The sequence below is a fragment of the Pseudotenacibaculum sp. MALMAid0570 genome (assembly GCF_040151415.1).
Classification (GTDB): Bacteria; Bacteroidota; Bacteroidia; order Flavobacteriales; family Flavobacteriaceae; genus Polaribacter.
This window is the reverse complement of the sequence record NZ_JBDKWF010000045.1, coordinates 1-57,671: the sequence shown is the minus strand read 5'-3', so window position 1 is coordinate 57,671 and position 57,671 is coordinate 1. Positions and strand designations below refer to the sequence as shown.

Genomic DNA, 57,671 nt, shown 5'->3' with positions numbered 1-57,671 from the left:
ATAATAAGATTAGTTCATTAACAGAGGAAGAATTGCAAAATGGAATTGTTTGTGCAAGTGCCGGTAATCATGCACAAGGTGTAGCTTTAGCATGTTATAAAGAGAAAATTAAAGGAACAATTTTTATGCCGGCACCAACACCTAAACAAAAAGTTGAACAAGTAAAAATGTTTGGAGGAGATTTTGTAGACATCCAATTGACAGGTGATACATTTGATGATGCTTTCAATTTTGCAAAAATGTATTGTAATCAATACGATAAAGTCTTTGTACATCCTTTTGATGATGAAAAAATTATTGAAGGACAAGCTACAGTTGGATTAGAGATTATAGAACAAAGTTCTGAAGCGTTAGACTATGTTTTTGTCCCCGTTGGAGGAGGAGGATTGGCATCAGGATTATCAAGTGTTTTTAAATTAGTCTCACCTAAGACAAAAATTATTGGAGTTGAACCTGAAGGAGCTCCTTCTATGAAAGTTGCGCTAGAAAAACAAAAATCTACAAGATTATCTAAAATCGACAAATTTGTTGATGGTGCAGCTGTTCAGCAAGTAGGAACTTTGACTTATGAAATTTGTAAAGAGTTCTTAGATGATATGATTACTGTTCCTGAAGGAAAAGTATGTCAGACCATTTTAGAAATGTATAATAAAGATGCCATTGTTGTAGAACCAGCAGGCGCATTAACACTTGCAGCTTTAGATTCTTATAAAGAAGACATACAAGGAAAAAATGTAGCTTGTATTATTAGTGGTAGTAATAACGATATTACTAGAACACCAGAGATAAAAGAAAGAGCTTTATTATACAAAGGGTTAAAACATTATTTTATCATTCGATTTCCTCAGAGATCAGGAGCTTTAAAAGAGTTTTTGATGGATGTTTTAGGAGAAAATGATGACATTACTTTTTTTGAATACTCTAAAAAGACAAGCAGAGAAAATGGACCAGCTGTGGTTGGTATTGAATTAGAAAATAAGGAAGATTTACAACCTTTAATAGATAGAATGAAAGAACGTAAGTTTTTTGGAGAGTATTTAAATGACAAACCGGATTTGTTTGAATTTTTAATATAAACCTATTAGGTTATATCTAAAAATGCGTTACAAAGCTCTGCTAAAAATAGTAGAGCTTTGTTTTTGCATAAATACGCAAACTGGAATGCATTTTTCTGCATACTAGTTTCAAATATTTTCTTTAAATTCCTGAACTATATTTAATTAAATGAAATCTAGTAGTAGAAACTCTTTTTTAGTCATTTTAGTTTTATTAGCAATTACTTTAGTTCTATATTTCTCTTGGGAGTCTGAAGAAGTACCTCTTGATGGTAGCCTAACAAAATCAAACATAGAAGAAATAGATGAAAATTCTCTAGAAGAAGTTGAATTTGTAGCTTTTGATTTGCCCTCAAATATTGGAAATCAAATTGTTTCTAGACCTTTTTATACTTTATCCTATAACAACAAACATGAACAAGCAGATTGGGTGGCTTATACGCTATATCCGCTTGATGATAGTTTGAGAGTAAAAAGAAGAGATAACTTTAGAATCGATCCACTTGTTGAGGACGGATCTGCTACATTAAAAGACTACAAAGGTTCTGGGTATGATAGAGGCCATTTAGCTCCATCTAAAGCTATGTCTTACAGTAAAGAAGCAATGAACGCAAGTTTTTTTATGAGTAATATGAGTCCGCAGCTACCAGGATTTAATAGAGGAATCTGGAAAAAATTAGAAGCTCAAGTGTTAGATTGGTCTAAAGAAAGTGATTCCTTGTATGTAGTTACCGGACCTGTTTTTAATAAACCTTTAGGAACGATTGGGGAAAATAAAGTAACTATTCCCAGAAGTTATTATAAAACCATTATCAGATTCAAAGGAGATAAGATGAGTGGATTGGCTTTTTTGTTAGATAATAAAAAATCTTCCGCTTCTTACTTTGATTTTGCAACCTCTATTGATAGTATCGAAAAAGTTACAGGTATTGATTTTTATCACAAAATGAAGCCTGAACTCCAAGAAAAATTAGAGGCTAATAAAGAGTTGTTAAAATTTATAAATTAATTATTTGGCGGATAAAAAAGCCAAACGATAACTCACTCCAAAATTTATCATTGGACTGCTAAGACTTCCACCTCTTGCTTTTACATACCCTAAAGCCCCTCTTAGCGCAAAACTAGAATTTATGGAATAATTCATTCCAGCACTTGGTTTAAAAATCAAACCTTCACCTGTGCTAATATCACCACCACCAGCACCTCCAATCAAACCTTGAGCAAATAAATTTATTTTCTTATTGAAAAAAGAATTTGTTTGAAAACCTAATCCTACTATCCCTTCTGCATAAGCACCTGCATTCCCAAAATTTGCAAAAGCTGTTTGACCTGCTACATAGATATTTTTATTCAAATGATAGTTTAATTGTAATGCGATTTGATATAAGTTTTCAGTAGGGTTTAAAGTCCGTTCAGCATTGTGATACACATCTTGTTTAACAATCACTTCAAAACCTTTGAACTTTGCCATAGAAAACTCAGCTCCGCTAGTTCCATTGATATCCGAATAATACTTCAAACCAACTCCAAAAGTTGAGGTCTCAAAAAACGAGTTTGGACTCATGAGAAAACCTTTGTTTATAGACAAATAAACATTATTTGTAATATGTTGTTCTAAAGATATATCTGGGTAGATTAGAACTCCTCCTTGTGAATCAACTCCACCTCCGCCACCAGCACCAAGACCAAACTTCGCAAGAATATTAGTTCTATTTTTATTAAAAGAAAAATGATGCCCTCCTCCCAAAAATATGTTCATATATCCTGCAGGAATACCATCATAAGCACCATCAAATTTTGCAAAAAAGAACCATTTTTCATTCAGATAAGAGTTTAATTCGAAACCAGCTAGGCGTATGGTACTCCCATTTAAAGAATTTCCTTTTGTATCTCTTGAACTTCCCTTTACAGATAAGTTATTTAGATGAAGCATAAAAGACATTCTTTTTGCTTTTTTATTCCATTCAGAAGAGGTGAAATCATCAATTTTAAACCCTTTTTCTGCATCTTCAATGGAAGCTAGATCGATAGTTAAAGGAAACTGAAGGCCAACATTTAATTGGTGACCGATAATATTTCCACCATCAAAGAAATTAATATAACTGTAACCAGCAGTTAACGACATTTTTCTGAACGTATAACCTAAATTTAAATGAGGTAAAATAAATGCGCCTCCACCGTCAGGAGCTCCTGCACCGCCACCGCCGCCAAAGTGAATTCCAGTATCAAGAAATAACTTTTCAGAAAGATAGGATTGATATCCAGCATTAATTCCTAATGTAAAGAAACCACCTCTTTTTCCTCTTATAACTCCATACATTCCCAATCCTGTGTAGAAATTTTTAAATTTTAGATTGTAATGAATTCCAGTTAATCCCATATGATCTTCATCAAGGCCTAAATCATTTGTAGGCATATCTACAGATAAGAAGTCGGCAGAAAAGAAGCTTTCTTGAGTCTTCTTTTTAGGAATTGTAGTGACTTCTTGAGAAAATAATCCTTGGGTTATAAGCAAAACAAGGTTGCAAAGAATAAACTTTTTCATAAAATTAATGTTCTATTTTTGATGGGTTGGCGTAAATGGTTACTTTGTTTTTTCTACTAAAACCTATTAGGCAAATTCCAAATTCTTTTGCATAATCTATAGCCAGACTAGAGCATGCTGAAACAGCGATAATTATTCCAATTTTAGCAAAAAAAGCTTTGGAAACAATTTCATAAGAAACTCTCCCGCTTACGAGCATACAAAAGGAATCTTTTAAATTTCCTTGTTGGATTAGATTTCCAATAGCTTTGTCTACAGCATTATGCCTCCCTATATCTTCTCTGATTGATAATAACTGATAATTTTTATTGAAAATAGCTGCTGCATGACTACCACCAGTATGTTTAAATGTATCCTGTAAGGATGCCATTTTTAACGACATTTCTTGTATCGATTTTAAAGAAAATAATTGTTTTTCTTTTAAAATTGCACCTTCTAGTTGTATATCAGAAAGCTCTTGTTTTCCGCAAATACCACAAGAAGAAACAGATAATAAAGTTCGTTTGTTTAAATAACCTTTTCCAAGTTTTTCTTTAGGGATATTGACATTAATGATAGAAAAACCATTATCATGTTCTTCAATAGTTTCATATGCTAGGTTTTTATCTCCTTTATAAATATCTTCGGCATACAGTAAACCTCGTATGAGATCAAAGTCATTCCCAGGAGTCCTCATGACAACGGTATAGGATTCACTATTAATGTTGATTTGTAGTGCAGCTTCAATAACAATAGCATCCGAAACCTTTGAATGTTTTTCATTGGCAACTTGAAACCCGTCGTAATGAGAAAAAGACTTGTTTTTTGAATTAAATTCGCTCAAAATCTACAGCAACAACTTTATATTCTGGAGTAAGAGTTTCTTTGTCTCCAACACTTCCAGTAATAATATTGATAAAAACTTCTGGTTGATGGAAAGTAGTTCTTAGAACTCCTCTTTTTACATTTTTAGAGTACTTGATAGGAATTTCTACACTACCTCTATCTGAAAAAATCCTAACAGTCTCGTTATCTTGGATTCCTTTTTTAATAGCATCCTTAGGGTTTACTTCTAATACGTCTTTAGCTAAAATTTTCTGATTATCAGTTCTACGAGTCATGGTGCCAGAATTATAATGTTCTAGTTCTCTCCCAGTTGTAAGTATAAATGGAAATTTCTGACCATGAGCTACTATCTCAGGAGTTTCTTCAAAATCAAAATGATGGAAGGTTCCAATTCCTTTCTTAAACTGACCGTCTATGTGTAACATTTTTGTATCTGTTCCATCTTCCTTAATTGGCCATTGTAATCCATTTTTCCCAAGTCTTTCCCATGATAATCCTTTCATAAAAGGAATTACATCTGCAATTTCTTCTATTACGTTTGCGGCATCATAGGTTAATCCTGTAGGTTGTTCATATCCCAAACGAGCCATCATATCAATAATAATTTGACCATCTGGTTTTGTGTTTCCAATAGGTTCTATGACTTTATTTACTCGCTGTACTCTTCTTTCTCCATTCGTAAATGTTCCATTTTTTTCAAAATAAGAAGAAGCAGGTAATACAACATCAGCAAGTTCAGAAGTAGCAGTCATAAATAATTCTTGAACTACAATCAACTCTAAATTTTCAAATGCTTTAATACTATGATTAGTGTTAGGATCTGTCATGATGGTATCTTCACCCATAATATATAATGCTTTGATCTTACCTTCAATAGCAGCATCAAGCATTTGAGGAATTTTATAGCCTTCACGTTCGGGCATTTTTTCTATTCCATATTTGTCTGCATAATATTGCTGAATCTCGGGCTTGTTTACATCCATATAACCAGCTCCTTGATGTGGTTGTACTCCCATATCTGCAGCACCTTGAACATTGTTTTGTCCACGAAGAGGATTCAATCCAACTCCTTTACGACCTACATTTCCAGTCATCATTGCAAGGTTTGATAATAACATTACAGTTTTACTTCCTTGGAAATGTTCTGTAACTCCTAAACCATGAAATTCCATAGCTCTTTCAGCAGTTGCATATGCATGCGCAGCTTTTTGAACCAATTCTTTTGAAACACCAGTTAATTTTGACAATTCGTCCATGTCTAAATTTTCAACATGATTTTTGAATTCGTTATACTTTTCTGTATAGGATTCAATAAAGTGTTCGTTTACAAGATTGTCCGTTACTATATAATGCGCAAGCATATTTAGTATTGCTACATTGGTTCCGGGTCTTATTTGTAAGTGATAAGTTGCTAAATCAGCAAGTTTTGTTTTAACAGGATCTACTACTATAGAAGTAACACCTCTCATAAAAGCTTGCTTAATTTTAGCACCTGTTACAGGGTGTCCTTTAATAGGGTTTGCACCAAATAAGAAAATAGCGTCAGCTTGTTTTAAGTCTTCTACAGAATTTGTAGCGGCTCCAGTACCAAAAGATTGTTGCATTCCGTAGGCAGTAGGAGCGTGGCAAACACGCGCACACCCATCAATATTATTGGTTCCTACAGCAACACGAATCATTTTTTGCATCAAATAATTCTCTTCATTTGTAGCTCTAGAAGAAGAAATTCCTCCTATAGCATCTGCTCCGTATTTGTTTTTAATTTCTACTAATTTGTTGGTAATAAAATCATAAGCTTCATCCCATGTAACCACTTCAAACTTCCCATTCTTTTTAATCATAGGTTCGCGTAAACGATCTGGGTGATTGTAAAATTCGAAGGCAAAACGACCTTTCAAACAAGTATGACCTTCATTAACTTCAGCAGTTTCAGGAGCTTGAATACCTTTGATTTCTCCATCAATTACAGAAACATCTAATTGACAACCTACACCGCAATAAGTACAGGTGGTTCTTACAGTTTTATCAGCGATTAGTGTTTTTGTTTCATACTTATCAGTAAGTGCTTCAGTTGGACAAGTTTGTACACAAGCGCCGCAAGATACACAGGCGGATTCATCGAATGTTGTGTCGAATCCTTTGATAATATTCGTTGCAAATCCACGACCTGTCATTCCTAAAATCATTTCTCCTTGAATTTCTTCACAGGCTCTTACACAACGAAAACAATTGATACATTGTGATAAATCTGATTTGATATAAGGATGCGACCTATCTGGCTCAATATCTAAATGATTTGACCCTTCAGGATAGCGAACATTAGGAATTCCTATTTGCGCAATAGTCTCTTGAAATGGAGTTGCTTTTTTATTCTTCTCGGGAAAAACTTTATCGGAAGGATAATCTGTTAAGACTAATTCAACGATGTTTTTACGCAGTCGTTGCATTTTTTCTGTATTGTGATAAATATATAACCCTTCGCCAACTGGAGTGTGACAGGAAGCCATTGTTCTAGTTGGACCGTCTTTTTCTCTAGCTACTTCTACAGAACATACTCTACAAGAACCAAAATTCTCCAATCTATCATCTTGACACATTGTAGGAATTGCATTTCTATTGTTTTCAATTCTTCTAACAAAATCTAAGATAGTTTCGCCAGAATGGAACTCGAAAGCTTCGTTATTTATATATGCAGTCATCTTATTTTAGTTATTAGTAAAGTATTCACTCAGTTCATCTTGAAAATATTGTAAAGCATTTTTTACGGGAAGTGGAACACCACCTCCTAATGCGCATAACGAACCTATTTCTAGGGTTTCTAATAGATCATCAAATAATTGTCTATCTATTTTATAATCCGTTTTTTGTGCTTTTTGAAGCATTTCCATTCCTCTATGAGATCCAATTCTACAAGGATAACACTTGCCACAAGATTCATCGGCTGTAAACTCCATGAGGTGTTCTAAGAATTTTACCATTGGAAAATCAATAGGAATCGACACAAAACTTGCATGGCCTAATAAAAAGCCATTGTTTCCTAATGATTCAAAATCTAGAGTTAACTCAGAGATTTTATGCATGGGAACAATTCCTCCTAAAGGACCACCAATTTGTAACCCTTTTACTTCTGATTTAAATCCTCCTCCAAACTCATCAAAAATTGTTTGTAGTGGAGTACCCATTTCTATCTCATACATTCCTGGAGTGTTAAAAAAACTATCTAAAGAAACTAGTTTTGTTCCAGTTGATTGTTTCGTTCCTAGAGTAGCATAAGCATCACCACCATTTTCTAAAATCCAATGAATATTCGCAAAGGTTTCTACATTACTTAATAGAGTTGGTTTCCCATACAAACCATATTGAGCTGGATAAGGCGGACGAACTCTAACTTCAGGTCTTAATCCTTCAATAGAACTTAATAAGGCTGTCTCTTCTCCACAAACATAAGATCCTTGACCGCGAATGATTTTAAATTTAAAATCTCCAATTAAGTTTTTTTCTTTTAATTCAGTAATTGCATCACCCACAATTTTTATAGAATCTGGGTATTCACCACGAATGTATAAGACTCCAGTGTTGGCTCCAACTGTTAATCCTGCCATATACATTCCAAAGAGTACTTTATGTGGTTGGTGCTCCATCAAATACATATCTGAATATGCTCCTGGATCACCTTCATCAGCATTACAAACAATATATTTTTGTTCGTTAGTTTCTTTAATAACGGCATCTAGTTTGAACCAAAAAGGAAAACCAGCTCCTCCACGACCTCTTAAATTAGAAGTTTTGAGTTGTTGTATAGTGTTTTGAGGAGTGTCTTTATGTTTTTCAGCCAAAGAATAGAAAACAGAAACATCTTCTATTGAAGATGTTAGAATAGGAGTAGAGTTAGTGGTAACTCTATACTCATTGTTTTGATATTCTTTTGTGTTAATAATAGCCTTTAATTCTTCTTTTGTAGATGCGTTATAAGTTTTGTCATCATACATAAAAGCATTGTTTGTATGACATCTTCCTACACAAGCCGCATGTCCTATTTCATCAGCATTAAAATGACTCTCTAAATTTTTGTGTAAAGAGCTTTGAGTTTTAGCTACCATACATGCTGTACCACTACATACATGTATCTTTTTATTTTTATTTTCTTCTCTGGTAAAATCGTAAAAAGTACTAGCTCCTAAAACAACAGAATCATCAACCATAAATTTCTTAGATAACTCTTGGAGAGCTTCTTTAGAATTTTCTTTTTGAGATGCTGTAGCTATGTTTTCAAATAAGTTTTCATCTAACTCTTTTCTAGAGGATAAAGAACGAATGCTTTTGTTTGCCATTATTAATAATATATCTAATTGATAAAATTAAGAAAATTATTGAGTGAATTAGATATATAGGTTCTAAATTGTAGTAAAAAATAGAAAAGAGTCTATAAAACAAAAGCCTTGAACGAATCAAGGCTTCTGAAGTGTTTTACACCCCTAAAAATAAAACACTAATGTGTAAACTCTTGCGAGTTTGCTGCCCAAATTTAATAAAAAAAAATAAATACATAGACTTACTAGGGTATTAATTTAAACCCAACAAACATTTATTTACATATGTTAATTTTTAACTTTTTTTGCAGTGAATACAAACTTGTTTATTACTGCTTTCTGTTGTAAAGAATAAGTAGTCTATTCCTCCATCTTTGATTTTGAGTTCTTTACGAATTTCATCTACACTTTTAGAGAAATTTCTTGTGGTAATATTCGCTTTTTTTAATGAAAGTTGTTTTTTCATTTTTTTCTTGTCATAGGGCAAGATTTTAATAATTTTAAAAACTCTCCCAGGAAACTCAATATGTTCGTTAGAAGTAAATAAATGTGAATTTTGATGCAGTTTATAAACATTAAAAGAAGATGTTATTTTATGAAACCCTCCAGATTTCATGATAGCTGCATTGGGTTCGTATAAAAATTCTTTAGGGTTTGAGTAATTAGAATGCTCATTTGTACCTAGGATGAATTCAAATTCTTGTTGATTATTTCTTTGAAAATTTGTTGTCTTGATTTTGATAGAGTCCTCGTATGAACGTTCGAGTAAAAACAGCAACTCTTTTACTTCATTATTAACTGCAACTACATGAACTTCTTTTACATTTTTAAGTTCATTAATTGCGCTTGTAATGTCAAGAATAGGAGAAACCTTTAGTAAGATATGGTTAGCTTTTTGTAGTAGAAGATCGATATTTTCAGGAATGTTTGGTTCACAATCATCTAAAAGAAATACTTTTCCTTTGTGATTACTTCTTCTTGAGGGATCTGCATAAATACAATCAAAAGCTTTTGTTGAGTTCTTTACTATATCCAATCCATTTTCTGTTGTGAATTGAACATTTGAAACTCCTAACTTTTTAAAGTTATAAGCGGCAATTTTAGAAAGTTCTTCATTAATCTCGCAATGATTGACTTCTTGGAAATGTTTTGAAAATGCATAAGAATCTACACCAAAACCGCCAGTAATATCAATTAAAGATTCCCCTTTTATTAATCTCGATTTGTAAGCTGCAGTTATCTCTGATGAGGTTTGTTCTAGGTTTAACTTAGGAGGGAAAAAAATACCTTCTGTTTGAAACCAAGTTGGTAGTTTTTTTTCGCTTTTCTGTTTTGAAACAATTTGATTTGCTATTTCCTGAATAGAAACATCCTCAAAAGGAGAACCTTTTAAAACCAATTGAGCGATATTGGATTTTAAGTTTTGTTGGATAAAATCTTGAACGTCTTTATGTAAGATTCGTTCGTTCAATTATAAATCTTTGGTTAATGATTTTACAATTTTATTATCAGAAAGAAACTCCTTTAAAATAACTTTCAAAGCCGTGTATGAAGGGACAGCTACTATCATTCCAACAGGGCCCATTAACAGCCCTCCAATAATGATAATTAAAAATATCTCTAAAGGATGTGATTTTGTTGTCTTGGAAAAAATAATAGGCTGACTGGCAAAATTATCTACTAATTGAGCAATTACATAACCAATCATCACATAAATGGTGGTTGGCAAAATAACTGTTTGAAAATCTTGCCCTAAATTACTAGTCATTGATAGCACAACCATTAAAAAAGCTCCAATCAAAGGCCCTACATAGGGGATAATATTTAACAGAGCACACAAAAATGCAATAACGACAGCGTTAGAGATTCCAAAAATTAATAAAGTAATAGTGTATAGTATAAAAAGTATAGTGATTTGTAGCATTAGCCCTATGAAGTATCGCGATAATAAATCGTTGGTTTTTTCTACAGAATGTGAAAACCTTTTTTCAGTTCCTGTTGGGATGACAGCCAATAAAGAGTTTTTTAATATTCTGCTGTCTTTCATAAAAAAGAAAGAAATGAATAAAACTGAGAACAACCCAACACTAAAAGAACCCAAGGCTCCTACAAAAGAATTTAATACTTCAGGAATAGATTTTAATCCAGAGAAAATATCGGCACTTTGAAGTTGACTAAGAATGTCAATATTCTTCGATTTAAAATAGTCGTTTGCTTGAGTAACAATATTCTGAACGTTTTTTTCAAGTTCTGTAGTTTGCAAAAGAGATAATTTGTCACCTTGTTCAACTACTAAAGGAACAAACATTGCAGCCAAACTAAACAACAATCCAACAAAAATGACCATGGTAGTTACTACAGCAATTGTGTTGGGGAATTTTAGTTTTCTGCGTAAAAAGATAATTAAAGGTCTTGCAATTAGTGCAATTACAGCTGCAATAAGAATGTAAATAAGTACAGATCTTACAGTATATAAGAAATAGCTTAACAAGCCTATTCCTAAAATGATTGCTAGAGCTCTTAAAATTCCGTTTGATATTGTTTTTGCAGTCATTAGTTATATGCTTTTACATCACCCATACTAAGTGAATTTCCGCTTGAAAAGGTATGATTTTTTGGTAACATAGTTCCAGATTCTGTTTCAATCCATTCTTCCCATGTTGCTGGCACTCCTTCCATTTTCATACTTGGAACATACATTTTGTAGCTTACCGGCATATAATTTTCGTCTAAAATCCAGACATAAGAATCTCCAGGCGTAGTTCCTCCTGTAGTATATTTTACACGTAAAGCTTCTTTACCATCAATCATTTCAATACTTCTGAGAATTCCTGGTTCAAAAAGCTTATGAGGAGCTACGAGCCAAAAGCTATCATTATTAAAATAATCCCAAGCGCGTTTTACAAGACTTTCTCCGTTTTTAATCTCTTTATCTTTAAGAAAAACTACACTTTTCTTCATATCATTAGGATGAAGAATAACCTTAGCATCGTTCCACTTAACTTCTACAATGTGTTGTTCTTTATCCCATTTATAAAATCGTCTTCCTCCAAAACTCCAATCGATATAACGTGTGTTTTTATATGCTTCATGTTTTACAGCCTTTAAAATTTTGTTAGCCAGTTCATCAGCTTTAGGATTTGAAGCTTTTACATCTCCCATGTCTATTTCCATACCTAATATAGAAAGCTTGTGTTTTGTAGGAAGTTTTATTCCTGAATCTGTATTTTTCCAATCACTCCAACTTGCTGAAACACCTCCCATTGGGATAATACTTACCCACATTTTATAACTAGTTGGTATTCCGTTTTCATTCAGAATCCATAAGTAAGAATCTCCTGGTGTACTTCCTCCAGAAGTATACGTTACTAACAAGGCATCTTTATCTTCATATTTAACCAATCTTCTTTCTACACCTTCATCAAAGACTTTATAAGGGGCTATTAACCAAAAGCTATCGTTGTTAAAAAAATTAGTCGCTTCTTGAATTGTTTCTGTATTTCCTCCAGTACTTTTTGAAGGATCTTTTAAGTTTAATGTAACTCTTTTGTCGTCCCAAGAAACTTCAACAAGATCTTCTTGTTTTTTCCAGATATAATGATGTTTTCCGCGAAAACTCCATTGTAAAATTTCGGTTTGGTCAAAAGCTTCTTTATTCATGGCAGTCATCATTTTTTCTGCCAATTGATCTGCTTTTTCACCTTTTTCACCTTCTGGGAGAGATTCATTGTTGGCAAAATAATAAATACCAATAACGGCAATCAGAAGAATTAATATTCCTCCTAAAATCTTTAAAAACTTTTTCATTATTAGATGAGTTCTTTAATACCTAAGGCTAGTTCGTTGGCTGCTTGAGGATGATTTCTGAACCATAATTCAGGTTCTATCAATTCCAATTCAGCCAAAGCCAAACGATTTTGATTGTCTAAAAATACATCAACTCTTGCATATATAGGCATTTCTGGGCAGGATTTTACAACTTTCTCTGCATAGTTAATTTCTTCAATTGTAGGTTGATAGTCTTTAACAATTCCGCCAAAATCATCTTGGACTCTAAAATCTCCTTTTTTTGCAATTTTTAAAACAGCATGAGTAAACTTACCATTCATTACCATCATAGAAACTTCTCCTTTTGAAACAATATTATGCTGGAAAGGTTGCAACATCATTGCTTCTTCTGCGATTAATTCTTGAAATATTATCTCATGGTTTTCTATATTTTCTTGATGAATTTTATAGGTATGTCTTGCTCCACCTGAAACACAAGGTTTTAAAACTACATCATTGAGTTTGTACTTTTGATGTAATTCTCTTAACGAATGTGTGGTTCCTTTTTCAATAAAATAAGTTTCGCAGATGTGCACACCTTTTTCTTTAAGGTCTAGCATATAGTGTTTGTCGATATTCCAGCGAATTAAATTTTCTGAATTTAAAAGAGTGGTTACATTACTAACTTTATTTAGCCATTTAGAAAATTCATCAAAACGATGTACATAATCCCAAGTAGTTCTGAAAACAATGAATTTCGTTGAAGACCAATCAAAATCAGAATCACTCCAAGATTTTCTTTCTACAGACATATCTAGTTTTTCTAAGGCTTTTCGTAAAAGGTTGTCTTCTAAAAAGGCATTTTGAATATATATGTCTGAACTTATATTATTTACATAATGATCGTCTGTAAGTATAACAACATCGTATTTTTTCATTGGAGAAAGATAATGTTATATGAGCTTATTTACAATTGGAAAAATTAAACTACATGTTTTGGCGATAATACTCCATTACATGATTAGGAATTTCAATTCCTTCTTTTAATTGATGGTCAGAGATTGGTTTTTCAGCAATTTGTTTTAAGGGAACAACACCCGCCCAAACATCTAAATCATAATCTTCAGGTTCATCATTAACTCCCACATCTCTAATTTTTGCAGAAGCTGTTTCAATAGTCATTTCTACAACTAAAGTTCTGTCTAACTCTACTTGATGCATCGGTCTGAGGGAATCCCAATGATTCTCTATCATTTGATCTATTACACATTCTAAAGCAGCTTCTTTTTCTGAATCATTTTCAACCTTTTTTAGAGAACCGAACAACGTTACTGACCTATAATTGACTGAATGATGTAGCCCAGATCTAGCTAAAACTAACCCATCTAAATGCATTACAGTAATACTTGCTTCTTTTGCCTCTAAAAGAGCATTGAGCATTCTATTAGCTTGAGATCCGTGTAGATAAATTTTATTTCCTTTTCTACCATAGGCAGTAGGAATTGAGATCGCTTTCCCTTCATATATGTATCCAGCAAAGCAAATAAATCCTGCATCTAAAATTGTATTGATTTTTTCGACATCATAAGTTCCTCTATTTTGCCCTCTTTTAATTCTATTGAGTTTAGATTTTGAATATTCTTTCATAGGGTTAAATTTTTTGCTAAAATTATGTTTTCATAAGGAACACCATCTACATAGAAATCTGTATTGCCAATAATTTTAAAGTTGTTTTTTTTGTAAAAATTTATGGCTCTTTGGTTCTTTATATAGACAGTCAACCAAATTTTTTCAAACTGTAATTCTTTAGTTTTTTCTATAGTTTTATTAAAAAGTTGAATTCCAATTTTTTTATCGATGAAATCATCGAGTAGATAGATTTTTTCTAAACGACAGATACTGTTTGAATCTAATTCCTTAGTGCTTACATTGAAAACAATCTTTGTATAGCCTACAGGTAAATCGTTATAGGTTACAAGTAGATAATATATATCTGAATTCTGTATGTCTTTTTTTATTTTTTGGATTGAAAAAGCTTCATCCAGATAGTTCAATAAATGCGTTTTACTTTCAATAAAATGCCCATGAGATTCTGTGTAGGTTACTCTTCCTAACAAAGCAAGTATTGAGGCATCTTCTATAGTAACTTCTCTAATGTGTAACATCACTATCTATTTTTTTAAGTGCGATTTTTCTAAGATGATACGCATGTAATCCAACGGCAATCATACATCCAATGATTACTGGATTTGCTGCAATTAGAAATCCATAGATGATATAGATAACATTTGCAATGAGAGAAAATAAACGGAGTTTATATTCACCACTTTTCGACATAGAGTAGAGGTTTAGAACTAACCCCAAGTATCCAACACTATCAATAAGTAAAGCGTTCATAAGTACTATCTTTGTTTAGGAGGAACATTTTTAAATTTATTAGATAATTTTTCAGCTTTGGCTAAATCTTTTGGAGCAAATACTCTTTCCTTAGAAGCTGGGTATTTCTCAATCATTTTAGAAGGCCGTATAGGACGAACAACAAAGTTCCCTCCACAACTAGGACAAACATTTTTAAAAATCTCTCCTGCACAATCTTTGCAATACGTACATTCAAAAGAACAAATCCTTGCATCACCAGAAGTATTAGGTAAATCTTTACCACAATGTTCGCAATTAGGTCTAATTTCTAACATACTACAAGTATTTTTCTTTAATGACCTCCATATGCCATATATCATGACCTATAATAGTAAATGCGGCAGCTCTTGCTGACATTGCACCTCCATTAGAATTTCCTATAAAAGCTAAATCCTCATCCGACAGACTAAGCAATATATTGATGGAATTGTTTCTATTAACTTCATACTCATATAAGAGTTGATCAATTGATTTTTCATCAGCTCTTGAGGGTTTGATATAGATGTTCTGGTCGAATCCGGTTAAAGGACTGATATCTCTTCTGGCTATTCGGAAGCAGCGATACATAAAGATTCTTTCTGTATCTATTAAGTGTTGCAAAACTTCCTTTATGCTCCATTTTTCAGGTTGATAACGATATTCGAGTTTTTTTTGCGGAATTTTTCTAAAAAAGTTAATCACGTCTTTTTTACCAGATTTAAAACCACTTTTTAACTCAGTATCTTCAGAAAGTTTGTCAAGATATCTTCTATAATAAATATCGTGTTCTGATGAGTTTACATCTCTTCTTGTCATCTTTTTTTGATTTATAGTTCAAATCTAGTACATTTATGGACGTTTATTTTCGTCCAGAATTCAATTTTTTAGTAGTCCAGATATGTTTCCTTATAAAACTAGCTTTATCCTTCAAAGAAATCAGGGATCACCTTTGTATTTGCAATTGGCGAATCAGTTCATAGAATTGATCAAAAGTCACAAGCTACCTCCAAAAACGAAACTACCTAGTAGTAGAAAATTATCTGAACTATTAGAAGTTCACAGAAAAACGGTTGTAGCTTGCTATGAAGAATTATTATTACAAGGTTGGATAGAAAGTGTTCCTAAAAAAGGAACTTATATAAAAGCAACACTCCCAATTTTGCAACAACAAGAATTCTTAGAGGAAGAGGATGTTCAATCCACTTGCGCTAATTTTTCGTTTGAAAAAAGAGCAATTTTAGAGAGGAAGACTTATGAAACAGAAGAAGATTGGGTTGTATTAGATGATGGTATTTCAGATGTTCGTTTAACCCCTTTAGAAGACATTGCTAGAACGTATCGTCGATTATCTACCAAGAGAAGTACAATTAATGCTCTGACATATGGGAGTACCATGGGAAACTATAAGTTAAGAAGTGTACTTGCTGATTATTTAAATGAAACTAGAGGTCTTCAATGTTGTGAACAGAACATTTTGATTACTCGTGGAAGCCAAATGGGATTGTTTTTATCGTCAAAGTTATTACTGCAAGAAGATGATATTGTTGTTGTAGGGGAAACTAATTATATCGCTGCAGATGTTAGTTTTTTAGAACGAAAAGCACAATTAATCAGAGTTCCTGTAGATGAAAATGGATTAGATACTTGTAAAATTGAAGAACTGTGCAAAAAACAAACCATCAAAGCTGTTTTTGTAACCTCACATCACCATCACCCAACAACGGTAACCTTATCAGCAGAGAGAAGAATACATTTATTAAATCTAGCTAAGGAATATCAATTTGCAATTATTGAAGATGACTATGATTATGATTTCAATTACAATCATGCACCTATTTTACCTTTAGCAAGTCATGATACCCATGGAAATGTAATTTACATTGGTTCTTTCTGTAAAACAGTAGCTCCAGTTTTTAGAATAGGTTATTTAATAGCACCTAAAGAGTTTGTTGATGAAGCTGCAAAAGCAAGAAGATATATAGACCGTCAAGGAGATGCTTTGTTGGAGTTGGTATTTGTTGATTTTTTAAAAAGTGGCGATTTAGATAGACATATTAAGAAGATTTTGAAAGAGTATCAATCAAGAAGAGATTTGTTTTGTCAATTACTAAAAGAAGAATTAGGAACTTATTTTGAATTTGAAATTCCAAAAGGAGGAATGGCGGTATGGACGAAATTAAATCAAAAATATTCTTGGGATGAAGTCTCACAGATTGCCAGAAAACATAAATTAGAAATTGGAGATTGGCAACGTTATGATTATGAAAATATAGGACATAATGCAATTCGTATTGGGTTTGCAAGTATGAATGAAATAGAAATCCAACGATTGATAAAGAGATTAAAAACAACAATGCAAGAGTTGGATATAAACGAGCATAATTAATAAGAATAAAAAAATGAGTGTTTTTTCTAAATGAAAAAACACTCATTGTCTAACATAAAAATCAATAAGATTGATTTCTATTCTTCTCCAATTGCAATAAAGCTAAATTGACGATCTTGTTTCCTTCCGTCTGCACCTGCAGTAATTGCAGTTACTGCCCCTTGATTAATATAGGGAAATATAACCCCATCTAATGGATTTTGACCAAGATCTCCGTAACCAGTTTGAGTTCCTACTACGGCAGGGATGTTAGAAAAACCAGGTTCGAAATCAATTACATAAATACCATCATTTTGTCTTTGCACTAAAAATCCAGATCCAGAAATTACTCTTCCATCTTGTGCGACTGTTCCATAAATTGTTTTTGTTGCCATTTTATTTGTTTTTTAAGATTAATAACACCCCAAAGTTGAGGGATTCATCTTCTTCAAAGAGATAAAATGGAATAAGAGACTAATCTTTTGGAATGAAGATAGAAATCTATGGAATTAAAGATTTAGGGAATATTTTTAAAAACTTCTTTGGGAGTTTGGAGCGTACTTTCAGAGGCTCTTTTGTAAACGGATGAATAAACTCTAATTGAAATGCGTGCAAATAAAGGCCCTTGCCCTTAAGAATGAAACCTTCATTTCCATATTCTTTGTCACCTAATATTGGATGTCCAACAGCAGACATATGTTTTCGTAGTTGGTGTCTTCTTCCTGTTTTTGGAGAGAGTTCAACCAAATTCAAATAACCAAAACGTTCTGAAGAAACAGTGTCCAAAACTCTATAGTAGGAAAGTGAATCTTTTTCATCAATAGCTAGCGAAACTTTTCCGTTGGTTTGCATTTCTCCAATGGTAACTGCATGATATGTTTTTTTAATTTCCTTTGCTTCGAAAAGCTTATTTAATTTAACAATTGCGTTGCTAGTTTTACCAATCAACAATAAACCAGAAGTTGGATAGTCTAGGCGGTGTACTGGCCGAGGACGAGTCACATCCTTTAAAGAACTGGCTTGTAGATTTGTTTTGAGAGCATTATCTATAGTGGCAAAAGAGTTACCACTAACCGATACTCCTGAAGGTTTTTCGATAACAGCTAAGTAATCATCTTCATAGATAATTTCTAAAGTGATATTAAAGACTTTGTGGTTCTTCTCTGAATTTTCCAGTAATTGAATTGTTTCGCCTCCTTTAACCCACATAGCTGTTGAAGCTAGAATTCCATTGGTTAAAATGAGTTGTTTTTTAATTGCCTTTTTGAAGGCAGACTTAGTAGCTACTGTTGTAAAGATACCTACAGCATAATCTTGAAGTCGAATAGGAACTTCTTGTTGTGGAACAATATGACTTTCTAGGATTTTCAAAACTGGATTTAAAAAATAAACGGACAATTGAATGTACTCAATTACCCGTTTATCTAAAGTTAGATTATAATTTATTTATCTTCTTTATATCCTTTAGGGCGTTTCCAGCGAATTGGAGCTTTAGGTTCAGGTTTCAATTGAAATTCATTTCCTTTTAATAAACGCAATGCTTCTTGAACAGCTCTTTCTAATTGAGGATCACCTCCATTAATTACTTTTTTAGGATCTTGAATTACTTCAATATCAGGAGCAATTCCTTCTCCTTCAACAGCCCATTTTCCATCTACATCATAAAAACCACCACGAGGTGCTACCATTCTTCCTCCATCAACAAAACGTGGAGTATCCCAGGTTCCCACAAGTCCACCCCAAGTTCTTGTTCCTACTAAAGGTCCTAGTTTTTTCATTCTAAACATATAAGGTAATAAGTCTCCTCCAGAACCAGCACGTTCATTAATGATCATTACCTTTGGCCCCCAAATCCCAGCCATTGGAGTAGTCCAAGGTCTTCTGTCGGAAGCTTTACTATTAAAGTAACCAAATAACTCTCTAGACATGATATCAATCATATAATCGGCAGCAGAACCACCTCCATTGTTTCTCTCGTCTATTACAACACCTTTTTTATCTTGTTGCGAGAAATAGTAACGGTTGAAAGAAGTAAATCCACCACCACCAGTATTGGGTACATATACATAGGCCAGTTTACCGTTTGATAATTTGTCTACTTTTCTTCTATTTCCTTCAACCCAATCTATTGTTCTTAATTGGCGTTCACTTCTTACAGGTTTTACTAAAATAGTTCTAGCACCTTCTTTATTGGGTTTAGAATTTACTTTGATGTAAATTTCTCTTCCAGCAGTTTGTTCTAGCAATTGATAGGGGTTCATAGAGGAATTCAAGGCTATTCCGTTGATTTCTAATAAATAATCACCTTTATTTACATTGATGCCTGGCAATCCTAAAGGAGCATTAATGTTTGGATTCCATCGTTCTCCTTTATAAATTTTTGCAAATCGATACAAACCTTTGTTTACTTCTAGATCACAACCTAGTAAACCCACAGGAACAAAATTGGTGTTTGGAAAATCTCCACCAGAAACATAAGAATGTCCAACAGCAACTTCACCACTCATAATATCTACAACATAATTCAAATCTGTACGATGTCTTACATGATCTATCCAAGGAGCATACCATTTATATACATCATCCCATGGTGCTCCGTGCACATTGTCTACATACAAGAAGTCTCTCATAAATCTCCAACCTTCTTTAAAGATTTGATGCGCTTCTTGCTTAGGATCTACTTTTATTTTGATGTTAGTCTTTAAATTTCCTTTTCCTGGTTTTGCAGGTGATTTGCTACTAACTAAGCTCCAGCTACCACCTCTTGAAAGTAAAATTGAATTTCTGTCATCTGAAGCTACCATATTGTTTACTCCTTTAGAGAAGACAGTTGCTTTCTCTTTAGCTACATCATAGCTATGTAATGTTAGTCCAAAAGAATTTGGAACTGCTTCTGCCACAAAAACTTTATTCTTAGGGCCTTTGAGTAAACCAACATAATTTCTTGATGGAAGTTTTAAAGCAATAGCTCTATCAAACAATCCGTTTTCATCTATGATTACTTTATTAGCTGCTTTTTTTGCATCTTTTTTTCCTTTACCATCTTCTTTTTTCTCCTTTTTTACTTCCTCTTCATCTGTTTTAGGGAGGTTAGGAGCTTTGTCTTTAGAATTCAACACTACAGCATACAAACTTCTAGTTACACTAGGATCGTAAGAACTCATATCTAACCATCCGCTTTGCAATCCATAATTTGTACTTGCTAAAGTGTAAATGTATTTTCCAGATGCATCCCAAACAGGACTGATAGCATCTGCTATTGGGTCAGTAATTTGAACAGTCTTTTTTGTGCTTAACTGATACGCAAAAATTGATTTGAAATGACTATCGTTTTGCTTTGCATAAGCTATCCAGTCACTATCTGGTGACCATTGAGGATTCATTGATCTATTTGGGTGTGCATAACGGTCTGTAGCTATTTTTTCTGTTTTTTTAGTTGCTAAATTGAGTACCCAAATATTAAAATCTGTATCTGTATAAGCAATTTGCTTTCCATCTGGCGACCAATCTGGTCTGAAATAAAATGTTGGATTAGGCAATGTAATAGAAGAAACATTGTTACCGTTTTGATCTGCAATCATTAATTGATATTCTCCGCTTTTGTCAGAAAACCATGCGATTTTATCTCCTTTTGGAGACCAAATAGGTGACCTATCGGCAGCATCAGATGAATTGGTAATGTTTCTCCAAGTTCCGTTTTCTTTCGGAACCGTAAAAATTTCACCTCTTGCTTCAAAAATGGCACGTTTTCCTTTTGGAGAAAGGTTAGGGTTTGTCAAGTTCCTTGCAGAAAGGTTCATCCAACGTGTTCTAGAGTAATTTAGATCTCCTTTTACGTTGATGTTTAATTTTTTTGTCGCTTTCGTATTAGGGTTTAAAAAATGTAGGTAACCACCTTGTTCATATACGATTCCATTACTATTCGCATCTAGATTCTTAACATCAAACTTTTTGTGGAACGTAATTTGTTGCTCTTGTTTAGTCTTAGGATTGAAAGACCAAATATTGCTGGTGTAATCTCTTTCTGAAATATAAAATACCACTCCATTGTACCAAACAGGATTCAAGTGTCTTTCTTGATCTTTTTGTGGAGTCCTGATGAGTTTGTTTGTTCTCAAATTTACAATCCATATAGGCATTGCTTGTCCTCCTCTATAATTTCTCCATTCAGCATCCCAACCTGTAATAGGTGTATAGGCTACATACTTTCCGTCTGTAGAAATCTCTCCGTAAGCAGCTCTTGGAATATCCATTGCTTTTGGCATTCCGCCTTTAGTAGATACTGTAAAAAACTTATTGGTTTGTGTTGGTCTTGCTTCTCTTCCAGAGCGAAATAAAATTTTATTATCGGGCGTCCAACCCTGAACGATATCTGCACTTGGATGATATGTTAATCTTTTAGGTTCACCACCATCAGCAGAAACAACATAAACGTCGACGTTTCCATCGTATTGAGCTGTGAAGGCAATCATTTTCCCATCTTTCGAGAAATGAGGGTCAGATTCATATCCTGTATCACTGGTTAATCTTATAGCATCACCGCCATTAATAGGGGCTTTCCATAAGTCGTTTGCATAAACAAAAACTACATCGGTTTTTGATAGTGTAGGCTGACGTAATAATTGTGTTCCTTGAGAGGTACAAATACCCGTTACCCACAAAGCTAGGATTGTGAGGATTTTTTTCATTGTGTTTGGTTTAATTGATGGAATAATGCTTAAAGATAAAGAATTACACCAAAAGCTAATAGTTAATTACTTAGCAAATAATTGATTGATGTCTTTAAAAGCTTTGAATTCCAGAGCATTTCCTTCAGGATCATTAAAAAACATGGTGGCTTGTTCGCCAACTTTTCCTTGAAAACGAATGTTAGGAGCAATCACAAATTTGATTCTCTTTCGTTGTAATTGTTCAGCAAGTTTTGTCCAATCTTCCCAAGCTAAGACAACTCCAAAATGAGGAACAGGAACATCATGACCATCTACAGGATTGGAAATACGTTGAGGTACATAATCATCTTTTTGATGTATTACTAATTGATGGCCAAAGAAATCGAAATCCACCCAATGATCTGAACTCCTTCCTTCTTTGCATTGTAATACTTCTCTGTAAAAATTTCTGCAAAGGGCTAAGTCTTTTACTGGAATTGCTAAATGAAAAGGTTGAACCATAATGTTATTTTTTAGTTGTTATAACTACTATCAAAATCCAACAGCAGTATCATCACCTCTAGGATCTGCACCGCCTTCAAATTTACCATTCTTTAAAACGAGAATTCCTTCTACTTTTCCTATGACTCTTGAATCTCTTTCGTCTAGTTTATAACCTAATTTTTTCAACTCATTTTTAACGTTTTCATCAAACTGATTGGGTTCTATCATCACCACATCTGGTAACCATTGATGGTGAAATCTTGGTTGTGCTACGGCTTCTTGCATTCCCATTCCAAATTCATGAACATTTAAAATAGTTTGAAGAACTGAGGTGATAATAGTTGAACCTCCTGGTGTGCCAACTACCATCCATAATTTTCCGTCTTTTTCTACGATTGTGGGTGTCATAGAGCTTAACATACGTTTTTGAGGTGCAATTTCATTGGCTTTAGCACCCACAAGTCCATACACATTTGGTACTCCTGGTTTGCTGCTAAAATCATCCATTTCGTTGTTAAAAAAGAATCCTAATTCATTACTGTAAAGTTTAGAGCCATAACCGCTATTTAATGTTGTAGTTACAGAAACGGCATTACCATATTGATCTACAATAGAGTAGTGAGTAGTTTCATCACTTTCTATAATCTCAATATTTCCATGATTTAAATCTTTAGAAGCAGTAGGTTTTTCAAAAGAGAAACTAGACATTCTTTGTTTTGTATAAGCTTTACTAATAAGAGTGTCTAATGGAATAGATACGAAATCTGGATCTCCTAAAAAGAAACTTCTATCTGCATAGGCTCTACGTTCTGCCTCTATAATTACTTGCATTGTTTTTACTGAATTATGACCATATTCATGAAGGTCGTAAGGCTCAATTCCATTCATAATTTGTGCAAGACAAACTCCACCACTAGAAGGAGGAGACATAGAAATTATATTTAGGCTGTCATATTGAAATGTAATTGGAGAACGCCATTTCGCTTCGTATTTTGCTAAATCCTCTTCTGTAATAATTCCACCGTTTTCTTGAATGAACTGTGCTATTTTTTTAGCTGTTTCGCCTTTGTAAAATTCATCTCGTCCATTTTTAGCAATTTGTTCTAATGTATTAGCTAAGGCTGTGTATTTGATAGTATCATTTTCTTTCCAGTGATGCATCATTGGAATAGAATCTTTATTAGCTTTTAAGAATCCTTTCTGGTACTTTTGAATACGTTTTTCTTGCTTCTTAGTTACAATAACTCCTCTTTTTGCCAATTCTATTACTGGTTGCAAGATCTCTTGAACGGAAAGTTTTCCAAACTTTTTTTGCGCTTCAAAGACACCAGCAACTGTTCCTGGCACTCCAACAGCAGTAGCACCAACAGTACTCTTTCCTGAAATCACATTGCCATCATCATCTAAATACATATCTCTTGTTGCCGCCAACGGAGCTTTTTCTCTGTAGTCTAATGCTCCGATATCTCCATTCTTCATTCTATAAACCATAAATCCGCCACCACCAATATTTCCCGCATAAGGATAGGCCACAGCCAAGGCTAATTCTGTAGCCATCATAGCATCAAAAGCGTTTCCTCCTTTTTTTAAAATTTCTACACCAATTTTTGAGGCTTCCGCACGAGCAGAAACAACCATTCCTTTTTCTGAAATTAAACCTCTTTCAATTTCTTTTTCTTGTTTACAGCTGAATAAAGTAAGTGATAGTATAAATAGAAAAATAGATTTTCTCATAATGTATAAGATGTTAAACGGATTGTAATTTGGTTAGTTTTTTTGTGGTGAAAGCCTCTAATTCTTTAAAGAATTCAGTAAAGTCTTTTTCAAACTCATTATAATGTTTTTGTAAATCTTCGGTTGCCAAATGCATTTGTGATTTGTTTTGAGTTCTTCGATTCATTCCATTCAAAACACGTTGCATTCCTTCCATAAACTGATAGTTGTATAACCAGTTGTGTTCAACCATGTATGGAATCATGTGTAACACTTTTTCAGGCAGAATTTCAAATTTCTGTTCTAGCAAATAGTAGAAAGAGTCTACATAAACATCTAATGGAATTTCTGAATAATCGTTCCAATTCTTAGCTAAGAAATGATCATAAAAAATATCTATGATTATACCACCATAGAGACCATATTTTTTATCAAGTCTTCTCTTGCTTCTTCTAACTACTTCATGAGTGTCTGTAAAGGTGTCTATCTCTCTGTGTAATAGAATTCCTTGTTGTATTCTCTCTGAAAATTGTGTGAATTGATTTCCTCGAATACTATCTGCAATAAAATTACCGATCATAATTTCAGTATCATTTTTAGATAGATATAAGTGAGCAAGAAAGTTCAAAAACTTGATTTTAATGGGTACTAAAAGTAATAAAAAAACCACAACTAAATAGTTGTGGTTTTCAATTTAAAGTATAGATAGTTTTTAATTGTTTAGCATTACTGGCATTACCAACATGGTTACTTGTTCTCCTTCATCAGTTCCATCAATAGGAGTTAAGATTCCTGCTCTGTTAGGTAAGCTCATTTCAATTAAAACTTCATCAGAGTTTAAGTTGTTTAGCATTTCACTTAAGAAACGAGAGTTGAAACCAATTTGCATATCGTCTCCTTGATAATCACAACTTAAACGCTCATCAGCTTTGTTAGAGAAATCTAAATCTTCAGCAGAAATATTAAGTTCAGTCCCTGCCATTTTCAAACGAATTTGGTGTGTTGTTTTACTAGAGAAAATAGATACACGACGAACAGAGTTTAAGAAAGAAGCTCTGTCTACAGTTAACTTATTAGGATTCTCTTTTGGAATAACCGCTTCATAGTTTGGATATTTTCCATCAATTAAACGACATACTAAAACAAAATTATCAAACGTAAATTTTGCGTTGGCATCATTGTATTCTATAGTAACTTCTTCATCTCCTCCTAAAACACCTTTTAATAGATTTAAAGGCTTTTTAGGCATAATAAATTCAGCTGTTTTATCAGCAGTTACATCTGTTCTAGTATATTTTACAAGTTTATGAGCATCTGTAGCAACAAAAGTTAAGCTTTGCGAACTGAATTGGAAGAAAACTCCACTCATTACTGGACGAAGATCATCATTACCAGCAGCAAAGATTGTTTTTGAAATAGCTGTAGCCAATACATTTGAAGGAACAACGGTCTTACTAGGCGATGGTAAACTTACCGCTTTTGGAAACTCATCGCCTCCAAAATAAGCCATATCATATTTTCCTTGATCAGAACTAATTTCTATAGTGCTATCACCTTCTGTTTTAAAAGTTAACGGTTGATCTGGAAAAGTTTTTAAAGTATCTAATAGTAATCTTGCAGAAACCGCTATTGATCCTGTACTATCAGACTCTACATCTACTACGGCACTCATAGTAGTTTCTAAATCTGAAGCAGAAACTTTTAATTGATTCTCAGATAATTCGAATAAAAAATTGTCTAGAATTGGTAGTGTGTTGTTACTATTGATAACTCCGCCTAAAACTTGTAATTGTTTTAATAATTGCGAACTAGATACGATAAACTTCATGTTGATTTTATTGACTAAAATTGATTTACAAAGATATTGGAATTTAGGGATTTTGAAAATATTGTTATCAACATTTTTGTGGTTTTGTTGATAGCTTTTTTAAGTTTTAACTTATAGGAAGTATAATAGATGTTAAGTATTAGTGAGTGTTAGAAATTGCTATTCAAGATTCTCAATTTCTAAGATGTTATAAATATGTTAAGGAGAAAAAAAAGAGGAGATAAAATATTACATTTGTTAGAAACCAAACCGAAGTTCATGAAGAAAAATATACTCTTTGTTTTCTCATTTCTACTGATTTCTTCAGCAATTTATTCTCAAAAGCCCAACAAACTTAATTCAAATCAAATTTATGAAAAGGTTCAAAAACTAAACTTTTTAGGAACTGCTCTTTATATAGCAGCACATCCTGATGATGAAAATACAAGACTTATTTCTTATTTGGCGAATCATGTAAAAGCGAGAACAGCTTATTTATCATTAACGCGTGGTGATGGTGGTCAGAATTTAATCGGGCCAGAAATAAGAGAGCTTTTAGGAGTGATAAGAACACAAGAGTTATTAGCAGCAAGAAGGGTAGATGGAGGAGAACAACGATTTACCAGAGCTAATGATTTTGGCTATTCGAAACATCCTGACGAAACGCTAAATATTTGGGATAAGAAAGAAGTGTTGGCTGATGTAGTTTGGGCAATTAGAACTTTTAAGCCTGATGTAATCATCAATAGATTTGATCATAGAACTCCAGGAACCAATCACGGTCATCATACAACTTCAGCAATGTTAAGTATGGAAGCTTTTGATTTGGTAAGTGATAAAACAAAATACACCGAACAATTAGATTATACAGATACTTGGCAGCCTAAGCGTTTGTTTTTTAATACCTCTTGGTGGTTTTATGGAAGTCAAGAAAAATTTGAAAAGGCTACTAAAGATAATTCAGATTTTATGTCTGTTGATGTTGGTGTTTATTATCCACTGAAGGGATTGTCTAATAATGAAATAGCTTCTATTGCCAGTAGTCAGCATTTGTGTCAAGGATTTGGAAGATTAACAACTAGAGGAAGTCAAAATGAATATGTAGAATTCTTGAAAGGCGACAAACCAAAGGACGAAAAAGATTTGTTTGCCGGAATTAACACTACTTGGAATCGAGTTAAAGGTGGTGGAGAGATTGGCGATATTCTATATGAAATTGAAAAGAATTTTGATTTCGTAAATCCATCTAAACATTTATCAGCTTTAATGAAGGCTTATAAAAAGATTCAACTGTTAGAAGATTCTTATTGGAGAAAAGTTAAAATAAAACAGATTACTGAAATTATTGAAGCATGCGCTGGATTATATTTAGAAGCTTCGGCTACAAGTTCATCTGCAGTGCCAAACTCTGAAATACAATTAAACATTGAGGCTTTAAGTAGAAACTCTGAAGTAAATATCATCTTAGAATCTATGAGTTTTGTGACTGACAAGATGCTTACAGTAGTTAAAGAAGTATCGTTAGGAAATAATAAAAGACAACGTTTTCAACAAAAATTATTATTACCTAATATGGATTTTACAGATCCTTATTGGTTAAAAAACGATTGGTCCTTGGGGATGTATAAGGTAAAAAATCAAAATCTTATTGGTAACCCAGAGACTCCAAGAACTGTAAGGATCTTTTTCAATTTGAATATTGATGAACATGACATTAGCATAGAAAAAGATGTAATTTATAGATATTCAGAAAGAGATAAAGGAGAACTGTATAATCCTTTTGAAATTTTGCCTAGAATTACTACTAAATTAAAAGAGAAAGTAATTTTATTCCCTGAAAATAAATCGAGAACTGTAGCAGTAAGTGTACAATCTGGAGCAAATAATGTAAAAGGATCACTATCCTTAGATGCACCAAAAGGATGGGCTGTTTCTCCTAAATTCATAGCTGTTTCTATTCAGCAAAAAGGTGATGAGCAAACTCATAATTTCACAGTAACACCATCATCAGAAGAATCAGAAGGAAAGTTGAAAGCAATTGTAACTATCAACGGAAAGAAGTACAATAAAGAGTTGGTAGAAATTAACTATTCACACATTCCTAAGCAATCTGTGTTATTAAATTCTGAGGCTAAAGTTGTTCGTTTGAATATAGAAAAAGGTGGGGATTACATTGGTTATATCAAAGGCGCTGGAGATGCAATTCCTGAAAGTTTAGAACAAATAGGCTATAAGGTTAAGATGATCAATCCTAATGAAATCAATGAAGAAAACTTAAAACAATTTGACGCAGTTGTTGTGGGTATAAGGGCCTACAATACTGTATCTGCACTAAAATACAAACAAAAATTCTTGTTAGATTACGTAAAGAATGGAGGAAATATGATTGTTCAATACAACACGAGTAGAAGAGTGGATGTAGGAGCACCTTATAGCTTACAGCTTTCTAGAGATAGAGTTACAGATGAAAACGCAAAAGTTACTGTATTAGCAACAAAACATTCTTTAATGAATTTCCCGAACAAAATATCGGAAAAAGATTTTGAAGGTTGGGTTCAAGAAAGAGGACTCTATTTTCCTAATAAATGGAGTTCAGAGTACACACCAATTTTGTCTATGAGTGACAAAGGAGAAACTCCAAAAGAAGGAAGTTTATTGGTTGCCAAATACGGTAAAGGAAATTATATCTATACAGGGTTAAGCTTTTTTAGAGAATTACCAGCTGGTGTTCCTGGAGCATACAAATTGTTTGCAAATATGTTGTCTATTGGAAAAGGAAATATCAAGCAAAATGATAAAATAAAACAATAAACGCGTGAGAAACTTCGTAACCTTATTTTGTTTGTATTTCTTAGTTTCTTGTTCAGTAACAAGCCAGGAAATCAATTCAATAAGTAAAGAAGAAAAAACTATTTGGGAATCTTTTAAGTTAGTTCCTTCATCAGCAAATTTACAAATGACAAATGATAAAGAACCTGGTGAAAAATTGATACTCTGCATCACTTTTATTGATAAACTAAAGAAAACTCCTTTAGAGAATCAGAAAGTGCTTTTGTATCAAACTTCAAATGACGGGAACTATAACCCTGAGATTGCAGGTAATGAGAAAACTGCTAGAATTAGAGGAGAAGGATATACTGATGGAAAAGGCAGAATGTATGTAAATACAATCTTACCAGGGAGTTATGCAACAAGTGGAGATAATAGGCATATTCATACACAGGTTTTTGGAGCGAAACCTCAGGCATATGATATGCATTTTGCACAATATACCAATGCAAGAATGAAACGCTTCATAGAAGAAAGAGATCAATTTTTTTTAGTTGATTTAAAATATACTGTTGATAAAAAACTTATCGGTTTTGTTACTATAGAAGTAAAAAAACCAAAAAAAACAACCAAACATGACTGAAAACAAACCTAGATGGCAAAAACTGTATACCTTGGTTTTAATCGCCAATTTAATTTATATCATTCTATTTTATATCATCACCAAAACATTTGAAATATAATTATGGGAGTAAATGCTTTAGATTGGAAAGATTGGTTGGTAATGTCTGTGACGTTATTATTTATTGTTTTTTACGGGGTTTATAAAACCAGAAAGAATAATAGTGGTGTAAAAGATTATATAAAAGGAGGTAATAATACAAAATGGTGGACTATTGGTTTGTCTGTAATGGCTACCCAGGCAAGTGCAATTACTTTTTTATCTACTACAGGCCAAGCTTATTCAGACGGAATGGGATTTGTTCAATTCTATTTTGGACTTCCCATTGCCATGGTTATTATTTGTTTGGTGTTTATTCCTTTGTACCATCGATTAAAAGTTTATACTGCTTATGAGTTTTTAGAATCTCGGTTTGATTTAAAAACTAGAAGTTTAACAGCTATTCTTTTTTTAATTCAAAGGGGCTTAGCTGCTGGAATTACCATTTTTGCACCAGCCATTATTTTATCAGTTGTCTTAGGTTGGAATATTGTTACTTTAAATATAGTAATAGGTGTTTTAGTAATTATTTATACGGTTTCTGGAGGAACTAAAGCAGTTACTGTTACCCAAAAACAACAGATGTTTGTGATTTTCGCAGGAATGCTTGCTGCACTATTTATAGTAGTCGATTTATTGCCAAAAGATGTTTCTTTTTCTGATGCTATAGAAATTGCTGGTGCTAGTGGAAAAATGGAGGTTTTGGATTTTTCTTTTGATTTAAACAATCGATATACGGTATGGACAGGAATCATAGGAGGAACATTTCTAATGCTTTCCTATTTCGGAACCGATCAAAGTCAAGTGCAACGTTATTTGTCAGGTAAGTCAATTAAAGAGATGCAAATGGGATTATTATTTAATGGAATGTTGAAGGTGCCTATGCAGTTTTTTATTTTATTGGTAGGAGTAATGGTATTTGTGTTTTATCAATTCAATCAAGCACCTTTAAATTTTATTGATGCATCAACGAAAACTGTTCTGAATTCTGAATATGGCGATCAGTACAGAAAATTACAAGAAAAGCAGAACACACTTTTTATTGAAAAGCAAAACTTTGCATTGTCATATTCAAAAAATAAAACTACTGAATTAAAAACAAAATTGTTTAAGCTAGATAGTATAGAAAAAATATATCGATTAGAATCTAAGTTTTTAATCAAAAGTGCTGTTGATCCTGATTATAAAAATAGATACACTACATTAAAAAATGAGGTTGAAACATTAAATGTAGAAAGTGAATTGTACAAACAAAAATCAGAGGATTTAAAAACACTTTATAAAGAGGCTGCAAAAGATACTCAGACAAATGATAGAGATTATATGTTTATTAGATTTATCTTAAATCATTTGCCAACTGGTTTGATAGGACTCTTACTCGCTGTAATTTTATCAGCAGCAATGTCTTCTACTGCATCAGAAATCAATGCGTTGGCTACGATAACTTCAATAGATTTATATAATAGAAATTTGAAGAAAGATAAAGGTGAAGCTCATCTAGTAAAAATGACAAAATGGTTCACATTTGGATGGGGGATAATTGCAATCATAATTGCTTGTTTTGCAAATCTGGCAGAGAATTTAATTCAGCTTGTTAATATTATCGGTTCTATTTTTTATGGTAATGTGTTAGGAATTTTCTTGTTAGCTTTTTTTGTCAAATATGTTAAAGGAAGAGCAGTGTTTATTTCAGCAATTATTACTCAACTGCTTATTTTCTACATATACTATCTAGATATTTTACCTTACTTATCTTTAAACTTAATAGGGTGTTTCATCGTGATGTTTTTAGCACTGATTTTTCAAGCTTTACTGCCTAAGAAAGAAGAAACTCAAGCTCAAGAAATAAGATTATGATAAAACTTCGCCAAGCTACTATTGAAGATCTTCCTGTTCTGTTAGAATTTGAGCAAGGAATGATTATTGCAGAACGACCTATGGATGTTACTTTAAAAAGAGAAGAAACATACTATTATGATTTGCCTTTAATGATTAAAGATTCAAATACAGAATTAGTAGTTGCAGAAATTGAAGGCGAGATAGTAGGAACTGGATATGCTAGAGATATAAAAGCAAGAGAATGTTTTGCTTTTGAAAGATTTTCTTATTTAGGATTTATGTTTACAAAGGAAGAATTTCGAGGGAAAGGAGTAAACAAGGTAATTATGGATTATTTATACGATTGGTCCTTGGCTAGAGGAATTTATGAAATACGATTGGAAGTATATCCGAGTAATCCTTCTGCAATCAAAGCTTACGAAAAAGCAGGCATGGATACTTCTCTTCTAACAATGAGAATCGATTTAAGAGATAGAAAATAGAAAAGCGAGCCTTTGGCTCGCTTTTCTTATATACTTTGAGTTAGAAAATTATAAAGCTCCCCATTTTTTAAGAGAATCTTTATTCATTTTCATATAATCAGCATTTCCAGCTTTTGTTGCTAATTCTAAAGAGGTTTTAGCCGCAGCAATAGCATTTTTCTTATTTCCTGCTTTTGCATGGATTAATGATTGTTGTCTGTAAAACCAAAAACGTGGTCTTTCTTTTGTCATTTCAATCGCTTTATCAATCCATTTAACTGCTTGAGCCATATCTTTTCCTTGCTCTTTAAAATACACAGCAGCAGCATAATAGTCATTTGCAGATGGTCCACCCATTACTTTATTAATAGACGCCATAACACCTTTATCCGTTGGCGTTTCAAATTGAACACCTACATAAGTTTTTTCCCAAAGAATCCCTATGATTCCAGAGTTGTTCGTTAAATCGTCAAAAGAGATTGTAAATGTTTCAATGTTCACTGGCATAGGAATTACATCAGCAGAAGCTTTCGCAACTACTTTGCTATCATCCCACTTTCTTGGTGTACCCCAGTTGTTTGAGTCTGCATAAAACATTACTTCCCACTTATCTTTATTAGGAATAGTATAAATAGCATACGAACCAGCTTTTAATGTTTGACCATTAACAGTAACGTCAGTACTAAAAGTAATTTTAGTATTTGCATTAGCACCAGTTCTCCAAACTTTTCCAAAGGGTACTAAGTCTCCAAAAACAGTTCTTCCTTTTACTCCTGGGCGAGAGAACTCTAAAGTTACATCTGTCAATCCAACTTTCTGCTCTATCTTAGAAAATGGACTAGGTTGTGGAGCTTCAATTTGTGCACTTGCCGTATATGTAAAAGCAACAAGACACGCAATTAAGAATAATTTTTTCATCGTTGATTAGGTTTAATAGTAAACACTAAAATTACAACGAATCTTTGGGACAAATGTTAACGAAAACTTAAAAAAAGGAATCCTATCTTTGCGCAATAGTAGAATTCTTATGAAAAAATACATCGCTGAATTTATAGGAACCTTTGCCATGATCTTTTGTGGTACAGGCGCCATGACTATTAATGAAGTAACAGGAGGAGATGTTACCCATGTTGGAATTGGAATTACTTGGGGGCTAATTGTAATGGCTATGATTTATGCTTTTGGAGAAATCTCAGGAGCTCATTTTAACCCTGCTGTTTCTATCGCATTTGCTTATGCTAAAAAATTCTCATGGAAGGAAGTTCCAAAATATATTTTCTTTCAAGTTGCTGGAGCTTTTGCAGCTAGTTTGGTCTTACTTTTCTTATTCCCAGATAGCGAATTATTAGGTTCTACTATTCCTAAAGTAGATGTATGGCGGGCCTTTGTTTTAGAGTTATTACTCACATTTTTCTTAATGGTTGTGATTATTAATGTTTCTACAGGTAGCAAAGAAGTTGGTATGATGGCAGGTATTGCAATTGGAGGCGTGGTCTTATTAGAAGCTATGTTTGCTGGCCCTATTACCAATGCATCAATGAATCCAGCTCGCTCTCTAGCTCCAAACATTGTTTCTGGAAATATTCAGGGATTATGGTTGTATATGCTTGCACCGATATTAGGAGCATTATTAGCCGTTATTAGCTGTAAATTAGTGAAGGATGATAAATGTTGTGATGAAGAGTGTTGAATAATACCTAGTAGTTAGTGCTGAGTAGTTAGTATGCTGTAATTGATAATAGGTGTTTCTTATAAAAAAGAATTACACTAATCACCTAAACACTTAACTATACTTTTTGTTTCTGAAATAATTGAAAACAAATCCAAACCCTAAAAGGAGCAAGAGTGGTAGTACTACATTTAAGAATTGCCAATAAGTTCTCTCTTCAAAAGCACGTTGTTTATCAAGAAGATTGATTTGCAATGTTTTATTTCGTAACTCAATGAGTCCAGAATCATCTAACAAATAATCTACAGCATTCAATAAGAATTCTTTATTTCCAAATTGTTCGCCAGTCCATTTATCAATTGAAAGGTCGTAAGGTTGACTTTTTAAAATTTGATTTTTAACAATATCACCATCAGCTACAACAATCATTTTGTTTTCCTTACTCTTATTTGCAAAATCATCAATAGTAAAAGGCTTGATACGATTGGCATAATTGGATGTAAATTCACCTTCCAATAAAACGCTAAACAATTGATAACCTGATTTGTATTCTTCCTGTTTAGGTTCTTGAGCTATGCTTTGCAGTTCGATAAAATTTGGAGTCCCTATTTTTTTTGTTAACAAAGAGCTTACTAATAAAGGAGTTTTGCGAATGTTGTTTTGTAAGGTGTCAATTTGATTAGCGAAACGCAATCGAACGGGAGCAATGTTTTTTGTAATAGGATGTCTTGGATGCCCATTTACTAATGGATGATAGAACCAAGGAAGATTTTGAAATTGTGTTTGATTACCCACATTTCCAGTTGCTAAAGGGATTTTTGAAGAATATAAGTCTTGGATCAATGTTGTATTGATGCGAACTCCATACTTGAATAACAAATCTGTTAGATTTAAATCTCGAGGATATGCTAACATTTTTCCATCATTGTATAAACTATCAGTATCTGCTTGAACATTTTCAACCATCCACAATGTTTTTCCACCATTCATGATAAACTGATCTAAAACCATTTTCTCTTTTTCTGTAAAAGCCTGTGTTGGTTTGGCAATAATTGCCATATCAAAAAACTGAAGCCCTTTTAATGTTTTCTTTGGATTAGAGACAACAGAATCTAAGGTGAAAGCACCCAAACGATATTTCTTTCTTACCTCAGTTAAAAATGAAATTAAAAAAGGGTCTTGTAGTTCACCATTTCCTCTAAGGATTGCAATTTTCTTTTCTTTATTTCTAGTGATATTGTGAATTGCATTGCTAAAGGAAAATTCTAAATTTTCAATTGCAGCAGAAAATTGTTGTTCTTGAGACTGAACTACACCGTTAGGAAGTAAAGAAACAATTTCAGATTTGTTTTTATAATCGATCTCCGCCCAAGGAAATATAATAGCATTGGATAGCTTTCCATTTTCTTCAACAGTTAACTGACTTGGCATCATACCAGATTTCACCAAGCGTTCTCTTTGTTCGTCGGGATTTACAAACTGTATTCTTATATTAGAATTTTGAGCTTTTAATTCTTCTAAAAACTGACGAGTTTCTATTTGCAATCTTTTAAATTCAGTAGGGAAATCTCCTTCCAAATACACTCTAATAATTAATTGTCTGTCTACTTGGTCTAAAATAGAGCTAGTAACATCAGAAAGCGTATATCGTTTGTCTTCAGTTAAATCAAAACGTTGATAAAAACCTTGACTTACAAAGTTTAGAATTAACAATATTATTGCTAAAAAGAATGTATGTTTTAGCTTCTTATTCATTAGACAGTTTTTGTTTTGTAATGAATAAAAAGAAAAGAATGATACTTAAAAAGTAAAGGATATCTCGAGTGTCAATAACACCACGACTTATACTTTTAAAATGCTCATTCATTCCAAACAATTGAATGGTATATCCTGAATTTACGAATAAGTTTGATAAAGCATCAAATCCGTAATAGAAAAAGAAAACAATAAAAACACTTAATAAAAAGGCAACAATTTGATTTTTAGAAAGTGTAGAGGTAAATAAGCCAATAGCTGCATAAGATCCTGCTAGTAAAAACAAACCAAGGTAAGACCCAAAAGTACTGCCGAAATCAATATTACCTACTGGATTTCCCAATTCTGAGATAGAATAAACGTAGACAAAAGTTGGGATAATTGCGATGAAGATTAAAATTAAAGCTGCCCAAAATTTTCCTAAAACAATTTGCCAATTGCTAATAGGTTTGGTTTTTAAAAGTTCTATGGTTCCTGTTTGAAATTCATCTGCAAACATTTTCATTGTAATGGCAGGAATTAAGAATAGTAAAACCCAAGGAGCTAGGTAAAAAAAGCTGTTTAAGTCTGCAAACCCAGCATTTAAAACATTAAAATCATCATCAAAAGTCCAAAGAAATAATCCATTAACCAATAGAAAAACACCAATTACTAAATAAGCAATTGGGGAAGCAAAAAAGGAATTGAATTCTTTCTTTAAAATTGGATACATATACTTATGTTAGTGATACTTCCTTATCAACACTCCAAGCTTCTGGCTTAGCATTAAATAAAACTTTCGTTTCTGCCCAAACCCCTTTAAATAAATCAGAGTTTCTATAATTTTCTAAGTCTTCTTCTTTTTCCCAATAACTATAGGTGAAAAAGATTGTTGGATTGTGTTTGTCTCTATACAATTCTAATAAACGACATCCAGGACTATTTCGTATAAATTCTTTCTTGCGATGGAAGTTAGAAAGAAAAGTCTCTACATGCTCTGGTTTGAATCCCATTTTTACAATTCTCACAAACATAATTATAAGAATTCTATGGTAATGGTATCTCTATATCCTAAACCTAAAAGGGTAGAAGCTCCTCCGACCGTTTTTAAATTACTTCTGTAAATAGCTATTTCTAAATATCCAGCAGAATTGAATAAGGCCAGACGATTTCCATCAAACTGACGAGGATCATTGGCATTAGGATCTACGATTTCATTGTATTTAGAAACCACTTTTGAGAAAGTATACCTTGCCGCAGAAATTCTAAAATCTCTGCCTTTACCAACTTCAGTAAATAATTTTTCACTAATGTTACTTATAACATTTCCGTAATTATCAATATAAATAACACCTCCAGTAATTTTATTTTGTTCCTGATTTATTTTTGGCTGTATTTCTGTCATTTCTTTATAACTAGAAATTTCCTTACCAATAACGCCTAAATTTCCACCTCTAGAAATAAAGCAGGCTACTTGCACAAAAACATCCAATACAGGAAAACTACTTTCTACTCGATCATGAATGTTAATCTCAACAATCTTGCTAGGCTTTATATCTTTGGTAATCATGCATATTAATCCATTATCTGGACAAACAAAGTAATGATTATCAAGCTCTAATGCAATGTGCTTATTATCTTCACTTAACTCAGAATCAACTCCAATAATATGAATAGTACCCTCAGGAAAGCTTTTGTAACTGTTTTTTAAGATATAAGCAGTTTCTGTAATATTAAAAGGAGAGATGTGATGTGTAATGTCTACAATTTTTGCATCTGGCAGTTCAGAATAGATAGCTCCCTTTACAGCACCAACAAAGTGGTCTTTAGTTCCAAAATCAGTAGTTAATGTAATAATAGACATTAAAAGAAAGGCTGTTAATTAATTGTGTAAAAGTCGCTCAAAAATTTCACACAAATCTAAACAATTCTGAAAATTAATTCCCTAATTTTAGAATGAATTATTAATTAACAATCATATAAATTCCAGCATTTGAACGAACGTATTATTGAGCTTACAGAAATTAACCCTAAGGATTTCTTTGGCACCCACAACAGTACAATAGAGCAATTAAAGACGTACTTTCCTAAAATTAAAATAGTTGCTCGCGGATCTAAACTAAAAATTTACGGAGAACCAGACATTTTAAACGAGTTTGAAAAACGATTAAATATGTTAATCAAATATTTTAATCGTTACAACAAATTAGATGAAAATAGTATTGAAAGAATACTTACATCTACAGGAAAAGAAGAGAAAGCTTCCGCAGGAAATGCCAAAGATGTATTAGTACATGGAGTGAGCGGTAAATTAATTAAAGCGCAGACTGAGAACCAACGAAAGATGGTGAGTTTAATGCAAAAAAATGATATGCTGTTTGCTGTAGGACCTGCAGGAACTGGAAAAACTTACACTGCGGTTGCATTGGCTGTTAAAGCTTTGAAAGAAAAAGAAGTAAGAAGAATTATTTTAACAAGACCAGCCGTAGAATCTGGAGAGAATCTTGGATTTCTTCCCGGAGATTTAAAAGAGAAGTTAGATCCTTATATGCAACCATTGTATGATGCGCTAAGAGACATGATTCCGCATGAGAAGTTAGAATCATACATAGAAAAAGGTGTGATACAAATAGCTCCATTAGCTTTTATGAGAGGAAGAACACTAGATCATGCATTTGTAATTTTAGATGAAGCTCAAAATACCACACATAGTCAAATGAAAATGTTTTTGACCCGTATGGGGATGCATGCTAAATTCATTATTACTGGAGATCCTGGTCAGATAGATTTGCCTAGGAAACAAGTTTCTGGATTGAAAGAATCGTTGTTAGCATTGAAAGATTTAGAAGGAATCGCTCATGTGTATTTAGATGATAAAGATGTAATTCGTCATCGTTTGGTAAAGAAAATTATTTCTGCTTATAAGAGCATTGAAACTGAATAATTTTGCTTGCCACTCAATTGTCTTTAATTACTTTTGCAGCAATTAAATTATCAACATGATCAACACAATTAATCAAACCAATTTTCACTTTCCAAATCAAAAATCTGTTTACAAAGGAAAAGTAAGAGAAGTCTATAATATCAATGATGATTTATTGGTAATGATTGCCTCAGATCGGCTGTCTGCATTTGATGTAATTATGCCACGTCAAATTCCTTATAAAGGTCAGATTCTGAATCAGATTGCAACTAAAATGATGCAAGAAACAGAAGATTTGGTACCTAACTGGTTGATTGCAAATCCAGATGAAAACGTTGCTGTTGGACATTTATGTGAGCCTTTTAAAGTTGAAATGGTTATTCGCGGCTATTTGTCAGGGCATGCTGCACGTGAGTATCATTCAGGAAAAAGAACTTTATGTGGAGTTTTTATGCCAGAAGGTATGAAAGAAAACGATCGTTTTCCAGAACCCATTATTACACCCTCAACAAAAGCCGATAATGGAGAGCACGATGAAGACATTACAAGAGAAGATATTTTAGCAAAAGGAATTGTTTCTGAAGAAGATTACTTAATTCTAGAAGATTATACTAGAAAACTCTTTGAAAGAGGAACAGAGATTGCTGCTAAAAGAGGATTGATCTTAGTGGATACAAAATATGAGTTTGGAAAGACCAATGATGGTAAGATTGTTTTAATAGATGAAATACATACTCCAGATTCTTCTCGTTATTTTTATGCTAATGGATATGAAGAAAGGCAAGAGAAAGGAGAAAAACAAAAACAATTGTCCAAAGAGTTTGTTCGCCAATGGTTGATTGAAAACGGATTTCAAGGAAAAGAAGGTCAACAAATCCCTGAAATGTCTGATGAAAAGATTTTAGAAATCTCAGATCGTTATATCGAATTGTTTGAACAAATAACTGGAGATACCTTTGTAAAAGCCGATACTTCCAACGTGTTGGGTAGAATTGATAAAAATGTGACTGGATTTATACAGTCGTTATGAAAGCCGTCACTGTAAAAAAAATAAAAGATGAACTTAATCATCGTTCTCAAAACGAATTGGTTGAGTTGTGTTTAAAGCTTTCCCGATTTAAAAAAGAGAACAAAGAATTACTTACCTATTTATTGTTTGAAGCTCATGATGAAGAAGCCTATATTCAAAGTGTAAAGGATCTTGTAGATGATCTTTTTCAAGAAATTAATACCAAAAGTTTTTTCTATATCAGAAAAAGTATGCGTAAGATTCTAACACTTACTAAGAAGTTCATCAGATACTCTAAAAAGAAAGAAACAGAAGTAGAACTTTTATTGCATTATTGTAAACGATTAAAAGAATTTTCCCCTTCCATTGAAAAAAGTCCTAGGTTAACTAAAGTATTTCATACTCAGTTATCATTAGCAAAAAAAGCTATAGCCACACTACATGAAGATCTTCAGTATGATTATCAAATAGAAGTAGATAATTTGCAATAAAAAAACCGCTGTATGGGGTACAGCGGCTCAAAAAGTCAACCAAAACTTCTTATTTAGGCATCACTACGCTGTCAATTGCATGAACAACGCCATTTGATGCTTTAACATCAGTAATAATAACGGTAGAGTTATTTCCTTTTTCATCCGTTAAAATTACTTTTCCATTGCTAATAGAAGCAGTTAATTTTCCACCTTGAACGGTTTTGATTACAAACTTTCCTTTGTTTGCATTAATTGCTTTTACTACATCTTTAGCTTTAAATTTACCTGCTACCACATGGTAAGTTAGAATAGACGTTAATAATTTTTTGTTCTCTGGTTTTAACAAAGTACTTACGGTTCCTTCTGGTAATTTGTCGAAAGCCGTATTTACAGGTGCAAAAACTGTGAATGGTCCATCACTGTTTAAAACCTCAACTAAATTAGCTGCTTTTACTGCAGCTACAAGTGTTGTAAAATTCTTGTTAGAGGCAGCTACACCTACGATAGTTTCTTCAGTTTTGTTAGTTTTTACTACTTTTTTGTCCTTTCCTGGATCTGTATTATTGATGGCTAAAACAGAAGAAGAAATGAAAAGAGCAACTACAACTGCGGTAAATAATTTTTTAATATTCATTGTATTTGTTTTATGATTCATTACAAAAGTACTGCTCAATTAAACTTATTTTGTTTAACAAAAAGTTAAAATAGTTAAACAAAAGTATTAAAATTTTATTAATAAATACAATTTAAAGTACTTGAAGTGTGATTTATAACTAAAAAAAACCACTCATAATGAGTGGCTTAGTAACTTTTAATCTAGAATGACATTATTTTTCTTTTTCTTGTAATAGTTTCTTTTGATACTTACTTTGAACAATATCTGTAATTACCAAAATTCCAATAACAAAGTAGAATGTAGTTTTACTCATAGGTACTATTTCATTTCCAAAGAGTTTTAAATGCGCTAAATGACCACCTTCAGTTAACAGCATAATACCTACTATAAAAAGTATAAAAAGCCCTAATACTTCATACATTCTGTTTTTTGCAAGGAAATTAGAAACCTTATCAGCCAACCAAATCATTAACAAACCTCCAATTATAATTGCAGTTGCCATGACCCAAAAAACATCCGTTAAGGCCATAGCACTTAAAATAGAGTCAAAAGAAAAGACAATATTCATAATAACTATCATAGTAATTACTTTACCAGTAGATTTTTTACCACCACCTTCAACATCATGATCCATATCTTTTACTCCTATCATATGCCAGATTTCTTTCATAGCAGTATATACTATAAATATTCCTCCTGCTAATACAATCATACTATGGATGTTAAACTTTCCCTCAGCATAACCTTCGAAAGAAAATTTTAAAATAGGATCTTGAAAAAACTGAATTAGTTTAAGCAGTACAAATAGCAGAACTATACGTAAAACAATTGCTAATAAAATCCCCATCTTTCTTACATAAGATTGTTTCTCTATAGGAGCCCTTTTGCTTTCTAGTGATATATATAATAAGTTGTCGAAACCTAAAACTCCTTGTAAAAGAATGAGCATTAGAAGTGTAAATATATTTTCTAACATATAAATTTGATTAATTCGTATAGAGTTTCAAATATATTAAGTTGAAGTGACTATTGAATATAATCCCATAGAATTTTTAAGCTTGCAAAAGCAATTAAAATAGAGGTAGCTTTTTTTAGTTGTATGGGGCTAAAAAAACGATTACTCAAACGACTTCCAATCTGACCACCAATAAATACTGTAATTAACAAGATAGATGTTAAATTCCAATCAATTGCAAAATCAGGATTAAAGTATTGTCCAATCAAGCCACTCATAGAATTTACAAGAATAAACAAACTTGCAGTAGCAGCAATCTTCTTTGGAACATCCCAACGCGTTAAGTGAAGTATTGGAGCTAGAAAAATTCCTCCACCAATACCTACCATTCCAGAGATAAAACCAATAATACCTCCATACCCTGCATTTTTACTTATACTTAAATTCTTAATATCATTTGTATTTGATACAATTCTTTTAGAAATCCACATAGTAATTGCTGCAAATAGTAATGTAAAGCCCAATAGAATAAAAAAGAAAGTTTGGTTGATTTTTAAATAACCTCCTAAAAAAGCTAAGGGTACACTAAATAAAACTAAAGGAATTACTTTCTTCCAATTATAGAGTTTGTTTTGTTGAAAAAAGAAAACATTTCCAGAAACCACAATAATGTTACACAACAAAGCAGTAGACCTTATCTGCGTATACGCAATTCCGGTTAGAGCCAGAATAGCTAAATAACTAGATCCACCACCAAAACCTACAGAAGAATACAAGATTGCGACTGCAAAAAAAAGAAGAACAATATACCAGTTAGAAATAAGAATATCTGAAAGTAACTCGATGCTCATAAAACCAAATATAGTATTATATGAGTTATTGTTTCATAAAAAACTTTACTTTTATAAAACTTCAAAAGTGAACGAAATGAAATCGTATTGGAAAACAAACCTTAGGTATTTATTAATTCTTTTATCCATTTGGTTTTTAGTTTCATTTGGAGCAGGAATTCTATTCAGAGATTTACTCGATACAATAAAAATTGGAGGATTTAAATTAGGATTTTGGTTTGCTCAACAAGGTTCTATTTATGTATTTGTGATCTTAATATTTGTCTATGTAAGACTGATGAATAAACTTGACAAAAAGTTTGGGTATGACGATGAAAGTGCGCAAGAACAAAATAAAACTGATAAACAAATCAACAGTTAAGTTTTAGATATGAGTATACAAATTTGGACTTGGGTTTTAGTTGGAATCACATTCACTTTATATATAGGAATTGCCATTTGGTCAAAAGCATCTTCTACCAAAGATTTTTATGTAGCAGGAGGCGGTGTCTCTCCTTTAGCAAACGGATTGGCCACAGCAGCCGATTGGATGTCGGCAGCTTCTTTTATTTCGATGGCTGGAATTATCTCTTTTGGAGGATATGACGGATCTGTTTACCTCATGGGATGGACTGGAGGTTATGTTTTGTTAGCACTATTGTTAGCACCTTATCTAAGAAAGTTTGGAAAGTTTACCGTTCCAGATTTTATAGGTGACCGTTATTATTCAAATACAGCCAGAAGTGTAGCTGTTTTTTGTGCTTTGTTGGTTTCTTTTACTTATGTAGCAGGACAAATGCAAGGAGTAGGGATTGTGTTTTCTCGTTTTTTAGAAGTAGACATCACCACTGGTGTGATTATAGGAATGATCATAGTTTTGTTTTATGCAGTTTTAGGAGGTATGAAAGGAATCACCTATACTCAAGTGGCGCAGTATTGTGTTTTGATATTTGCTTTCATGGTCCCAGCAATTTTTATTTCTATCCAAATGACTAATAATCCAATTCCACAATTAGGATTTGGCGGAGCTGATGAAAGTGGAATGTATCTCTTGGATAAATTGGATGGATTACACAGACAGTTGGGCTTTGCTGAATATACCTCTGGAAGTAAATCAACATTAGATGTGTTTTTTATAACCGCCGCTTTAATGGTTGGAACAGCGGGATTACCTCATGTAATTGTACGTTTTTTTACAGTGAAAAAAGTTGCTGATGCTCGTAAATCTGCAGGTTGGGCATTATTATTCATCGCAATTTTATATACGACTGCACCGGCAGTTGCTGTGTTTTCTAGAACCAATTTAATTGAGACAGTTAGTAACAACAAGTATGATGAAATGCCGCTTTGGTTTAAAAAATGGGAAACAACAGGTTTGATAACTTTTAATGATAAAAATCAGGATGGGTTTATCCAATATGTTGCAAACAAAGAAATTAATGAGCTTGAGGTAAATAGAGATATAATGGTTTTAGCAAATCCAGAAATAGCTAAGCTTCCCAATTGGGTAATTGCTTTGGTAGCAGCAGGTGGTTTAGCAGCAGCGTTGTCAACTGCAGCGGGTTTATTATTGGTTATTTCTTCATCAGTATCGCATGATCTTATAAAGAGAATGATACAACCTAATATTTCTGAAAAAGGAGAATTGATTGCAGCGAGAATTTCTGCTGTAGTAGCTGTTTGTGTTGCTGGTTACTTCGGAATTAACCCTCCTGGCTTTGTTGCTGCAACAGTGGCTTTAGCATTTGGATTGGCAGCAGCCTCTTTCTTTCCTGCCATTGTTCTGGGAATATTTTATAAGAAAATGAATAAAGAAGGAGCAGTAGCAGGAATGATTGTAGGTATTTTACTTATGTTATTTTATATGACCAAATTTAAATTCGATTGGTTTGGTGGAGGCACTAAAGAAGATTGGTGGTTTGGAATTTCTCCAGAAGGTTTTGGAACCGTTGCTATGATTGTTAATTTTATAGTATCAATAACAGTATCTAAATTTACACGTAAGCCTCCGAAAGAAGTTCAAGAAATTGTTGAAAATATTAGAATCCCAAGCGGAGCAGGTCAGGCTCATGACCATTAAAATTAGAATCAATCTGCTGTTAAGCTATAAAATGAGTCCGTTAGTAGAAAAAAATTAGTATGATAATTTAGGATCGCTACATTTAAAAGCAAAATAATTAGTTAGAATAATGAGAATCAATTCATATCAAGAATATAAAGAAGTATATCAAAAAAGTGTTGAAAATCCATCTGAATTTTGGAATAGTATAGCAGAACAATTTGTTTGGAGAAAAAAATGGGATAAAGTTCTAGAGTATGATTGGTCTAAACCATCTACAAAATGGTTTTTAAATGCAAAACTGAACATTACTGAAAATTGTTTGGACAGACACCTGAAAGATAAAGGAGATCAAATAGCTATTATTTGGGAGCCTAATGATCCAAAAGAAGATGCAAAACACATTTCTTATAAAGAATTACACAGTCAAGTTTGCGCTTTTGCCAATGTGTTAAAAAACAATGGAGTTACAAAAGGAGACAGGGTTTGTATTTATATGCCTATGGTGGCAGAATTAGCTGTGGCTGTTTTGGCTTGTGCTAGAATTGGAGCTATTCATTCGGTTGTCTTCGCAGGATTTTCATCAACAGCATTGGCAGCGAGAATAAATGATGCTACTTGTAAAGTATTGTTAACTGCCGATGGAAGCTTTAGAGGAAATAAGATAACTCCGTTAAAAGATATCGCTGATGAAGCGTTAAAAACATGCCCCAGTATAGAAAAAACTATAGTATATCAAAGAACTCAACAAGAGATTAGTTGGAATCCTAGTTTAGACGTTTGGTGGCATGAAGAATTAGAAAAAGTAGACAATCATTGTCCTGCTGAAGAGATGGATTCTGAAGATATGTTGTTTATTTTATATACATCAGGATCAACAGGTAAACCTAAAGGAATGGTACATACCTGTGGAGGTTATATGGTATATACAGCTTATTCATTTCAAAATGTTTTTCAATACAAACAAGGAGATATTTATTGGTGTACAGCAGATATTGGATGGATTACAGGACATAGCTATATAGTTTACGGACCTCTAAGTTCTGGAGCAACAACTGTGATGTTTGAAGGAGTACCCAGCTATCCAGATTTTGGACGATTTTGGGAAGTATGCGAAAAGCACAAAGTCAATCAATTTTATACTGCACCTACAGCCATAAGAGCATTGGCAAAGCATCCAACTGAATTAATTGATAAATACGATTTATCGGACTTAAAAGTTTTAGGAACTGTTGGAGAACCTATCAATGAAGAAGCTTGGCACTGGTATGATGATTATGTTGGTAAAAACAAATGTCCAATTGTAGATACTTGGTGGCAAACAGAAACCGGTGGTATGATGATTTCTTCTTTAGCTGGCATAACAGAAGATAAACCAACCTTTGCAACACTTCCTTTGCCAGGAATTCAACCTGTTTTGTTAGATCATGACGGTACTGAAATCTCTGAAACGAAAGCCGAAGGAATTTTAGCAATCAAACACCCATGGCCTTCTTTAGCTAGAACCATTTATGGAGATCATGAGCGCTATAAGAATGTCTATTTTTCTGCTTATCCAGATCATTATTTCCCTGGTGATGGAGCCTTACGAGATGAAAATGGAAATTATCGCATAACCGGTAGAGTAGATGATGTAGTAATTGTATCTGGACATAACCTAGGAACTGCACCCATTGAAAACGCAATTAACGAGCATGAGAAAGTGGTTGAAAGCGCAGTAGTAGGATTTCCTCATGATATTAAAGGAAATGCTTTATATGCATATGTAATTACTTATGATGGAGTTGAAGAGAATGATCAGTTGATTAAAGAAGTTAGAGAAGTAGTTTCAAATACAATTGGTCCTATTGCCAAACCTGATAAGATTCAATTTGTAAAAGGGCTGCCAAAAACCAGATCTGGAAAAATTATGAGAAGAATTTTGCGTAAAGTAGCTTCTAACGATATTTCTAATTTAGGAGACGTATCAACATTATTAAACCCAGAAGTAGTAGAAGATATTATAGAAAATAAACTATAAGAGGTTAAAAATACTGGAGCCAAAGAATATATAAATAGAGCATAAGATAATCTCTCCAATAAAAACTCCTAAAAACATATTTTTAAAAGGTGTTTTTAAAACACCAGTTACATAGCATATCAAATCTGTTGGAACAAACGGAAATAAAGACCATCCAGCAATAAAAAGGATAGATTTTGAATTTTCTAAACGAGACTTCCACAAGTCGATTTTTGAAGGAAACTTTTTGTTTAAATGTTTACTAAATCCAAGTAAGTCAGAGAAATAGTAGAGAGCAGTAGCAGAAAACATAATACCTGCTAATGAAATTCCTAAAACCAATAGTAAACGATCTGGAAATAATAATCCACCAGCAATTACAAATGGAGTACTAGGAATAAGAAAAAAACCTCTGATAAAAGTCAGCAAAATATAAATGAACAGCATTTCATTAGTAAACTTTTTAATAAAAGAAGTAAGATATTCAGGCGTAAAAAACTCTGGATAAATGAAATACGTTGTTATCAAACCAACAGTAAGCAAAACCCATATACTGTAGACGATAATTTTTCCTTTTCTAAGCATGCGTAAATTCGTAGATCGTGTTTTAAATCAGTTGAGAATCATGTAAAATACATGACCTATGATATAAACGAATTTGATGAAAGATTGTTACTTAAATAAACCCCTTTTCTTTAGCAAGAAGCAGGAGTTCTCTATCATCAGCACTACTAATATTAAAGATTTGTTTTAAGTGTCGTTTTCGCTTCTCAATTCCGGCAATAGATAAAGGAACAATAGCCGGTAACTCTTTCATTTTTGTTCCAATTGAGAGTTCATAAAGTATTTGACGATCTATCTTATCTAAAAGTAAATCACTAGACACTTGATTGCGGAGTAATTTCACAACAGTTTTGCTATAGTAGGGTGGGTCTAAAATAACCTCTTGAATAGCAGTAACCAATTCTTGAGGAGTGATATCATTCTTAATCAGAAAACCATCAGGATTGATGTTTTTAAATATGCTATGAACTCTGTAATTGTCATTAAATGTAGTAGAGACAATAATCTTGGTTTCAGGAAGTAGTTCGTTAATTTTTAAGCCCAAATCTTCTCCTGAAAGAATCTTCCCATCCTGAGAAGGAGGTAAGCTCATATCTAAAAAGACAAGAGCTAAATGCTTTTCATCGGATGTGCAATTTTTGATATATGAAAAAGCGTCATCACAATTATGTGCAACCTCAATATCAAAAGAAATAGATGAGTCTTTTTTACCAATATGTATGAATGCGCTTTTGTAAGCTTCACAGATGAGTGGATGATCATCCACAATTAACACAGTGTATTTTTGATCTGTCATGATTCAATGGGGATTTTGATATCAATTTCAGTTCCTTTTCCAGAAGCAGATACAATGTTAATAATTCCATTCATCTTTTCCACACGAGATCGAATATTTTTTAATCCGATTCCTTTTTTTGACCTGCTAGTTGAAAATCCAATACCATCATCTTTCAGTTTAATAGTTAGAGAATTCTTATCTGTAAAAAAGTCTAATGTTACATTGTCTGCTTGCGCATGTTTGGTGGTATTTTGTAAAGCTTCTTGAATGATACGATATACATTTACTTTGATAATTTCATCTGTAGACCTCCAAGAGATATTTTGATCTATGTTCAAATGAAATTTAAAATCTCCTACTTGACTCTTAGATTCTAGCAATTGATTGATAATGGTTGTAAAGTTAACATCTGCATCTTCAAAATTGGTATTCAGTTTGTGAGAGACATCTCTTATTTCTTTCTCTATTTCCTGTAATTCATCCAAGAAAGATTGATGTTGTTTTTTGGTTTCTTCATCGGCGTTGATGTCTAAGAACCCCATTCCAACACGAGTTCCAAATAAACGTCCTAAAATGCCATCGTGCAATTCTTGGGAGATTCTGTTGCGTTCTCTTGTTTTTTCTTCCTCTAGTGTAGCTTGCTGTTTTAAGGTAAGTAAATAAACTTGTTCGTTAGCCTTTTGTTGTTCTGTTTCTAAGAATAGTTTTTCGTTTTTAGCGCGTTGTATACGAACAATATACAAGAGAGATAGTATAAGTATGACTCCAATACTTATCACAAATATCCAGATTAAACGTTGATTAAGAATTTTGTTGTCCTCGATGACTTCGTCGGTTTCGAATTCGATGCGGGTAAACTTATCTAGGGTTTTCCGTTCAGTATCAATTAAACTATCGTTGTACCGAATATATTCTTCTAGATAATATTTAGCCTTACTAGGCTCTAGATTGGCTAAAAGTTTTAATGACTCTAGATAATCAACACCATTTTTAATTTCTCTAGCGAGAATATTTGCTTCTTTGGCATAATGAATTGAATTTATGGTGTTAGAAATATGCTTGTAATATTTTGACAAACGTATTTTTACAAAAACGATTCCAGCTTTATTGTTAACACTATCTCTTATTTTTAAAGATATATTAAGATCTTTTTTTACATTAGAAGTATCACCAAGTTTTAATCTACTATAGGCTCTGTTGTCAATAATTCTTGCATAATGACTAATATCATCTTTATTTTCATCCAAAGCTTGGTTAAAATATTTAATAGCTTTTTTGTAGTTTCTTTTTGCATGATATGTTAAACCAACATTATTAAACCTTGTCGAAGTATAGTTTCTTTTGTTTGTAAGTTTGTCAAGATATTTTTTTGATTTTTCATAGTATTCTAATGCTTTGTCATGTTTCCCAATATCATTTTGTAAATCCCCTAGTAAGTTATATGAATTGAACAAAAACCTATTGTTGTTAGATTTAGTGAATAGTTCTATTGCTTGAAAAATTAATACTTCACTACCTGTGTAATCACGATATCTTCCTCTAGCAAAAGCCATGGAATATAACATTCTGCCAGCTTCATAGTTTTTTTTGATGCCCTTAAAATAAGGGAGAGCTTTATTGTAATAGTAGTAAGATTTTTCATACTGCTGTCTATTATGATAATAATCAGCATAACTCCAATAGGCATCTGCAATTACAAAAGAGTCGTTTAATTTAAAAGCTAACTTTAAAGTTTCACCATTGATTTTTTTAAAAGACTCTATTTTATCAATTTGATAAAAACTATAAGAAATATTAGTTAAATGATAAACTTTTATTGTATCGTCCTTTAAAACTTTTGCATGTTGATAAGCTCTTTGTAGAATAGAGTCCTTGAGGTCTTTGGATAAGTTTTTGTCTTTAGAAGCTTTTATCCATATTGAGATACTGTCGTTTTTTTTAACAGAATCATTAGTGTTAATTTTTTTTCTATTACAATTTGTTAAGAGAAATAAGAAAAGAATACTAACTAAGAAAATTTTGCAAAGAATTTTTAATTTCAAAAGCGATTCTTTTTGAGTTAAAAAACAAATCTAATAAAAAAAGCCCTTAGCAAAGGCTAAAGGCTTGGGATTTATATGTAAGGTGAATTAACCACCTTTTCCGTCACCAGTATCTGTACCATTTCCGTCTCCTGTAAATCCAGAAGTTGTAGAAGTAGTTACTTCGGTGTTTGGAACTGTCTCCATAACAGTTTTATCATCATTATTAATTATATCAGTACATGAATTGAAAAGCACTGAAAATAAAATTGTTAACAATACAATTTTTAAAGTTCTCATAACATAAATTTTTAAATTTTGACAATAGTTTTCTTTGCCGTAAATACAGCGGTTTTATAGTTGGAATAGAAGGGTTAGATTCTATTCAACTTCGTCTGCTGCAGGCAGACTAACCAAACTTCTATCGGAAAGACTTTGTAAAGTCAGTGAAATCAGAATACTACTTCTGTGGCCTACAGAAGGTTTTGACTTCTAGAAATTCTCTATTGTGCACAATGGAAGCGTTCGCAATTTTTTAATAACGCTGGTGTTTTTTTCATCTATAATACAATGATTAAGAAATGAAATCAATGATGTTTTTGTAAACAGGACCTCTTGTTGAGTAATCCCTGCTTTTCAGTGAGTTAAATTTTACATCGGTACGTAGTTTAAAAGGTTTCCATAGCTTTTGAATTGTCCCATTAAGATACGAAAAATCAATGAATTAACCAACTTTTTTTATCATTTTTTTAACGTTTTTTGATGTTGTTTCATAGCAATTATTCCCACACCACGACTCGTTTTTCCTTTTGTTCATAGCATAAAAAAATGACACCTTGTTGAGGTGCCATTTTTAGATATAATTAAGAGTTTTTTCACTCATTTTCACATTCTAAAAAATAACACCTTCAATTCTACAACACCATCAATTTGCATTTCAAACCATACTCTTATAGTATTTTCTGTTGTGTTTAATACATGTGTTCGCATAACTGTTTCTATTTTGTTTAAATGTTACCCATTCTAATCGAAATTATTTCTAATCGATTTGCGGGGCAAAGATGAAAACTATTTTTTAAAAAACAAATAAAAATTAAATTTAATTTACTGATAATCAATATATTATGTTGATTTTAGAAATGAGTATTCCTGTCCGTTCTTCACAGATATTGTGGCATTTTTGCAACGTTTTGCGTATCAATTGCTTACAGCTCAAATTCTTTTATGTAGATTTAAAACATTACTCTCATAATTATTCTCAAAAAAATACTAAAAAAGGCGCCCAATATAAATTAGACGCCTTTTTTATGATTGTTTTTATAGTTTATATCATAAATAATGACTAAAAAATTCACACACTACGTCATTCTTCAATAGAATCCTTAAAGGAACTCCTTGAAAATCACATTCATTTTTAAAAATACTTGTCCAATTATATATTGACATTCGTTTCATTTTGCGACAAATATATACTATTCTTTAAAGTGTTTATCTGAGAATGTTAAAAAGTAAGTAATCTCCTTACTAATAGTAATAGTTTTCCTTACAGCTAATTCGTTTATACACAATACTTTTGGTATTAGAATGCAACTGTATTCTAAAAGGTATGAGCAATAACAACAAATACACTTAGGGAAACATTGTATGAATAAGAGAGAAAGTTGTTCTGAAGGTTAATCTTCTCATACCAAAAGAGGTTCAGACGTTGTAAAACAAACTGTAACTAACCAACAGCTATCTTCAGAACGGTAATTTTATATTTGTTTTGAGAATCTACTTAAGACAAAGCCCCAGACGAAACGCCTTGATTAAAGGCGTTTTTTTTTGCTAAATTTCCATTCAATTTTTAGGATGTGTAAGTATGACTTATAAATACCGACACTAAACCAAGTATTAAAAACTAACACAATGAAAAAACTTACGATACTAGTTGCTCTAACAATGCTAATTGCCTCTTGTAAAAATGAATCTAAAAGAGAAATAAAGAAGGAAAAGTTTCCTGAAGAGTTAGGGAAGGTATTTCAAAATCATGGAGGAATTGAGAATTGGAGAAAAGCTAGAACATTATCATTCAATAAAGGAGAAGAAGCACATACAGTAGATTTAAAGTCGAGGAAAACGCTCATAAATACTCCTAATTACTCGATGGGTTATAACGGAAAAGAAGTTTGGCTTTCAGAAAAAGATTCTGGTACCTACAAAGGAAATCCATCTTTTTATCACAACCTGTTCTTTTATTTCTATGCCATGCCTTTTGTGCTTGCTGATGATGGAATCATATATAGCGAAGCAAAATCCATCTCTTTTGAAGGAAAAGAGTTTCCTGGAGTTAAAATATCTTATGAAGCTAATGTAGGGTCATCGCCAGATGATAATTATATTATTTATTACAATCCAGAGAATTATCAAATGGAATGGTTAGCCTACACAGTAACGTTCAGATCTAAAAAGCCATCGGATAGATATAATTTGATTAGATATGAAGAGTGGAAAGCGTCTGATGGATTTAAATTCCCTAAAAAGATAACTTGGTATCAAAAAGATGAAAACGGTCAACCTACAAAACCAGCAAGACCTGCAACAGAGTTCACATTACCTTTAGTAAGTAAAACGGCTTTAAAAGATGCTTCTTTTGAAAAACCAATTAAAGAATAGATTGAATTTCTGAAAAGATAAATTGAAAATACTCAGAAGTATTAGGCACCATTGAAATATTCTCATTGGTGCTTTTTAGTATTTCGATATCAAATAACTGAATTGCAGCTACTTCTTCATCTTGTTTTTTAAGATGAGCTATAGGTTGTTTTAGTTCTACAATAAAAACATGATAAAATTCATTATCTAGAATTCCGTTTGGATGTTTTCTTTCTCCTTTTCTGATAGCTACCTTATGTAACTGATGTATTTTTATTGTCAATCCAACTTCTTCTTTTATCTCTCGTAAAGCAGCATCTTCAATAGATTCTCCAGCATGAACATGACCAGCTACAGAAACATCCCAAAGTCCAGGATAAGTCTTCTTTGTAAAACCTCGTTGTTGCATTAAGATTTTGCCATCTTTGGTGTATAACCATGCATGTATAGTAGCATGGTAATATCCATGTTTATGAGCAACAGATTTTAAGCAGCTTTCTCCTGTTAATTTTCCAGATTTATCAAGAATATCAATCAATTCGTCCATAGTCCAGTTTTGGACTAAAAAGATAGAATATTTTTATTGTGTGTAGTGTCTTTTAATGATGGAATTTTAGCAACTCTTGCAGGAAAATATTTATAATGAGTTTCTTTGCCATTTTTCACAACTTTAAACTCAGCTTCATAAGCAGGGTTGCCATAGTAATATCCTCTAAAAGATAATTGATCACCTTTCCTTAAACCAACTTTGTATGCGTTTGAGTTTTCATCAATCTCAGTAATTTCTTTCCTGTCTTCACTTAATACGAGTCCTAAGTCAAAAACATTAGAAGTAGGAGTAAAATCATAGTTGAAATCGCTATATATTTTTTCTAGATCAAATAATTCGCCGTTAATAATATGCTTTGTAAAAAAAGGGGTAAGGTCTTCTTTTAAATATTGATTTGCTTTTGAAAGAAAGTACTTGTGATTAAGTTTCTGATTGTTTTTTACAGCATCTTCTTTAATTTCTAACATTAAATCGTCTAAAGATTTAGCTCCATTCGATTCTTTCCTAATTTTACTATCAAGGTAAAATGCAAAAACAGCACCACGTCTATAAGGAAGCTTACCATAATCTCTACTTGACCAAAAATTATCGTAATTAATTTCTGAATTTGGTGCTTCCTTCACAGGAGATGTATATAAAGCCATCACAGATTCATTGAACTTACTAATAAAGAAAGATTCATTTAGGTTTGCAATATTGTTTTTAGCAATATTTTTAAAAGTATAATAATCTGTAAATCCTTCGCTAAACCAATATTGCTCCTCTTCATTTTCATTTCTAATTACATGTCCAGTCCAATTGTGCTGTAGTTCATGATTAAATAAATATACCAAGCCTTCTAGTTCAAGATATTTATTATTTGTTGCTGTAGTTGCAAAAGAATTGGTTAGGCCGCTACCTTGAAAACCACTTCCCCTTTCCATATAAGTAGGAGTCATAGTTACAGCAAAATATTTTTGTGAATGATCTTGCCAAAAATTACGCTGAGCGGTTAATGTTTTTTCTAAAATAGAAACAATTGTAGAGTCATTAAATATCTCCCAGTTTCCTCGAATACCAAAAACGGCTTTATTTCCTTTAATATCTAATTCATAAGCTCTGTAATCACCACCAGTAAATACAGCACTATGAAAATAACGTTCATTAGTATTTTTAATTTGCTGCTTTCGAAAGTTTGTTTCAAAGCTGTTAACAAGGCTAAAATCATCATTGAAACCGTTCCAATGAATCTCTACATCAAATAACTCTTTTGAATTTGGAACATAATCTCTTGGAAGCATAAACAGATTATGAGAAAAAACATGAAAAAAATCTTTTTGAATTACAGGTCGATAGGTATCTAAAGTGGTAAGTTTTCCTTCAGTGTCTTGTTGTATCGTATATGAAAAACGAATTTTACTCAACCCTTTATCATGTTTTAAAATGATACGATTACTATCTTTTTCTTTAATAATTTCTGAAGCCTCTTCAGATTTAAGATTACTTAGTGTATTATAAAGATTTTCTTGTCCCCAAGCATTATCTTGTAAAAGCAACACTGTTTCTCCGTCAGGATTTGCTTTAAATTCCATAGAGATATTTAGTGCAGGCTTTCCATCTCTTTCTGATGGTGTTACTTCATAATTGATTTGATTGTTTTCTTGACAAGCAGTAAAAGCGATTATAAAAAGTAAAATAATTTTTCTCATGGTAGTTAGATTTTTGTTTAGAGACGAGAAAAAAAGTAGAGTGTAACAAAAAAGCTTCCTTTTGGAAGCTTTTTTTATGATTTGATACAAGATTTAATAATTTCTAAAAGAGTTTCAAAATCTTTCTCTGAATTATATAAATGACAAGACAATCTTAAATAAGTACCTCTAAAGGATATATAGATGTTTTTCTCTTTCAATGTTTTCTTTAATAGGTCGATGTCAATTTTTTCCGGAAGTCCAACTCCAAACATATGATGAGTTCTGTCTTCATCATTTTCTATAAAGCAACCAAGAGTTCTCAACTCATTTGTTAAGGATTTGGTTATTTTTTTGCAATATGCTTGTATACTTTGTGGGCTCCACTCAATGATTTGTTTCAAAGCAGCTATTTGCATTTTTACATAGATAAAACTTCCACTTTCACCAACCATATACCTATTTGCTAGAGGTTTATATTCGGATTGATATTGTGTAAGACCTGCAAAATTTTCGCTATGAAGCCTATTAGCCCAATTTTCTTCAATTGGGGTACCATTATCAAAATAAGATCCAAAATAAGCATAAGCACAGCCATAAGGTCCAAACAACCACTTATAACCCGCGCAAATCAATGCGTCAGGTTGAATTTCCTTAACTGAGAACGGAAAAGCTCCTACAGACTGACTACCGTCTATAACTAATAGAGAATTATATTGAGTTGTTTTTTCTCTTATCGATTTTAAATCAAATAAAGTACCATTAGACCAATGAACATTACCCATGGCTACTAAGGCAGTATTTTCATTAATGGTTTCTAAAATTCTCTGATTCCATTTTTGCCCTCGATTGGTATCTGTATCTGGTTGTGATACAAATTTCAAACTTGCTCCATATTTATCAGCTAGTTTTTTCCATATATAATAGTTGCTAGGAAATTGCTCATCAACGATAATAATTTCATCGGAAGGTTTTAACGTTATGTTGTTGGCAACACATGCCATTCCGTATGAAACAGATGGGATAGTGGCAATTCTATTAGAGTCATCTACATTAATTAATCTAGCAAAGAGTTTTTTCAGTTCAATTACTGGGTCGAAAAAATCTGAAACAGGAATAACATGCGGAGTGCTCTTATCTAAAATAGCTTGGATACCAGCTTCTTCAATAGATTTAAAAGAAGGCGATAAGCTAGCAATATTCAAATAAGTAACATCTTTAGGGATACTAAATAAATGTTGTTGATTTGATAATTCCATGGTTTACTCAAAATAAGAGAACGTTTCTCCTCCTTTTATTTTTAATAAAGTTTCATAAATTAATTTGATAACATTCTCTACATCATCTCTATGAACCATTTCAACTGTAGTGTGCATATAACGCAAAGGCAAAGAAATTAATGCAGATGCAACACCACCATTACTATATGCAAAAGCATCAGTATCTGTTCCAGTTGCACGAGACAAGGCTGAACGTTGAAAAGGAATTTTTTTCTCTTCAGCAGTTTCTGTAATCAGATCCCTTAGTTTTTGTTGTACTGCAGGAGCATAAGCAATAACTGGTCCGTCACCATTTTTAATAGCACCTTCTTTTTTTTGATTAATCATTGGAGTAGTGGTGTCGTGTGTTACATCTGTAACGATGGCCACATTTGGTTTAATGGTTTCAGTAATCATTTCTGCACCTCTTAAACCAATTTCTTCTTGAACCGAGTTAGTAATGTATAAACCAAAAGGTAACTTCTTTTTGTTTTCATGTAAAAGTCGAGCAACTTCAGCAATCATAAATCCACCCATTCTATTGTCAAGTGCTCTACAAACAAAATTGGTTTCATTTAAGATGTGAAACTCGTCAGGATACGTAATAACACATCCAACATGAACTCCCAACTTTTCAACTTCTTCTTTGCTTTTACAACCTACATCGATAAAAATATTGTCGGGTTTTGGAGCCTCCTCTTTAGCGCGATTTCTAGTATGAATAGCTGGCCACCCAAAAACACCTTTTACAATTCCGCTCTTTGTATGAATGTTTACAATTTTACTAGGAGCAATTTGATGGTCGCTACCTCCATTTCTAATTACGTAGATTAAACCATTATCTGAAATATAATTTACATACCAAGAAATTTCATCAGCGTGTCCTTCAATAACTACTTTATATTTCGCTTTTGGGTTAATTACTGCAACAGCACTTCCATAAGTATCTGTGATAAACTCATCAACATAAGGCTTTAGATAATTCATCCATATTTTTTGTCCTTCCCATTCATATCCCGTAGGAGCAGCATTGTTTAAATACGCTTCTAAAAAAGAAATTGATTTTTTATTTAAAATTGATTTTTTAGCCATTCTTGTCTTTTAATTTGTTTTGATAAAAATAAAACCATTTTTGTGACCGTTAAAATAAAATTGAAACTATTACAAACTTTAGATTTTTGTTAAGATTATTTCTATACAATTAATCGTTAAGATTTTTGAATTGTAATATCTTTACAGTAAAACATTTTACGTTGAAAAAAGGAATCTTCATATTAACTTTATTGATAGCATCTATAAATGTAGCTGCTCAAAAGAAAGATGATCCACCTCTAAAGCTTGAAGATTATATTCTCATAAAAAATGGAGATACACTTACAATTAATTTAGATGAAGTTTCTGTAATTCCTAGACTTAAATTTAATTCACCAGACGATGCTCGTTATTATTACTGGTTTCGGAGTAAAGTATACAAAGCATATCCTTATGCTAGATTAGCATCCGAAAGGTTAGATTCTTTAAATGCAAGGTTGAATAGAATTAAGAAAAAAAGAAAAAGAAGAAAGTATACAAAGCGAGCTCAAAAATACCTTGAAGGAGAATTTACAGATCAATTAAAGAAAATGACACGAACAGAAGGTCGTATTCTTATCAAGCTAATTCATCGCCAAACAGGAAAAACTGCTTTCGAAAACATTCGGAAACTCAGAAGTGGATGGAAGGCATTTTGGTACAATACTACTGCAAACCTATTTAAGTTATCCCTCAAAACTGAGTACCATCCAGAATCAGTAAATGAAGATTATTTAATAGAGGATGTTCTTCAAAGAGCATTTATGGATGAAAAGCTCCCAGTTCAGAAATCCAAGTTAGAATTCGATTTCCCTAAAATTGCGTCATCTAAAAAAGGAAAAGTTGATGTAGAAGAGTATAAAAAGATGTTTGCAAAGAAGAAAAAAAAGAGAAAGAAAAAGAAAAATCGTAGCTAACGATAAGACTCCTAGGTTTTTAAAATATTTCCCAAAAAAAAGCGTAAAAATATTTGGTTAGAAAAGATGTACTATTATATCTTTGCGGTCCGTTTTTACGGGGAGTTCATTGTTTTGTTTTTGTTTTGGTAATTGGTTTGGAAAAACTTTGAAAAAAAAACAAAAAAGTTATTGCGGATATAAAAATAGTTTTTACATTTGCACCCGCTTTGAGA

At 32.5% G+C, this 57,671-nt stretch carries 52 protein-coding genes (1 of these 52 running past the window's edge); 16 read left to right on the top strand and 36 right to left on the bottom strand.

Annotation, left to right across the window (positions count from 1 at the left end; all coding sequences use genetic code 11):
* On the top strand, positions 1 to 1,076 hold the 3' portion of the coding sequence (gene ilvA / locus AAON49_RS03515; protein WP_349552692.1) for a threonine ammonia-lyase IlvA. 187 nt of this gene lie to the left of the window's left edge; only the last 1,076 of its 1,263 coding nucleotides appear in the window; the start codon falls outside the window, past its left edge; its stop codon occupies positions 1,074 to 1,076.
* 148 nt (positions 1,077 to 1,224) lie between these two features.
* The gene (locus AAON49_RS03510; RefSeq protein ID WP_349552691.1) at positions 1,225 to 2,064 is read left to right on the top strand and encodes a DNA/RNA non-specific endonuclease; all 840 of its coding nucleotides are present in this window, start codon (positions 1,225 to 1,227) and stop codon (positions 2,062 to 2,064) included.
* Here the strand turns inward: AAON49_RS03510 and AAON49_RS03505 are convergent, their stop codons facing one another.
* The 13 genes from AAON49_RS03505 to AAON49_RS03445 all read right to left on the bottom strand — a co-directional run bounded on the left by AAON49_RS03505 (position 2,065) and on the right by AAON49_RS03445 (position 15,716).
* The gene (locus tag AAON49_RS03505) at positions 2,065 to 3,600 is read right to left on the bottom strand and encodes a hypothetical protein (protein ID WP_349552690.1); all 1,536 of its coding nucleotides are present in this window, start codon (positions 3,598 to 3,600) and stop codon (positions 2,065 to 2,067) included.
* A 4-nt stretch (positions 3,601 to 3,604) separates the two neighbouring features.
* Entirely contained in the window at positions 3,605 to 4,423 is an 819-nt protein-coding gene (fdhD, locus tag AAON49_RS03500) for a formate dehydrogenase accessory sulfurtransferase FdhD (RefSeq protein ID WP_349552689.1), read from the bottom strand.
* Positions 4,410 to 7,124, bottom strand: coding sequence for a formate dehydrogenase subunit alpha (gene fdhF, locus AAON49_RS03495; RefSeq protein ID WP_349552688.1), 2,715 nt, complete (start codon positions 7,122 to 7,124; stop codon positions 4,410 to 4,412). The genes fdhD and fdhF overlap by 14 nt, the downstream gene beginning before the upstream one ends.
* A 6-nt stretch (positions 7,125 to 7,130) precedes the next feature.
* Positions 7,131 to 8,756 (bottom strand): NADH-ubiquinone oxidoreductase-F iron-sulfur binding region domain-containing protein, encoded by a 1,626-nt coding sequence (locus tag AAON49_RS03490; RefSeq protein ID WP_349552687.1) that lies wholly within the window; start codon positions 8,754 to 8,756, stop codon positions 7,131 to 7,133.
* A gap of 274 nt (positions 8,757 to 9,030) precedes the next feature.
* Positions 9,031 to 10,206: a THUMP-like domain-containing protein gene (locus AAON49_RS03485; RefSeq protein WP_349552686.1), complete on the bottom strand. Its 1,176-nt coding sequence runs from the start codon at positions 10,204 to 10,206 to the stop codon at positions 9,031 to 9,033.
* Positions 10,207 to 11,289, bottom strand: coding sequence for an AI-2E family transporter (locus tag AAON49_RS03480; RefSeq protein WP_349552684.1), 1,083 nt, complete (start codon positions 11,287 to 11,289; stop codon positions 10,207 to 10,209).
* Positions 11,289 to 12,542: a hypothetical protein gene (locus tag AAON49_RS03475; protein ID WP_349552683.1), complete on the bottom strand. Its 1,254-nt coding sequence runs from the start codon at positions 12,540 to 12,542 to the stop codon at positions 11,289 to 11,291. The genes AAON49_RS03480 and AAON49_RS03475 overlap by 1 nt, the downstream gene beginning before the upstream one ends.
* A gap of 2 nt (positions 12,543 to 12,544) precedes the next feature.
* Entirely contained in the window at positions 12,545 to 13,441 is an 897-nt protein-coding gene (locus tag AAON49_RS03470; protein ID WP_349552681.1) for an ATP-grasp domain-containing protein, read from the bottom strand.
* 49 nt (positions 13,442 to 13,490) lie between these two features.
* Positions 13,491 to 14,150, bottom strand: coding sequence for a pyridoxamine 5'-phosphate oxidase family protein (locus tag AAON49_RS03465; protein WP_349552679.1), 660 nt, complete (start codon positions 14,148 to 14,150; stop codon positions 13,491 to 13,493).
* Complete coding sequence (locus AAON49_RS03460; protein WP_349552677.1) at positions 14,147 to 14,668, bottom strand: GNAT family N-acetyltransferase; 522 nt, start codon at positions 14,666 to 14,668, stop codon at positions 14,147 to 14,149. Before AAON49_RS03460 ends, AAON49_RS03465 begins: the two co-directional genes overlap by 4 nt.
* The gene (locus AAON49_RS03455) at positions 14,655 to 14,900 is read right to left on the bottom strand and encodes a hypothetical protein (RefSeq protein WP_349552676.1); all 246 of its coding nucleotides are present in this window, start codon (positions 14,898 to 14,900) and stop codon (positions 14,655 to 14,657) included. The genes AAON49_RS03460 and AAON49_RS03455 overlap by 14 nt, the downstream gene beginning before the upstream one ends.
* A gap of 5 nt (positions 14,901 to 14,905) precedes the next feature.
* On the bottom strand, positions 14,906 to 15,196 hold the full coding sequence (locus AAON49_RS03450) for a DUF1272 domain-containing protein (protein WP_349552675.1): 291 nt from the start codon (positions 15,194 to 15,196) through the stop codon (positions 14,906 to 14,908).
* Between the two features lies 1 nt (position 15,197).
* Positions 15,198 to 15,716: a DinB family protein gene (locus AAON49_RS03445; protein WP_349552674.1), complete on the bottom strand. Its 519-nt coding sequence runs from the start codon at positions 15,714 to 15,716 to the stop codon at positions 15,198 to 15,200.
* Positions 15,717 to 15,798: 82 nt separating this feature from the next.
* Between AAON49_RS03445 and pdxR the strand changes: the two genes are divergently transcribed.
* The gene (gene pdxR, locus AAON49_RS03440) at positions 15,799 to 17,286 is read left to right on the top strand and encodes a MocR-like pyridoxine biosynthesis transcription factor PdxR (protein WP_349552672.1); all 1,488 of its coding nucleotides are present in this window, start codon (positions 15,799 to 15,801) and stop codon (positions 17,284 to 17,286) included.
* Between the two features lie 77 nt (positions 17,287 to 17,363).
* Here the strand turns inward: pdxR and AAON49_RS03435 are convergent, their stop codons facing one another.
* The 7 genes from AAON49_RS03435 to dnaN form a co-directional block, all read right to left on the bottom strand.
* Entirely contained in the window at positions 17,364 to 17,660 is a 297-nt protein-coding gene (locus AAON49_RS03435; RefSeq protein ID WP_349552671.1) for a hypothetical protein, read from the bottom strand.
* A 106-nt stretch (positions 17,661 to 17,766) separates the two neighbouring features.
* Positions 17,767 to 18,636 carry an RluA family pseudouridine synthase gene (locus AAON49_RS03430; protein ID WP_349552670.1) on the bottom strand — a complete coding sequence of 290 codons (870 nt, stop codon included), beginning with the start codon at positions 18,634 to 18,636 and terminating at the stop codon, positions 17,767 to 17,769.
* A gap of 71 nt (positions 18,637 to 18,707) precedes the next feature.
* Positions 18,708 to 21,953 (bottom strand): S41 family peptidase, encoded by a 3,246-nt coding sequence (locus AAON49_RS03425; protein ID WP_349552669.1) that lies wholly within the window; start codon positions 21,951 to 21,953, stop codon positions 18,708 to 18,710.
* A 66-nt stretch (positions 21,954 to 22,019) separates the two neighbouring features.
* On the bottom strand, positions 22,020 to 22,436 hold the full coding sequence (locus AAON49_RS03420; protein ID WP_349552667.1) for a VOC family protein: 417 nt from the start codon (positions 22,434 to 22,436) through the stop codon (positions 22,020 to 22,022).
* Between the two features lie 30 nt (positions 22,437 to 22,466).
* Positions 22,467 to 24,152 (bottom strand): gamma-glutamyltransferase, encoded by a 1,686-nt coding sequence (ggt, locus tag AAON49_RS03415; protein ID WP_349552665.1) that lies wholly within the window; start codon positions 24,150 to 24,152, stop codon positions 22,467 to 22,469.
* Between the two features lie 13 nt (positions 24,153 to 24,165).
* Entirely contained in the window at positions 24,166 to 24,759 is a 594-nt protein-coding gene (locus AAON49_RS03410) for an acyl carrier protein phosphodiesterase (RefSeq protein WP_349552664.1), read from the bottom strand.
* Positions 24,760 to 24,843: 84 nt separating this feature from the next.
* Entirely contained in the window at positions 24,844 to 25,959 is a 1,116-nt protein-coding gene (gene dnaN / locus AAON49_RS03405; protein WP_349552663.1) for a DNA polymerase III subunit beta, read from the bottom strand.
* A 258-nt stretch (positions 25,960 to 26,217) separates the two neighbouring features.
* Between dnaN and AAON49_RS03400 the strand changes: the two genes are divergently transcribed.
* From AAON49_RS03400 to AAON49_RS03385, 4 genes are all read left to right on the top strand, one after another.
* Positions 26,218 to 28,749 carry a PIG-L family deacetylase gene (locus AAON49_RS03400; protein WP_349552661.1) on the top strand — a complete coding sequence of 844 codons (2,532 nt, stop codon included), beginning with the start codon at positions 26,218 to 26,220 and terminating at the stop codon, positions 28,747 to 28,749.
* A 4-nt stretch (positions 28,750 to 28,753) separates the two neighbouring features.
* The gene (locus AAON49_RS03395; RefSeq protein WP_349552659.1) at positions 28,754 to 29,350 is read left to right on the top strand and encodes a dioxygenase family protein; all 597 of its coding nucleotides are present in this window, start codon (positions 28,754 to 28,756) and stop codon (positions 29,348 to 29,350) included.
* A gap of 102 nt (positions 29,351 to 29,452) precedes the next feature.
* Positions 29,453 to 31,285 (top strand): sodium:solute symporter family protein, encoded by a 1,833-nt coding sequence (locus tag AAON49_RS03390; RefSeq protein WP_349552658.1) that lies wholly within the window; start codon positions 29,453 to 29,455, stop codon positions 31,283 to 31,285.
* Positions 31,282 to 31,749: a GNAT family N-acetyltransferase gene (locus AAON49_RS03385; protein WP_349552657.1), complete on the top strand. Its 468-nt coding sequence runs from the start codon at positions 31,282 to 31,284 to the stop codon at positions 31,747 to 31,749. Before AAON49_RS03390 ends, AAON49_RS03385 begins: the two co-directional genes overlap by 4 nt.
* Before the next feature lie 48 nt (positions 31,750 to 31,797).
* Here AAON49_RS03385 and AAON49_RS03380 read toward each other — a convergent pair whose 3' ends face one another.
* Positions 31,798 to 32,646 (bottom strand): DUF2911 domain-containing protein, encoded by an 849-nt coding sequence (locus AAON49_RS03380; protein WP_349552655.1) that lies wholly within the window; start codon positions 32,644 to 32,646, stop codon positions 31,798 to 31,800.
* Between the two features lie 109 nt (positions 32,647 to 32,755).
* Here AAON49_RS03380 and AAON49_RS03375 point away from each other — a divergent pair, with 109 nt between their 5' ends.
* A complete protein-coding gene (locus AAON49_RS03375; RefSeq protein WP_349552654.1) occupies positions 32,756 to 33,418 on the top strand; it encodes an MIP/aquaporin family protein in 663 nt (220 codons plus the stop codon).
* 93 nt (positions 33,419 to 33,511) lie between these two features.
* Here the strand turns inward: AAON49_RS03375 and gldG are convergent, their stop codons facing one another.
* From gldG to AAON49_RS03355, 4 genes are read right to left on the bottom strand one after another with little or no spacing between them, the layout of a single operon-like run.
* Positions 33,512 to 35,152, bottom strand: coding sequence for a gliding motility-associated ABC transporter substrate-binding protein GldG (gene gldG, locus AAON49_RS03370; protein WP_349552652.1), 1,641 nt, complete (start codon positions 35,150 to 35,152; stop codon positions 33,512 to 33,514).
* Positions 35,145 to 35,864 carry a gliding motility-associated ABC transporter permease subunit GldF gene (gldF, locus tag AAON49_RS03365; protein WP_349552651.1) on the bottom strand — a complete coding sequence of 240 codons (720 nt, stop codon included), beginning with the start codon at positions 35,862 to 35,864 and terminating at the stop codon, positions 35,145 to 35,147. The genes gldG and gldF overlap by 8 nt, the downstream gene beginning before the upstream one ends.
* A 4-nt stretch (positions 35,865 to 35,868) precedes the next feature.
* Positions 35,869 to 36,165: a putative quinol monooxygenase gene (locus tag AAON49_RS03360; RefSeq protein WP_349552650.1), complete on the bottom strand. Its 297-nt coding sequence runs from the start codon at positions 36,163 to 36,165 to the stop codon at positions 35,869 to 35,871.
* Between the two features lie 2 nt (positions 36,166 to 36,167).
* Positions 36,168 to 36,995 carry an SAM hydrolase/SAM-dependent halogenase family protein gene (locus AAON49_RS03355; RefSeq protein ID WP_349552648.1) on the bottom strand — a complete coding sequence of 276 codons (828 nt, stop codon included), beginning with the start codon at positions 36,993 to 36,995 and terminating at the stop codon, positions 36,168 to 36,170.
* 129 nt (positions 36,996 to 37,124) lie between these two features.
* Here AAON49_RS03355 and AAON49_RS03350 point away from each other — a divergent pair, with 129 nt between their 5' ends.
* From AAON49_RS03350 to AAON49_RS03340, 3 genes are read left to right on the top strand one after another with little or no spacing between them, the layout of a single operon-like run.
* Positions 37,125 to 38,075 carry a PhoH family protein gene (locus tag AAON49_RS03350; protein ID WP_349552647.1) on the top strand — a complete coding sequence of 317 codons (951 nt, stop codon included), beginning with the start codon at positions 37,125 to 37,127 and terminating at the stop codon, positions 38,073 to 38,075.
* Between the two features lie 55 nt (positions 38,076 to 38,130).
* Complete coding sequence (locus AAON49_RS03345) at positions 38,131 to 39,084, top strand: phosphoribosylaminoimidazolesuccinocarboxamide synthase (protein WP_349552646.1); 954 nt, start codon at positions 38,131 to 38,133, stop codon at positions 39,082 to 39,084.
* Complete coding sequence (locus tag AAON49_RS03340; protein ID WP_349552645.1) at positions 39,081 to 39,554, top strand: hypothetical protein; 474 nt, start codon at positions 39,081 to 39,083, stop codon at positions 39,552 to 39,554. Before AAON49_RS03345 ends, AAON49_RS03340 begins: the two co-directional genes overlap by 4 nt.
* A gap of 49 nt (positions 39,555 to 39,603) precedes the next feature.
* On the opposite strand, the gene AAON49_RS03335 is transcribed toward AAON49_RS03340, so the two are convergent.
* From AAON49_RS03335 to AAON49_RS03325, 3 genes are all read right to left on the bottom strand, one after another.
* On the bottom strand, positions 39,604 to 40,170 hold the full coding sequence (locus AAON49_RS03335) for a fasciclin domain-containing protein (RefSeq protein ID WP_349552643.1): 567 nt from the start codon (positions 40,168 to 40,170) through the stop codon (positions 39,604 to 39,606).
* A gap of 193 nt (positions 40,171 to 40,363) precedes the next feature.
* Positions 40,364 to 41,128: a TerC family protein gene (locus AAON49_RS03330; protein WP_349552641.1), complete on the bottom strand. Its 765-nt coding sequence runs from the start codon at positions 41,126 to 41,128 to the stop codon at positions 40,364 to 40,366.
* A gap of 50 nt (positions 41,129 to 41,178) precedes the next feature.
* Positions 41,179 to 41,958: a sulfite exporter TauE/SafE family protein gene (locus AAON49_RS03325; RefSeq protein ID WP_349552640.1), complete on the bottom strand. Its 780-nt coding sequence runs from the start codon at positions 41,956 to 41,958 to the stop codon at positions 41,179 to 41,181.
* A gap of 76 nt (positions 41,959 to 42,034) precedes the next feature.
* Between AAON49_RS03325 and AAON49_RS03320 the strand changes: the two genes are divergently transcribed.
* From AAON49_RS03320 to acs, 3 genes are all read left to right on the top strand, one after another.
* On the top strand, positions 42,035 to 42,319 hold the full coding sequence (locus AAON49_RS03320) for a DUF4212 domain-containing protein (protein ID WP_349552639.1): 285 nt from the start codon (positions 42,035 to 42,037) through the stop codon (positions 42,317 to 42,319).
* A 9-nt stretch (positions 42,320 to 42,328) separates the two neighbouring features.
* Entirely contained in the window at positions 42,329 to 44,017 is a 1,689-nt protein-coding gene (locus tag AAON49_RS03315; protein WP_349552637.1) for a sodium:solute symporter family protein, read from the top strand.
* A gap of 109 nt (positions 44,018 to 44,126) precedes the next feature.
* Positions 44,127 to 46,016 (top strand): acetate--CoA ligase, encoded by a 1,890-nt coding sequence (acs, locus tag AAON49_RS03310; RefSeq protein WP_349552635.1) that lies wholly within the window; start codon positions 44,127 to 44,129, stop codon positions 46,014 to 46,016.
* On the opposite strand, the gene AAON49_RS03305 is transcribed toward acs, so the two are convergent.
* The 4 genes from AAON49_RS03305 to AAON49_RS03290 form a co-directional block, all read right to left on the bottom strand.
* Positions 46,011 to 46,580 carry a TVP38/TMEM64 family protein gene (locus AAON49_RS03305; protein ID WP_349552633.1) on the bottom strand — a complete coding sequence of 190 codons (570 nt, stop codon included), beginning with the start codon at positions 46,578 to 46,580 and terminating at the stop codon, positions 46,011 to 46,013. The genes acs and AAON49_RS03305 overlap by 6 nt on opposite strands.
* A gap of 91 nt (positions 46,581 to 46,671) precedes the next feature.
* On the bottom strand, positions 46,672 to 47,355 hold the full coding sequence (locus AAON49_RS03300; RefSeq protein WP_349552632.1) for a response regulator: 684 nt from the start codon (positions 47,353 to 47,355) through the stop codon (positions 46,672 to 46,674).
* The gene (locus AAON49_RS03295) at positions 47,352 to 49,379 is read right to left on the bottom strand and encodes a tetratricopeptide repeat-containing sensor histidine kinase (RefSeq protein WP_349552630.1); all 2,028 of its coding nucleotides are present in this window, start codon (positions 49,377 to 49,379) and stop codon (positions 47,352 to 47,354) included. Before AAON49_RS03295 ends, AAON49_RS03300 begins: the two co-directional genes overlap by 4 nt.
* Before the next feature lie 87 nt (positions 49,380 to 49,466).
* Entirely contained in the window at positions 49,467 to 49,658 is a 192-nt protein-coding gene (locus AAON49_RS03290; protein WP_349552628.1) for a hypothetical protein, read from the bottom strand.
* A gap of 1,608 nt (positions 49,659 to 51,266) precedes the next feature.
* On the opposite strand from AAON49_RS03290, the gene AAON49_RS03285 reads away from it, so the two are divergent.
* Positions 51,267 to 52,013, top strand: a complete 747-nt coding sequence (locus AAON49_RS03285; RefSeq protein WP_349552627.1) for a DUF6503 family protein — start codon at positions 51,267 to 51,269, stop codon at positions 52,011 to 52,013.
* Here AAON49_RS03285 and AAON49_RS03280 read toward each other — a convergent pair.
* From AAON49_RS03280 to AAON49_RS03265, 4 genes are all read right to left on the bottom strand, one after another.
* On the bottom strand, positions 52,003 to 52,539 hold the full coding sequence (locus AAON49_RS03280) for an NUDIX hydrolase (RefSeq protein WP_349552626.1): 537 nt from the start codon (positions 52,537 to 52,539) through the stop codon (positions 52,003 to 52,005). The two genes, AAON49_RS03285 and AAON49_RS03280, sit on opposite strands and share 11 nt — an antisense overlap.
* A gap of 14 nt (positions 52,540 to 52,553) precedes the next feature.
* Positions 52,554 to 54,230 carry a M1 family aminopeptidase gene (locus AAON49_RS03275; protein ID WP_349552625.1) on the bottom strand — a complete coding sequence of 559 codons (1,677 nt, stop codon included), beginning with the start codon at positions 54,228 to 54,230 and terminating at the stop codon, positions 52,554 to 52,556.
* A 74-nt stretch (positions 54,231 to 54,304) separates the two neighbouring features.
* Positions 54,305 to 55,468, bottom strand: coding sequence for an aminotransferase class V-fold PLP-dependent enzyme (locus AAON49_RS03270; protein ID WP_349552624.1), 1,164 nt, complete (start codon positions 55,466 to 55,468; stop codon positions 54,305 to 54,307).
* A gap of 3 nt (positions 55,469 to 55,471) precedes the next feature.
* Positions 55,472 to 56,560, bottom strand: a complete 1,089-nt coding sequence (locus AAON49_RS03265) for a M42 family metallopeptidase (RefSeq protein WP_349552623.1) — start codon at positions 56,558 to 56,560, stop codon at positions 55,472 to 55,474.
* Between the two features lie 161 nt (positions 56,561 to 56,721).
* Here AAON49_RS03265 and AAON49_RS03260 point away from each other — a divergent pair, with 161 nt between their 5' ends.
* Positions 56,722 to 57,456, top strand: a complete 735-nt coding sequence (locus AAON49_RS03260) for a DUF4294 domain-containing protein (RefSeq protein WP_349552622.1) — start codon at positions 56,722 to 56,724, stop codon at positions 57,454 to 57,456.
* The last annotated feature ends 215 nt before the right edge of the window (positions 57,457 to 57,671 follow it).

Excerpts from the sequence above, each read along its gene's own strand:
- AAON49_RS03510 (WP_349552691.1), top strand. The coding sequence starts at position 1,225 with ATGAAATCTAGTAGTAGAAACTCTTTTTTAGTCATTTTAGTTTTATTA.
- AAON49_RS03505 (WP_349552690.1), bottom strand. The coding sequence starts at position 3,600 with ATGAAAAAGTTTATTCTTTGCAACCTTGTTTTGCTTATAACCCAAGGA.
- fdhF (WP_349552688.1), bottom strand. The coding sequence starts at position 7,124 with ATGACTGCATATATAAATAACGAAGCTTTCGAGTTCCATTCTGGCGAA.
- AAON49_RS03490 (WP_349552687.1), bottom strand. The coding sequence starts at position 8,756 with ATGGCAAACAAAAGCATTCGTTCTTTATCCTCTAGAAAAGAGTTAGAT.
- AAON49_RS03480 (WP_349552684.1), bottom strand. The coding sequence starts at position 11,289 with ATGACTGCAAAAACAATATCAAACGGAATTTTAAGAGCTCTAGCAATC.
- AAON49_RS03475 (WP_349552683.1), bottom strand. The coding sequence starts at position 12,542 with ATGAAAAAGTTTTTAAAGATTTTAGGAGGAATATTAATTCTTCTGATT.
- AAON49_RS03470 (WP_349552681.1), bottom strand. The coding sequence starts at position 13,441 with ATGAAAAAATACGATGTTGTTATACTTACAGACGATCATTATGTAAAT.
- AAON49_RS03465 (WP_349552679.1), bottom strand. The coding sequence starts at position 14,150 with ATGAAAGAATATTCAAAATCTAAACTCAATAGAATTAAAAGAGGGCAA.
- AAON49_RS03460 (WP_349552677.1), bottom strand. The coding sequence starts at position 14,668 with ATGTTACACATTAGAGAAGTTACTATAGAAGATGCCTCAATACTTGCT.
- AAON49_RS03455 (WP_349552676.1), bottom strand. The coding sequence starts at position 14,900 with ATGAACGCTTTACTTATTGATAGTGTTGGATACTTGGGGTTAGTTCTA.
- AAON49_RS03450 (WP_349552675.1), bottom strand. The coding sequence starts at position 15,196 with ATGTTAGAAATTAGACCTAATTGCGAACATTGTGGTAAAGATTTACCT.
- AAON49_RS03445 (WP_349552674.1), bottom strand. The coding sequence starts at position 15,716 with ATGACAAGAAGAGATGTAAACTCATCAGAACACGATATTTATTATAGA.
- pdxR (WP_349552672.1), top strand. The coding sequence starts at position 15,799 with ATGTTTCCTTATAAAACTAGCTTTATCCTTCAAAGAAATCAGGGATCA.
- AAON49_RS03435 (WP_349552671.1), bottom strand. The coding sequence starts at position 17,660 with ATGGCAACAAAAACAATTTATGGAACAGTCGCACAAGATGGAAGAGTA.
- AAON49_RS03425 (WP_349552669.1), bottom strand. The coding sequence starts at position 21,953 with ATGAAAAAAATCCTCACAATCCTAGCTTTGTGGGTAACGGGTATTTGT.
- AAON49_RS03420 (WP_349552667.1), bottom strand. The coding sequence starts at position 22,436 with ATGGTTCAACCTTTTCATTTAGCAATTCCAGTAAAAGACTTAGCCCTT.
- ggt (WP_349552665.1), bottom strand. The coding sequence starts at position 24,152 with ATGAGAAAATCTATTTTTCTATTTATACTATCACTTACTTTATTCAGC.
- dnaN (WP_349552663.1), bottom strand. The coding sequence starts at position 25,959 with ATGAAGTTTATCGTATCTAGTTCGCAATTATTAAAACAATTACAAGTT.
- AAON49_RS03400 (WP_349552661.1), top strand. The coding sequence starts at position 26,218 with ATGAAGAAAAATATACTCTTTGTTTTCTCATTTCTACTGATTTCTTCA.
- AAON49_RS03390 (WP_349552658.1), top strand. The coding sequence starts at position 29,453 with ATGGGAGTAAATGCTTTAGATTGGAAAGATTGGTTGGTAATGTCTGTG.
- AAON49_RS03385 (WP_349552657.1), top strand. The coding sequence starts at position 31,282 with ATGATAAAACTTCGCCAAGCTACTATTGAAGATCTTCCTGTTCTGTTA.
- AAON49_RS03380 (WP_349552655.1), bottom strand. The coding sequence starts at position 32,646 with ATGAAAAAATTATTCTTAATTGCGTGTCTTGTTGCTTTTACATATACG.
- AAON49_RS03375 (WP_349552654.1), top strand. The coding sequence starts at position 32,756 with ATGAAAAAATACATCGCTGAATTTATAGGAACCTTTGCCATGATCTTT.
- gldG (WP_349552652.1), bottom strand. The coding sequence starts at position 35,152 with ATGAATAAGAAGCTAAAACATACATTCTTTTTAGCAATAATATTGTTA.
- gldF (WP_349552651.1), bottom strand. The coding sequence starts at position 35,864 with ATGTATCCAATTTTAAAGAAAGAATTCAATTCCTTTTTTGCTTCCCCA.
- AAON49_RS03360 (WP_349552650.1), bottom strand. The coding sequence starts at position 36,165 with ATGTTTGTGAGAATTGTAAAAATGGGATTCAAACCAGAGCATGTAGAG.
- AAON49_RS03355 (WP_349552648.1), bottom strand. The coding sequence starts at position 36,995 with ATGTCTATTATTACATTAACTACTGATTTTGGAACTAAAGACCACTTT.
- AAON49_RS03345 (WP_349552646.1), top strand. The coding sequence starts at position 38,131 with ATGATCAACACAATTAATCAAACCAATTTTCACTTTCCAAATCAAAAA.
- AAON49_RS03340 (WP_349552645.1), top strand. The coding sequence starts at position 39,081 with ATGAAAGCCGTCACTGTAAAAAAAATAAAAGATGAACTTAATCATCGT.
- AAON49_RS03335 (WP_349552643.1), bottom strand. The coding sequence starts at position 40,170 with ATGAATATTAAAAAATTATTTACCGCAGTTGTAGTTGCTCTTTTCATT.
- AAON49_RS03330 (WP_349552641.1), bottom strand. The coding sequence starts at position 41,128 with ATGTTAGAAAATATATTTACACTTCTAATGCTCATTCTTTTACAAGGA.
- AAON49_RS03325 (WP_349552640.1), bottom strand. The coding sequence starts at position 41,958 with ATGAGCATCGAGTTACTTTCAGATATTCTTATTTCTAACTGGTATATT.
- AAON49_RS03320 (WP_349552639.1), top strand. The coding sequence starts at position 42,035 with ATGAAATCGTATTGGAAAACAAACCTTAGGTATTTATTAATTCTTTTA.
- AAON49_RS03315 (WP_349552637.1), top strand. The coding sequence starts at position 42,329 with ATGAGTATACAAATTTGGACTTGGGTTTTAGTTGGAATCACATTCACT.
- acs (WP_349552635.1), top strand. The coding sequence starts at position 44,127 with ATGAGAATCAATTCATATCAAGAATATAAAGAAGTATATCAAAAAAGT.
- AAON49_RS03305 (WP_349552633.1), bottom strand. The coding sequence starts at position 46,580 with ATGCTTAGAAAAGGAAAAATTATCGTCTACAGTATATGGGTTTTGCTT.
- AAON49_RS03300 (WP_349552632.1), bottom strand. The coding sequence starts at position 47,355 with ATGACAGATCAAAAATACACTGTGTTAATTGTGGATGATCATCCACTC.
- AAON49_RS03290 (WP_349552628.1), bottom strand. The coding sequence starts at position 49,658 with ATGAGAACTTTAAAAATTGTATTGTTAACAATTTTATTTTCAGTGCTT.
- AAON49_RS03285 (WP_349552627.1), top strand. The coding sequence starts at position 51,267 with ATGAAAAAACTTACGATACTAGTTGCTCTAACAATGCTAATTGCCTCT.
- AAON49_RS03280 (WP_349552626.1), bottom strand. The coding sequence starts at position 52,539 with ATGGACGAATTGATTGATATTCTTGATAAATCTGGAAAATTAACAGGA.
- AAON49_RS03275 (WP_349552625.1), bottom strand. The coding sequence starts at position 54,230 with ATGAGAAAAATTATTTTACTTTTTATAATCGCTTTTACTGCTTGTCAA.
- AAON49_RS03270 (WP_349552624.1), bottom strand. The coding sequence starts at position 55,468 with ATGGAATTATCAAATCAACAACATTTATTTAGTATCCCTAAAGATGTT.
- AAON49_RS03265 (WP_349552623.1), bottom strand. The coding sequence starts at position 56,560 with ATGGCTAAAAAATCAATTTTAAATAAAAAATCAATTTCTTTTTTAGAA.